Origin of the sequence: Clostridium sp. OM05-5BH, from assembly GCF_003481505.1 — a bacterium.
Lineage (GTDB): Bacteria > Bacillota > Clostridia > Lachnospirales > Lachnospiraceae > Otoolea > Otoolea fessa.
In genome coordinates, this window is the sequence record NZ_QULJ01000002.1 from 122,410 (window position 1) to 180,080 (window position 57,671).

52 protein-coding genes (2 of these 52 only partly in view) are annotated in these 57,671 nt (G+C 50.1%); 46 read left to right on the forward strand and 6 right to left on the reverse strand.

Annotation, left to right across the window (positions count from 1 at the left end; genetic code table 11):
* From DXB70_RS03060 to hgdB, 4 genes are all read left to right on the forward strand, one after another.
* On the forward strand, nucleotides 1-1,766 hold the 3' portion of the coding sequence (locus tag DXB70_RS03060; protein WP_107000304.1) for a carboxyl transferase domain-containing protein. It extends 1 nt beyond the left edge of the window; only the last 1,766 of its 1,767 coding nucleotides appear in the window; only part of the start codon is in view: it crosses the left edge, with 2 bases visible at nucleotides 1-2; its stop codon occupies nucleotides 1,764-1,766.
* Nucleotides 1,767-2,202: 436 nt separating this feature from the next.
* The gene (gene hgdC, locus DXB70_RS03065) at nucleotides 2,203-2,997 is read left to right on the forward strand and encodes a (R)-2-hydroxyglutaryl-CoA dehydratase activase HgdC (RefSeq protein WP_107000303.1); all 795 of its coding nucleotides are present in this window, start codon (nucleotides 2,203-2,205) and stop codon (nucleotides 2,995-2,997) included.
* Between the two features lie 34 nt (nucleotides 2,998-3,031).
* Entirely contained in the window at nucleotides 3,032-4,471 is a 1,440-nt protein-coding gene (hgdA, locus tag DXB70_RS03070) for a (R)-2-hydroxyglutaryl-CoA dehydratase subunit alpha (RefSeq protein WP_107000302.1), read from the forward strand.
* Nucleotides 4,472-4,473: 2 nt separating this feature from the next.
* Nucleotides 4,474-5,625 carry a (R)-2-hydroxyglutaryl-CoA dehydratase subunit beta gene (gene hgdB / locus DXB70_RS03075; protein ID WP_107000301.1) on the forward strand — a complete coding sequence of 384 codons (1,152 nt, stop codon included), beginning with the start codon at nucleotides 4,474-4,476 and terminating at the stop codon, nucleotides 5,623-5,625.
* 102 nt (nucleotides 5,626-5,727) lie between these two features.
* Here the strand turns inward: hgdB and DXB70_RS03080 are convergent, their stop codons facing one another.
* Genes DXB70_RS03080 through DXB70_RS03090 form a run of 3 tightly spaced genes read right to left on the reverse strand, consistent with a single transcriptional unit; the run spans nucleotide 5,728 to nucleotide 7,662 of the window.
* Entirely contained in the window at nucleotides 5,728-6,405 is a 678-nt protein-coding gene (locus DXB70_RS03080; protein ID WP_107000300.1) for a choline-binding protein, read from the reverse strand.
* A gap of 15 nt (nucleotides 6,406-6,420) precedes the next feature.
* On the reverse strand, nucleotides 6,421-7,185 hold the full coding sequence (locus DXB70_RS03085; RefSeq protein ID WP_107000299.1) for an IclR family transcriptional regulator: 765 nt from the start codon (nucleotides 7,183-7,185) through the stop codon (nucleotides 6,421-6,423).
* An 18-nt stretch (nucleotides 7,186-7,203) separates the two neighbouring features.
* Nucleotides 7,204-7,662, reverse strand: a complete 459-nt coding sequence (locus DXB70_RS03090; protein WP_107000298.1) for a hypothetical protein — start codon at nucleotides 7,660-7,662, stop codon at nucleotides 7,204-7,206.
* A gap of 240 nt (nucleotides 7,663-7,902) precedes the next feature.
* Between DXB70_RS03090 and DXB70_RS03095 the strand changes: the two genes are divergently transcribed.
* The 32 genes from DXB70_RS03095 to DXB70_RS03255 all read left to right on the forward strand — a co-directional run bounded on the left by DXB70_RS03095 (nucleotide 7,903) and on the right by DXB70_RS03255 (nucleotide 44,923).
* Nucleotides 7,903-10,017 carry a diguanylate cyclase gene (locus DXB70_RS03095; protein ID WP_347559581.1) on the forward strand — a complete coding sequence of 705 codons (2,115 nt, stop codon included), beginning with the start codon at nucleotides 7,903-7,905 and terminating at the stop codon, nucleotides 10,015-10,017.
* 12 nt (nucleotides 10,018-10,029) lie between these two features.
* On the forward strand, nucleotides 10,030-10,386 hold the full coding sequence (locus tag DXB70_RS03100) for an Hpt domain-containing protein (RefSeq protein ID WP_107000297.1): 357 nt from the start codon (nucleotides 10,030-10,032) through the stop codon (nucleotides 10,384-10,386).
* 184 nt (nucleotides 10,387-10,570) lie between these two features.
* The gene (locus tag DXB70_RS03105; protein ID WP_022359940.1) at nucleotides 10,571-10,855 is read left to right on the forward strand and encodes a co-chaperone GroES; all 285 of its coding nucleotides are present in this window, start codon (nucleotides 10,571-10,573) and stop codon (nucleotides 10,853-10,855) included.
* 74 nt (nucleotides 10,856-10,929) lie between these two features.
* The gene (gene groL / locus DXB70_RS03110; protein ID WP_022359939.1) at nucleotides 10,930-12,555 is read left to right on the forward strand and encodes a chaperonin GroEL; all 1,626 of its coding nucleotides are present in this window, start codon (nucleotides 10,930-10,932) and stop codon (nucleotides 12,553-12,555) included.
* 381 nt (nucleotides 12,556-12,936) lie between these two features.
* Nucleotides 12,937-14,391, forward strand: a complete 1,455-nt coding sequence (gene guaB, locus DXB70_RS03115) for an IMP dehydrogenase (protein ID WP_022359938.1) — start codon at nucleotides 12,937-12,939, stop codon at nucleotides 14,389-14,391.
* A gap of 429 nt (nucleotides 14,392-14,820) precedes the next feature.
* The gene (gene nusB / locus DXB70_RS03120; protein ID WP_107000295.1) at nucleotides 14,821-15,264 is read left to right on the forward strand and encodes a transcription antitermination factor NusB; all 444 of its coding nucleotides are present in this window, start codon (nucleotides 14,821-14,823) and stop codon (nucleotides 15,262-15,264) included.
* 3 nt (nucleotides 15,265-15,267) lie between these two features.
* On the forward strand, nucleotides 15,268-16,479 hold the full coding sequence (xseA, locus tag DXB70_RS03125) for an exodeoxyribonuclease VII large subunit (protein ID WP_022359936.1): 1,212 nt from the start codon (nucleotides 15,268-15,270) through the stop codon (nucleotides 16,477-16,479).
* Nucleotides 16,480-16,588: 109 nt separating this feature from the next.
* Complete coding sequence (xseB, locus tag DXB70_RS03130) at nucleotides 16,589-16,798, forward strand: exodeoxyribonuclease VII small subunit (protein ID WP_118672635.1); 210 nt, start codon at nucleotides 16,589-16,591, stop codon at nucleotides 16,796-16,798.
* 5 nt (nucleotides 16,799-16,803) lie between these two features.
* Nucleotides 16,804-17,694: a polyprenyl synthetase family protein gene (locus tag DXB70_RS03135; protein WP_117796477.1), complete on the forward strand. Its 891-nt coding sequence runs from the start codon at nucleotides 16,804-16,806 to the stop codon at nucleotides 17,692-17,694.
* 61 nt (nucleotides 17,695-17,755) lie between these two features.
* Nucleotides 17,756-19,636: a 1-deoxy-D-xylulose-5-phosphate synthase gene (gene dxs, locus DXB70_RS03140; RefSeq protein WP_118293819.1), complete on the forward strand. Its 1,881-nt coding sequence runs from the start codon at nucleotides 17,756-17,758 to the stop codon at nucleotides 19,634-19,636.
* Nucleotides 19,637-19,678: 42 nt separating this feature from the next.
* The gene (locus DXB70_RS03145; protein ID WP_118672636.1) at nucleotides 19,679-20,527 is read left to right on the forward strand and encodes a TlyA family RNA methyltransferase; all 849 of its coding nucleotides are present in this window, start codon (nucleotides 19,679-19,681) and stop codon (nucleotides 20,525-20,527) included.
* On the forward strand, nucleotides 20,524-21,393 hold the full coding sequence (locus tag DXB70_RS03150) for an NAD(+)/NADH kinase (protein ID WP_118628648.1): 870 nt from the start codon (nucleotides 20,524-20,526) through the stop codon (nucleotides 21,391-21,393). The genes DXB70_RS03145 and DXB70_RS03150 overlap by 4 nt, the downstream gene beginning before the upstream one ends.
* A 14-nt stretch (nucleotides 21,394-21,407) precedes the next feature.
* Nucleotides 21,408-21,857, forward strand: coding sequence for an arginine repressor (gene argR / locus DXB70_RS03155; protein ID WP_022359930.1), 450 nt, complete (start codon nucleotides 21,408-21,410; stop codon nucleotides 21,855-21,857).
* 59 nt (nucleotides 21,858-21,916) lie between these two features.
* Complete coding sequence (recN, locus tag DXB70_RS03160; protein ID WP_118672637.1) at nucleotides 21,917-23,584, forward strand: DNA repair protein RecN; 1,668 nt, start codon at nucleotides 21,917-21,919, stop codon at nucleotides 23,582-23,584.
* Between the two features lie 175 nt (nucleotides 23,585-23,759).
* A complete protein-coding gene (locus DXB70_RS03165; protein WP_118672638.1) occupies nucleotides 23,760-24,512 on the forward strand; it encodes a phosphatidylglycerol lysyltransferase domain-containing protein in 753 nt (250 codons plus the stop codon).
* Complete coding sequence (locus tag DXB70_RS14520; RefSeq protein ID WP_347559582.1) at nucleotides 24,433-24,663, forward strand: phosphatidylglycerol lysyltransferase domain-containing protein; 231 nt, start codon at nucleotides 24,433-24,435, stop codon at nucleotides 24,661-24,663. The genes DXB70_RS03165 and DXB70_RS14520 overlap by 80 nt, the downstream gene beginning before the upstream one ends.
* Nucleotides 24,664-25,006: 343 nt before the next feature.
* Nucleotides 25,007-26,143 (forward strand): Fic family protein, encoded by a 1,137-nt coding sequence (locus DXB70_RS03180; protein WP_118672640.1) that lies wholly within the window; start codon nucleotides 25,007-25,009, stop codon nucleotides 26,141-26,143.
* A 48-nt stretch (nucleotides 26,144-26,191) separates the two neighbouring features.
* Nucleotides 26,192-26,539 carry a hypothetical protein gene (locus DXB70_RS03185; RefSeq protein ID WP_118672641.1) on the forward strand — a complete coding sequence of 116 codons (348 nt, stop codon included), beginning with the start codon at nucleotides 26,192-26,194 and terminating at the stop codon, nucleotides 26,537-26,539.
* Between the two features lie 107 nt (nucleotides 26,540-26,646).
* The gene (locus DXB70_RS03190) at nucleotides 26,647-28,008 is read left to right on the forward strand and encodes an MATE family efflux transporter (protein ID WP_118570408.1); all 1,362 of its coding nucleotides are present in this window, start codon (nucleotides 26,647-26,649) and stop codon (nucleotides 28,006-28,008) included.
* 148 nt (nucleotides 28,009-28,156) lie between these two features.
* Nucleotides 28,157-29,173, forward strand: a complete 1,017-nt coding sequence (locus DXB70_RS03195) for an alpha-hydroxy-acid oxidizing protein (protein ID WP_118293290.1) — start codon at nucleotides 28,157-28,159, stop codon at nucleotides 29,171-29,173.
* Nucleotides 29,174-29,222: 49 nt separating this feature from the next.
* Nucleotides 29,223-30,410, forward strand: a complete 1,188-nt coding sequence (locus DXB70_RS03200) for a phosphopentomutase (RefSeq protein WP_118626927.1) — start codon at nucleotides 29,223-29,225, stop codon at nucleotides 30,408-30,410.
* Nucleotides 30,411-30,453: 43 nt separating this feature from the next.
* On the forward strand, nucleotides 30,454-31,236 hold the full coding sequence (gene udp, locus DXB70_RS03205) for a uridine phosphorylase (RefSeq protein ID WP_118293288.1): 783 nt from the start codon (nucleotides 30,454-30,456) through the stop codon (nucleotides 31,234-31,236).
* Nucleotides 31,229-31,651, forward strand: a complete 423-nt coding sequence (gene cdd / locus DXB70_RS03210; protein ID WP_118293287.1) for a cytidine deaminase — start codon at nucleotides 31,229-31,231, stop codon at nucleotides 31,649-31,651. The genes udp and cdd overlap by 8 nt, the downstream gene beginning before the upstream one ends.
* A 231-nt stretch (nucleotides 31,652-31,882) precedes the next feature.
* Nucleotides 31,883-33,859, forward strand: a complete 1,977-nt coding sequence (locus DXB70_RS03215; protein ID WP_118672642.1) for an RsiV family protein — start codon at nucleotides 31,883-31,885, stop codon at nucleotides 33,857-33,859.
* A gap of 236 nt (nucleotides 33,860-34,095) precedes the next feature.
* On the forward strand, nucleotides 34,096-34,422 hold the full coding sequence (locus DXB70_RS03220; protein WP_107000176.1) for a cupin domain-containing protein: 327 nt from the start codon (nucleotides 34,096-34,098) through the stop codon (nucleotides 34,420-34,422).
* A 186-nt stretch (nucleotides 34,423-34,608) separates the two neighbouring features.
* Nucleotides 34,609-35,793: an exonuclease SbcCD subunit D gene (locus tag DXB70_RS03225; RefSeq protein WP_118672643.1), complete on the forward strand. Its 1,185-nt coding sequence runs from the start codon at nucleotides 34,609-34,611 to the stop codon at nucleotides 35,791-35,793.
* On the forward strand, nucleotides 35,790-38,591 hold the full coding sequence (locus tag DXB70_RS03230) for an SMC family ATPase (RefSeq protein WP_118672644.1): 2,802 nt from the start codon (nucleotides 35,790-35,792) through the stop codon (nucleotides 38,589-38,591). Before DXB70_RS03225 ends, DXB70_RS03230 begins: the two co-directional genes overlap by 4 nt.
* Before the next feature lie 50 nt (nucleotides 38,592-38,641).
* Nucleotides 38,642-39,499: a glycerophosphodiester phosphodiesterase family protein gene (locus DXB70_RS03235; protein WP_118672645.1), complete on the forward strand. Its 858-nt coding sequence runs from the start codon at nucleotides 38,642-38,644 to the stop codon at nucleotides 39,497-39,499.
* Between the two features lie 110 nt (nucleotides 39,500-39,609).
* Nucleotides 39,610-41,184: an ABC transporter substrate-binding protein gene (locus tag DXB70_RS03240; RefSeq protein ID WP_117796409.1), complete on the forward strand. Its 1,575-nt coding sequence runs from the start codon at nucleotides 39,610-39,612 to the stop codon at nucleotides 41,182-41,184.
* 137 nt (nucleotides 41,185-41,321) lie between these two features.
* Nucleotides 41,322-42,272 carry an ABC transporter permease gene (locus DXB70_RS03245; RefSeq protein ID WP_022359791.1) on the forward strand — a complete coding sequence of 317 codons (951 nt, stop codon included), beginning with the start codon at nucleotides 41,322-41,324 and terminating at the stop codon, nucleotides 42,270-42,272.
* 11 nt (nucleotides 42,273-42,283) lie between these two features.
* Entirely contained in the window at nucleotides 42,284-43,081 is a 798-nt protein-coding gene (locus DXB70_RS03250) for an ABC transporter permease (protein ID WP_107000170.1), read from the forward strand.
* Between the two features lie 12 nt (nucleotides 43,082-43,093).
* The gene (locus DXB70_RS03255) at nucleotides 43,094-44,923 is read left to right on the forward strand and encodes an ABC transporter ATP-binding protein (protein ID WP_118523530.1); all 1,830 of its coding nucleotides are present in this window, start codon (nucleotides 43,094-43,096) and stop codon (nucleotides 44,921-44,923) included.
* Between the two features lie 96 nt (nucleotides 44,924-45,019).
* Here DXB70_RS03255 and DXB70_RS03260 read toward each other — a convergent pair whose 3' ends face one another.
* On the reverse strand, nucleotides 45,020-45,715 hold the full coding sequence (locus tag DXB70_RS03260; protein WP_147354035.1) for a hypothetical protein: 696 nt from the start codon (nucleotides 45,713-45,715) through the stop codon (nucleotides 45,020-45,022).
* 295 nt (nucleotides 45,716-46,010) lie between these two features.
* Between DXB70_RS03260 and DXB70_RS03265 the strand changes: the two genes are divergently transcribed.
* Nucleotides 46,011-46,766 carry a class I SAM-dependent methyltransferase gene (locus DXB70_RS03265; RefSeq protein ID WP_118672647.1) on the forward strand — a complete coding sequence of 252 codons (756 nt, stop codon included), beginning with the start codon at nucleotides 46,011-46,013 and terminating at the stop codon, nucleotides 46,764-46,766.
* On the forward strand, nucleotides 46,767-47,687 hold the full coding sequence (hslO, locus tag DXB70_RS03270) for an Hsp33 family molecular chaperone HslO (protein WP_347559583.1): 921 nt from the start codon (nucleotides 46,767-46,769) through the stop codon (nucleotides 47,685-47,687).
* A gap of 233 nt (nucleotides 47,688-47,920) precedes the next feature.
* On the opposite strand, the gene DXB70_RS03275 is transcribed toward hslO, so the two are convergent.
* Nucleotides 47,921-48,121, reverse strand: a complete 201-nt coding sequence (locus DXB70_RS03275; RefSeq protein ID WP_022359797.1) for a cold shock domain-containing protein — start codon at nucleotides 48,119-48,121, stop codon at nucleotides 47,921-47,923.
* 290 nt (nucleotides 48,122-48,411) lie between these two features.
* Here DXB70_RS03275 and DXB70_RS03280 point away from each other — a divergent pair, with 290 nt between their 5' ends.
* Nucleotides 48,412-49,032 (forward strand): DUF5662 family protein, encoded by a 621-nt coding sequence (locus DXB70_RS03280; protein ID WP_022359798.1) that lies wholly within the window; start codon nucleotides 48,412-48,414, stop codon nucleotides 49,030-49,032.
* A 1-nt stretch (nucleotide 49,033) separates the two neighbouring features.
* Here the strand turns inward: DXB70_RS03280 and DXB70_RS03285 are convergent, their stop codons facing one another.
* A complete protein-coding gene (locus DXB70_RS03285) occupies nucleotides 49,034-50,143 on the reverse strand; it encodes a ribonuclease H-like domain-containing protein (protein ID WP_118523527.1) in 1,110 nt (369 codons plus the stop codon).
* 806 nt (nucleotides 50,144-50,949) lie between these two features.
* Here DXB70_RS03285 and DXB70_RS03295 point away from each other — a divergent pair.
* The 7 genes from DXB70_RS03295 to DXB70_RS03325 form a co-directional block, all read left to right on the forward strand.
* On the forward strand, nucleotides 50,950-52,917 hold the full coding sequence (locus tag DXB70_RS03295) for an NAD(+) synthase (RefSeq protein ID WP_182448413.1): 1,968 nt from the start codon (nucleotides 50,950-50,952) through the stop codon (nucleotides 52,915-52,917).
* Nucleotides 52,914-53,708, forward strand: a complete 795-nt coding sequence (locus tag DXB70_RS03300; RefSeq protein WP_118672649.1) for an RNA methyltransferase — start codon at nucleotides 52,914-52,916, stop codon at nucleotides 53,706-53,708. Before DXB70_RS03295 ends, DXB70_RS03300 begins: the two co-directional genes overlap by 4 nt.
* A gap of 219 nt (nucleotides 53,709-53,927) precedes the next feature.
* Nucleotides 53,928-54,365, forward strand: coding sequence for an NfeD family protein (locus DXB70_RS03305; RefSeq protein WP_022359802.1), 438 nt, complete (start codon nucleotides 53,928-53,930; stop codon nucleotides 54,363-54,365).
* Nucleotides 54,366-54,370: 5 nt separating this feature from the next.
* Nucleotides 54,371-55,309, forward strand: a complete 939-nt coding sequence (locus DXB70_RS03310; RefSeq protein ID WP_118293275.1) for an SPFH domain-containing protein — start codon at nucleotides 54,371-54,373, stop codon at nucleotides 55,307-55,309.
* Nucleotides 55,310-55,545: 236 nt separating this feature from the next.
* Nucleotides 55,546-55,854 carry a DUF6637 family protein gene (locus tag DXB70_RS03315; RefSeq protein ID WP_118293274.1) on the forward strand — a complete coding sequence of 103 codons (309 nt, stop codon included), beginning with the start codon at nucleotides 55,546-55,548 and terminating at the stop codon, nucleotides 55,852-55,854.
* Nucleotides 55,855-55,859: 5 nt separating this feature from the next.
* A complete protein-coding gene (locus tag DXB70_RS03320) occupies nucleotides 55,860-56,840 on the forward strand; it encodes a biotin--[acetyl-CoA-carboxylase] ligase (protein ID WP_118293273.1) in 981 nt (326 codons plus the stop codon).
* Nucleotides 56,833-57,671 carry the 5' portion of an A/G-specific adenine glycosylase gene (locus tag DXB70_RS03325; RefSeq protein WP_118672650.1) on the forward strand. 352 nt of this gene lie beyond the right edge of the window, so 839 of the gene's 1,191 nt are visible here — the first part of the coding sequence; the start codon lies at nucleotides 56,833-56,835; its stop codon lies beyond the right edge, outside the window. Before DXB70_RS03320 ends, DXB70_RS03325 begins: the two co-directional genes overlap by 8 nt.

Here is a 57,671-nt window from a genome sequence, read left to right on the forward strand (position 1 = left end):
TGAATATGTATTCAATGCCAGGATATTTCCAGAATATGCCTACCGTTGGTAAAGCTCTGGTTAATCCGAATCCGGAAAACGAGCAGGAACTGAAGGCTGTTGAGAACGACATCCATGAGTCCATTAAGCAGGCTCTTGATGCTGGTATCACAACCGAAGAGAAGTTAAACGCACGTGGACAGCTTTCTGCTACACAGCGTATCAACGCCCTGATCGATCCAGGTACATGGTGCCCGTTAAACAGCCTTTACAATCCGGAAGACAACCGTTTCCAGACAACTAACGTTCTGAATGGTCTTGGCCGTGTAAATGGCAAATGGGTTTACATCATCGCTTCTGATAACAAGAAGATGGCTGGTGCTTGGGTTCCGGGACAGGCAGATAACCTGCTCCGTGCTGCAGATACCGCTAAGATGCTGCATCTGCCGTTAGTATACCTGTTAAACTGCTCAGGCGTTGAGTTCCCGAATCAGGACAAAGTATACCCGAACCGTCGTGGTGGTGGTACACCGTTCTTCCGCAACGCTGAGTTAAACCAGCTTGGTGTTCCGGTTATCGTAGGTATCTACGGAACCAACCCGGCAGGTGGTGGTTACCACAGCATTTCCCCGACTATCCTGATCGCTCATAAAGATGCGAACATGGCAGTTGGTGGCGCTGGTATCCTTTCCGGTATGAACCCGAAGGGTTACATCGATGAGGAAGCAGCAGAGCAGATCGTTAACGCTCAGATCGAGAACAGCAAACATCACGTTCCGGCTCCGGGTTCCGTGCCGATCCACTATGATGAGACAGGATTCTTCCGTGAAGTTTACGAGGATGATTTAGGCGTTATCGAGGGAATCAAGAAGTACATCAACTACCTTCCGTGCTTCAACCTGGAGTTCTTCCGTGTTGACAGCCCGAAGGCTCCACAGCTTCCGGCTGAGGATCTGTACAGCATCATCCCGATGAACCAGAAACGTCCGTACGACATCTACGATGTAATCGGCCGTCTGTTCGATAACAGTGAGTTCTTCGAGTACAAGAAAGGCTACGGTCCGGAGATCGTTGCTGGTCTTGCAAAAGTTAACGGTCTTCTGGTTGGTGTTATCGCTAACGTACAGGGCTTACTCATGAACTATCCGGAGTACAAACAGGGTTCTGTAGGTATCGGTGGTAAGCTGTACCGTCAGGGTCTGATTAAGATGAACGAGTTCGTTACTCTGTGTGCTCGTGATAAGACACCGGTTATCTGGCTGCAGGATACCACAGGTATCGATGTAGGCGATGACGCTGAGAAGGCAGAGCTGCTTGGTTTAGGTCAGTCCCTGATCTACTCTATCGAGAATGCTAAGCTTCCGTCTCTGGAGGTTACTCTTCGTAAGGCAAGTGCTGCTGCTCACTACGTTCTGGGTGGTCCGCAGGGCAACAACACCAACGTATTCTCTATCGGTACAGGTGCTTGCGAGTACTACGTAATGCCGGGTGAGACCGCTGCAAACGCTATGTACTCCAGAAAGCTTGTTAAAGCTAAAAAAGCTGGCGAGCCGCTTCAGCCGATCATCGACAAGATGAACGCTATGATCCAGATGTACACAGACAAATCTCGTCCGAAATACTGTACAAAACAGGGTATGGTTGATGAGATCGTAGATCTGACCGATCTTCGTCCGTACATCCAGGCATTTACCGAGGCTTATTATCAGAATGCTCAGGCTATCTGCCCGATGCATCAGATGCTGGCTCCGAGATCTACTCGTGAGTTCATCAACTACGGTAAATAATTATCAAATTAAAACGGCATTGTGATAGGTGCCGCTAAGATAACATTTTAAAAAGAGAAGGCGCGTAAGTACGCGGCTGACAGTGATAGTGTAAATAGTGATAAGTAACAAATTGATAGTGTGAATAGTGTGAGGCTCTGGCGAAGCGGCTTGTCTGTATGACTGTAAATGAACCGTTTTGCCGGATGCTTGCAGATAAATCGGGCAAAGGAACTGGAACCTTTGCTCGATTTATTGGTATACTCAGGCAGATAAGTAATAAGTAATAGTTTTGTTAAGAATTATTTTATAACATTTTCAAGATTTTACAGCGACTTTTAGTTGATTTTGTGGTATTATGATGGGTGGAGACGATGTGATAGCACGGATCTGCCAAAACATCGTTGAAACAAAAATCAGGCATAGAAAGTCAGTATTGAAAGGAAAAAGATACATCATGAGCGAAATTTTCACTTTAGGTATCGACGTAGGCTCTACAGCTTCCAAATGTATCATCCTGAAGGATGGCAAGGAGATCGTAGGTAAGTCTCTGATTGACGTTGGAGCAGGTACCAGCGGTCCAAGCCGTGCCATCGAGGCAGTTCTGGAAGATGCAGGCCTCAAGAAAGAAGATATGGCATTCACACTGGCTACCGGTTATGGACGTACATCTCTGATGGACGGAATTGCCGATAAGCAGATGAGTGAGCTGTCATGTCATGCAAAGGGCGCTTATTTCCTTTTCCCGAAGGTTCATACCGTAATTGACATCGGCGGTCAGGACGTGAAGGTTCTTCGCGTTGAGGACGGTGTCATGACAAACTTCCAGATGAACGATAAGTGTGCAGCCGGAACCGGAAGATTTCTGGATGTTATGGCTCGCGTTCTCGAAGTTGAGGTAAGTGATCTAGGCCGTCTTGGCGCTATGTCCAAGAAGCAGGTAGGAATCAGTTCCACCTGTACGGTTTTTGCAGAGAGTGAGGTTATAAGCCAGTTGTCGATGGGAACGGATAAATGTGATATCATTGCCGGTATTCATCGTTCAGTGGCTCATCGTGTCACGGGTCTTGCCCACCGAATCGGTGTAGTGCCGGATGTCGTTATGACAGGCGGTGTGGCTCAGAACCAGGGCGTAGTAGATGCGCTTGAGGCTGAGCTTGGCGTAAAGATTTGTACATCCCCGCTGACACAGTATAACGGCGCGCTTGGCGCAGCCCTGATGGCATATCAGGTAGCCAGCCGTCAGAAGTAACTAAGTTAATTTTTAAGAATGGAGGATAATTATTATGGCAAAACAAGTTAGTCCTGGTGTTCTTGCGCTTCGTAAAGTCGTAGATGACGTACACAAAGAGGCGCGTGAGGCCAAAGCAAGAGGCGAGTTAGTTGGATGGTCTTCTTCCAAATTCCCGTGTGAGCTTGCAGCAGCATTTGATTTACACGTTATGTATCCGGAGAATCAGGCAGCTGGTATCGCAGCTAACCGTTACGGTGAGCTGATGTGCCAGGCAGCTGAGGATCTTGGATATGACAACGATATCTGCGGTTACGCTCGTATCAGCCTTGCATATGCAGCTGGTGTACGTGTATCCCGTAAGTATGATCCGGAGACTGGTGAATACATCATCGATCCGAGCACAGGTAAACCATTAAAAGATGCTGACGGCAACGTAGTGATGGGTGAAGACGGAAAACCGAAGAAGGATCCGAAGACTCAGACTCCGTATCTGCAGCTGGACAACCTGCTTGAGATTGAAAAACTCCCGGATGGTCCGGAAAAAGAGAAACGTCTTGAGGCTATTTCTCCGATTCGTCAGATGCGTATTCCGCAGCCGGATTTCGTTCTTTGCTGCAACAACATCTGTAACTGTATGACAAAATGGTATGAGAACATCGCTCGTATGTGTAACATTCCGCTGATCATGATCGATATCCCGTACAACAATACAGTAGAAGTTCATGATGAGAATGTTAAATACGTTCGCGCTCAGTTCGACAAAGCGATCAAACAGCTGGAAGAGCTGACAGGCAAGAAGTTCGACGAGAAGAAGTTCGAGCAGGCTTGTGCAAACGCTAACCGTACCGCTAAGGCTTGGCTGAAAGTCTGTGATTTCCTGCAGTACAAACCGGCTCCATACAGTGGATTTGACCTGTTCAACCACATGGCAGACGTTGTAACTGCACGTGCTACTGTAGCTGCTGGTGATGCTTTTGAATTACTTGCAAAAGACCTGGAAGAGACAGTTAAGAAGGGTGAGACCACAACTCCGTTCCCGGAGAAATACCGTGTTATGTTCGAGGGTATTCCGTGCTGGCCGAAACTGCCGGCTCTGTTCAAACCGCTGAAGACCCACGGTGTAAACGTTACTGCCGTTGTATATGCTCCGGCATTTGGTTTCGTTTACAACAACATCGATGAGATGGCTCGTGCTTACTACAAAGCTCCGAACTCTGTCTGCATCGAGCAGGGTGTTGACTGGCGTGAAGGCATCTGCCGTGATAACAAGGTAGATGGCGTTCTGGTTCACTACAACAGAAGCTGTAAACCGTGGAGTGGTTACATGGCTGAGATGCAGCGTCGCTTTACTGCTGACCTGGGTATCCCGTGTGCTGGTTTCGACGGCGATCAGGCTGACCCGCGTAACTTCAATGCTGCTCAGTACGAGACTCGTGTAGAGGGTCTGGTTGAGGCAATGGAAGCAAATAAGCAGGCAAAGGAGGCTAAATAACCATGAGTGTTAACGCATTATTAGAAGAATTTAAGGTAAAAGCTGCAACTCCGAAGCAGCAGCTTGCTGAATATAAAGCTCAGGGCAAAAAAGTAGTTGGTGTTCTTCCTTACTACGCTCCGGAAGAGCTTGTATATGCCGCTGGTATCGTTCCGATGGGTATGTGGGGTTCCAACACTAAGACCATCAGCCGTGCAAAAGAGTACTGCGCTACTTTCTACTGCACCATCGCTCAGTTAGCTCTGGAGATGCTGCTGGATGGAACTATGGATCAGTTAGACGGTATTATCACACCTACTATCTGTGATACTCTTCGTCCGATGAGCCAGAACTTCCGTGTAGCTATGGGCGACAAGATGAAAGTTATCTTCTTAGCTCATCCGCAGAACCGTTTCGAAGAGTTTGGTCTTCAGTTCTGTATCGATCAGTACAACCATGTAAAAGCTGATCTGGAAGAGATCGCTGGAAGAAAGATTACTGATTCTGACATCCAGGATGCTATCGTTGTATACAACAAGAGCCGTGCAGCTCGCCGTGAGTTCGTAAAACTGGCTAACGAGCACTGTGATGTTATCACACCAACCAAACGTTCCGCAGTTCTGAAGGCATTCTACTTCATGGAGAAGCCGGAATACACTGCAAAGCTGAACGAGCTGAACGCAGAGCTGGCTAAACTTCCTGTCTGTGACTGGAAGGGAACCAAGGTTGTTACCTCCGGTATTATCTGTGATAATCCGAAGCTGCTTTCTATCTTCGAAGAGAACAACATCGCTATCGCTGCAGATGATGTAGCACATGAGACACGTTCCTTCCGTGTAGACGCTCCGGAAGACGAGCTGGATCCGGTTAGAGCACTGGCTAAACAGTTCGCTAACATCGATTACGAAGTACTTCTGTACGATCCGGAATCTGACAAGAACCGTCGTGGTGAGTTCGTAGCTAACATGGTTAAAGAGAGCGGCGCTCAGGGTCTGGTACTGTTTATGCAGCAGTTCTGTGATCCGGAGGAGATGGAGTATCCATACCTGAAGAAAGCTCTGAACGATGCAGGCGTTCCGCACATCAAACTGGGTATCGACCAGCAGATGAGAGACTTCGGTCAGGCAAGCACTGCTATTCAGGCATTCGCTGACGTTCTTGCACTTCAGAAATAATAGAAGATTCGTTTGGGAAACTGAATGATGAGATAGAAACGCCCCCGCAGGAGATTTTCTTGCGGGGGCGTTTGTTTGGTGCGCCTTGCGGCATACATTTATTTATTCCTTAGTGGAGTCAGAAGAACTATTATTTGCAATTTGCTCATCCGTCACAGACCCCTGGCGGTAGCCGCTGCCTGGTTCCTGTTTGGAGTTCTTCTTTGGAGCATCCGGCTTTTTGTCTCCGGAAGTAGAAGAGGTTTCTTTGGACGGACCGGAGCTTCCGGAATTGCTGTGGCTGCCGGAGCTTCCGTTGGAATTGCTGCTATCATCGCTGGAAGAATCTTCGGATGAGCCGGTGCTGGAGTCAGAGCTTCCGGAATCTGGCGTCCTGCTGGAGCTGGTGGCTGTTTTTTTCGTCTTTTTGGAGGAGCTGTTCTGGAAATCGTCCCAGCTTTCGTTATCGAATTCATTGGAAGCCGCGGTCTGGCGGCTCTGAGCGATGCCGTTTACCGTCCAGGCGCCGTCTGCGTTTACAGTGTAGCCGTCCGGTGTCGTGGTGGAGGTTAGAAGCCAGCCTTCGGCGTCGAAATAGTAGCATTCGCTGACGCCGTCCTGGTTGCCGTCGATCCAGCGCCAGCCATTTGCCGCCCAGGTGTTGTCACCGTTGTCGTACCACCAGCGGGCAGCATTGTCACCAGCTCCATTTTTCCAGCTTCCTGCCATCGCCGGGAAAGCGGCGGAGAGGGAGAGAAGACCGGTTGTTAAGCCTGCTAAAAATAAGCGTTTATTAATCATAAAGTGAAATCTCCTTTATTTCTCCTGCTTAAATGTATGTCCCATATAATAGGATAATTCTGCCGCACTGTGGCGGACCTGATCCTGCAGGTGCAGAAGATGTGTGTCATCTTCAATACGGGAATACGGTGCGATGATTCCGACCGAAGCGGAAATGCGTCCGTCAATACCGTAAATGGGAGCACCGATCCCGACTGCATCCGGGACGTATTCGCCGTGGGAAACGGCAATGCCCTTCTCACGGATGGTGCGGAGTTCTTCTGCCAATTCTGCGGGATCCGCCTTTGGAAATGCCTCAGGACGGGTTAAGCGTGTGTCCAGATAGCGGCGGATGTATTCGTCGCTCTGGAAAGCCAGAAGCGCTTTGCGGATCGCACCGCAGTGCAGATCCATCTCATAGCCAAATTCTTCGACGACCTTGAGGTGGTTCGGACCGTCCGTTTTGTCAAGTACCAGTCCCTTGTCGCCAACCTGGATGATCAGATAGGAATCCTCACGGGTACAGTAGGAGAGGTTCTTGAGAATCGGAAGCGCCGCATCCTGAATCCGCACATTGTCAGCCGCCGCCCGACCGAGAGAGATGAGGGCGGGACCAAGCTGGTAGGTGTGCGCGTGTTCATCGCGGATCACGTATTTTTTTTCACAAAATGTCTGCAAAATCCGGTGGATTGTGCTGGGCGGAAGCCCGGTTGATTCGGAAAGTTCTGCGATGGAATATTTGTGGTTGGCTTCTTTTAAAAGTTCCAGAAGTTCCATCGCGCGGAGAAGACTTTGTATCATGCAAAGAATCCTCCTGTGTTATTCTGTGATTTCCTCAACCGTCACGGTTGTGCTGTCATCCGGGGCTGCGTCGGAATCTTCTTTCTCGGAAGAAGATTCGCCGTCCTCGGAAACCGGAGCATCTGCGCGGACGGTTTCTGTTTTGACTGGTTCTTCGGAAGAGACATCTGCATCAGCCGGAGCTTTTTCGCTTTCCTCAGAATGTTCAGAAGTTTCCTCTGGAGTCTCAGCCGGAGCTTCCTTTTTCTCCGGATTTAAGGAAACATAGCTGCGTTCGGAGGCAGCTGTATCAGAAGCCTTGGAAGCTTCTTTATCGCCGGCATCGTCAAAATCATCGAAATCATCTTCAAAGTCGTGGAAATCCTCATCCAGTTCCTTGTGGAATGATTTATACTGTAAGACGTAAGAAACACCAGCTGCTGCAGCGCCGACGATAGCTGCCAGTGTCAGTAATTTACCAAAATGTTTTTTTGCCATGGTTGATACTCCTCTCTATACGATTCGATATCCTTATTGTAATACGAAACGCCTAAAAAATAAAGGGAATCTTTTGTGAACAACGGGAAGTGTGTGAATCACGTGTTACGGGGTACGTATGCGTGAACAGTAACACAGGGGCGGTAATTATGTACAGGAAGCATGAGAAAAATGCTTGTTGTCATACCGGAAATCATGTAGAATAAAATTATATATTTGCTAGGTGGTGATAAAAATAAAATGATGAATTTGAATACAAAGATGACGGCGCAGGAATTGGAACAAATGATTGCACAGATGGAAAGGATATTTACGGTTGTACGTATTTTAGATAAAGATCTACTCCATAAGATGGACGTGAGGAACGGGGAACTCCGATCCGAGGACTGCAAATGCTATTCGTTCTGGGAAAAAGGAAAGAATTGTGAGAATTGTGCGGCACAGCGCGCGCTTGCGATGAAGGGACAGTGCATGAAGCTTGAATTTATCGGTCTGAAGATGTATCAGGTCATCGCGAAGTATCTGGAGGTGGATGGAGTTCCCTGTGTGGTGGAGATGATTTCCTGTCTGGATGATGAGACACTTCTTGACGCAGAGGGAAGAGAAGCACTCGTTAAGAAATTTGCACACTACAGGCGCGAGCTGTATGCGGATGCACTGACGAGGAGCTACAGCCGGAGATATTTTGAAGATCAGTTAAAAGAGCAGCGGATGGATGCCGGTATCGCGATGCTCGATCTGGATGATTTTAAGACCTACAATGATATATATGGGCATGTGGCGGGCGATAAAGTGCTGGTGACGGTGTCGACGGCGATTATAAGCTGTATCCGTAAGACGGACCGCTTGGTGCGTTATGGCGGGGATGAATTCCTGCTTGTGATGCCGGGCATCAGTCTGGAGGCATTTGTTGAGAAGCTGCATCGGATACAGGATCTGATCTGCAACATGAGTGTTGAAGGATATCCGCAACTGAAATTGTCAGTCAGCATCGGCGGTACGCTGACGAACGGGGAGACAGTCGGGAAGGCGATGTGCCGGGCGGACGAATTTATGTATCAGGCGAAGACCTCCAAGAACATGATTGTGACTGAGAAAGATGGACAGTGGACACCGGAGGAGATCGTGGTAGCCGGGCGGCGCAATGCGAGTCGTTACCGCATTTTGATCGTGGACGATTCGGAGATGAACCGTATGATTCTCTCAGAAATGCTGAAAGGCGAATTCGAGATTCTGGAGGCAGAAAATGGTTCAGCATGTCTCGACATGCTGAACCGTTATGAGACGAAGATTTCCCTGATTCTTCTCGATATCGTCATGCCGGGGATGAACGGCTTCGGGGTTCTGGAATACATGAACCGCAACAACCTGATCGGGGATATCCCGGTTATCATGATTTCGGGCGAAGATTCGGGCGAGGTCATCAAGCAGGCGTATGAGTGGGGAGTTTCTGATTATATCAAGCGCCCGTTCGATATGGAGGTTGTACACCGGCGTGTCTTAAATACGATCAAATTGTATGCGAAACAGCGCCGCCTGGTGGCAATGGTGACGAACCAGGTTTTTGAGAAAGAGAAGAATAGCCGGATGCTGATCAGTGTTCTGAGCGAGATCGTGGAATTTCGAAATGGCGAGAGCGGTATGCACGTACTCAATATTAATATATTGACGACGATGATTCTGGAACAGCTCGTCAAGAAGACGGACAAATATCCCTTGTCCTGGTCGAACCGGATGCTGATCAGCACGGCATCATCCCTGCATGACATCGGAAAGATCGGAATTGACGAGAAGATTTTGAATAAACCGGGTCGTCTGACGCCGGAGGAGCGTAAGATCATGGAAAAACATACAGTGATCGGTGCGGACATGCTTGCGAATCTTCAGATGTATGAGGATGAGCCGCTGATGAAAGTGGCGTACCAGATCTGCCGTTGGCACCATGAGCGCTATGATGGAAAAGGATATCCAGATGGTCTAAAAGGGGAGGAGATCCCGATCTCAGCGCAGGTGGTGGCGCTGGCGGATGTGTATGATGCGCTGACAAGTGAGCGCGTCTATAAAAAGGCTTATTCTCATGAGGAGGCGGTGCAGATGATCTGCAACGGAGAGTGTGGTACATTTAACCCGCTCCTGCTTGAGTGCCTGTGTGAGATTCAGGATCCTATTAAAAAGGAGCTGCAGGAGGCAGCATACCGGAGTGAGATGAGTGATCCGGAGCGAAAAAATAAGAAATTTGAACATTATGACAATTCACAGAAGAAGTTTTTCGGCGCGGTGACGCAGGCGATTGAAAAAGAGTATGGAACTGCGGGCGAGGAGCTGAGCCGTATGAAAACTGAGGAAGAGAAATAACAGGAGGCTGTCATGACAATTCAGGAATGCTACAAAGAAATGGGCGGGGATTTTGAAGGAGTTCAGAAACGCTTTGGAGGTGTGGCGCTGGTGGAAAAATTTGCCATCAAGTTTCTGAGCGATTCCAGCTTTCAGGATCTGGAGGATGGATTAAAAGAAAAGGATGCGGAGAAAGCATTCCGCGCGGCACATACCCTGAAAGGAATCTGTCTGAACCTGGGCTTTGATGCCTTCTATGAGGTAAGCGCAGCGCTGACCGAAAAACTGAGAGGCAGAGAACTGACCGGATACGAGGCAGATTTTGCATCGGTAAAAGAGTGTTATGAGAAAACGGTTGCGGCGATTAAGGCATTTGAGGAGAGCAATTAATAGAACGGGGAGAAATGGAATATTTCAGTTCTCCCCGTAAAATTTACTAAAATTTTAGCACTCAACACTTGACGGTGCTAACAGAACGTGTTATAACATACTTCGTAAGAAGAAGATACATATCTGATTACGAAAGAAAAGCAATCAGATGGAATAAATTTGGATGGATAAGGAGGAGCCAATAATGAAGTTAACACCATTATTTGACAGAGTTGTATTAAAGCAGTTAGTTGCAGAGGAGACGACCAAATCAGGTATCGTTCTTCCGGGTCAGGCAAAAGAGAAACCGCAGCAGGCAGAGGTAATCGCGGTTGGTCCTGGCGGAGTGGTAGATGGAAAAGAAATCACGATGCAGGTAAAGGTTGGCGATAAAGTTATCTATTCGAAATACTCAGGCACAGAAGTTGAGCTGGACAATGAGAAATATGTCATTGTAAAACAGAATGATATTCTGGCTGTTATCGGTTAATCGATGGGCAGGATGTCTGGAAGACAGATGCTGATCGGAACGTTTATTCAAGAAAATTATGGAGGTTGATAACCATGGCAAAGGAAATTAAATATGGCGTAGAAGCCAGAAAAGCCCTGGAAGCGGGCGTAAATCAGTTAGCAGATACCGTAAGAGTTACATTAGGACCGAAAGGCAGAAACGTAGTTCTGGATAAATCCTTCGGCGCTCCGCTCATTACCAACGATGGTGTGACCATTGCGAAGGAGATCGAGCTGGCAGACCCGTTTGAGAACATGGGCGCACAGCTGGTGAAGGAAGTAGCAACCAAGACCAACGATGCAGCTGGTGATGGTACTACAACCGCAACCGTTCTGGCCCAGGCGATGATCAACGAAGGTATGAAGAACCTGGCAGCAGGTGCTAACCCGATCATCATGAGAAAGGGTATGAAGAAGGCCACAGATGCAGCCGTAGAGGCAATCAAAGGCATGAAGAAGGACGTTAAGAGCCAGGCAGATATCGCAAGAGTCGCTGCTATCTCTTCCGCTGATGAGGAAGTAGGCCAGATGGTAGCAGACGCGATGGAGAAGGTTTCCAAAGACGGTGTTATTACCATTGAAGAGTCCAAGACTATGAAGACCGAGCTTGATCTGGTAGAAGGCATGCAGTTTGACCGTGGCTATGTATCTGCATACATGGCAACTGATATGGAGAAGATGGAAGCCGTTCTGGACGATCCGTACATCTTAATTACCGATAAGAAGATCTCCAACATTCAGGAGATTCTGCCGCTGCTGGAACAGCTGGTACAGTCTGGTTCCAAGCTGCTCATCATCGCTGAGGACATTGAGGGCGAGGCGCTGACCACCCTGATTGTCAATAAGCTGAGAGGTACTTTCACCGTTGTTGGTGTGAAGGCTCCGGGTTACGGCGATAGAAGAAAAGAAATGTTAAAGGATATCGCAATCCTGACCGGCGGTACTGTTATTTCCGAGGAACTGGGACTTGAATTAAAGGATACCACCATGGATCAGCTTGGTCGTGCGAAATCCGTTAAGGTTCAGAAAGAGAACACCATCATCGTAGATGGCTGCGGCGATAAGAAAGCCATCGCAGACCGTGTGGCTCAGATTAAGGCTCAGATTGAGGAAACCACTTCTGATTTTGACCGTGAGAAACTGCAGGAGAGACTGGCTAAGATGGCTGGCGGCGTAGCTGTTATCCGTGTTGGTGCAGCGACCGAGGCTGAGATGAAGGAAGCTAAGATGCGTATGGAAGATGCCCTGTCCGCAGCAAAGGCAGCTGTTGAGGAAGGCATCATCGCAGGCGGCGGATCTGCATATGTTCACGCAGCAGCAGAAGTTCAGAAGGTAGTAGATGGACTGGAAGGCGACGAGAAGACCGGCGGTCGTATCGTCCTGAAAGCTCTGGAAGCTCCGCTGTTCCACATCGCAGCAAACGCAGGTCTGGAAGGCTCTGTTATCATCAACAAGGTAAAAGAGTCCCCGGTAGGCGTAGGTTACGATGCTTACAATGAGGAATACGTAGATATGGTAGAAGCAGGCATCCTGGATCCGGCAAAGGTAACCAGAAGTGCCCTGCAGAACGCAACCAGCGTTGCATCTACCCTGCTTACAACCGAGTCCGCAGTTGCCAACATCAAAGAAGATGCACCGGCAGGTCCGGCAGCAGGCGCTGGCATGGGCGGCATGATGTAAGTAAGAGAGCCGGAAAATGGCGGAAGATGTTACATCAGAGATGCAGTATCGAATGTAGAAAATAAAAATGGTAATTTATAGAAAGAATCTCTGACAGGCAGCTGCCAGGGGAGAGAAGGACTGCTATGCGAAGGTGTGGCAGTCCTTCTTTTTTGGGTAAAAAATTGGCAGGGAAATGAGGCTAAGGATGACTGCATTATTAATACTTATCTGATTGGTATTATTTATAAGATACGCTAATTAAATGGCGTAAGTAAATTCTATCGTCAACCCCTTTATTCTCCGGTTGACATATTTCAAAAAACTTGCTAAAATCAATTATTAACATCAGACAGTTTTCAATGTCCAGTGTTTAAAATTTACGAAAGTGAGGGTAATATAATGGGTAAGATTATTGGCGATGGCATTACATTTGATGATGTCCTGCTTGTGCCGTCCTATTCTGAGGTTATTCCGAATCAGGTAAACCTGACGACACATCTGACCAAGAAGATTCAGCTGAACATCCCCCTGATGAGTGCCGGCATGGATACGGTTACAGAGCACCGCATGGCGATTGCAATGGCAAGACAGGGTGGAATTGGTATTATTCACAAGAACATGTCGATCGAGGCGCAGGCTGAGGAGGTCGATAAAGTAAAACGTTCTGAGAATGGTGTAATCACTGACCCGTTTTATTTATCCCCAGAGCATACATTAAAGGATGCGGATGAGCTGATGGGCAAGTTTAGGATTTCCGGTGTTCCGATCACAGAGGGAAGAAAACTGGTTGGTATTATCACAAACCGTGACCTCAAGTTCGAGGAAGATTTCTCCAAGAAGATTAAAGAGTGCATGACTTCTGAGCATCTGGTTACCGCTCCGGAGGGCATCACCCTGACGGAGGCAAAGAAGATTCTTGCCAAGGCACGTGTCGAGAAGCTTCCGATCGTGGACAAAGATTTTAACCTCAAGGGTCTTATTACTATCAAGGATATTGAGAAACAGATCAAGTATCCGTTCTCTGCAAAGGATGCACAGGGACGTCTGCTCTGCGGCGCGGCAGTAGGTATCACTGCAAACGTGCTGGATCGTGTGGAAGCCCTGGTGAAAGCAAAAGTAGACGTAGTTGTTCTCGACTCTGCACATGGACATTCTGAGAATGTTCTTCACTGTGTCAGAATGATCAAGGAAGCATATCCGGATCTGCAGGTAATCGCAGGTAACGTAGCGACCGGAGAGGCAACGAAAGCTCTCATCGAGGCAGGCGTTGACGCGGTCAAGGTTGGTATCGGACCGGGTTCCATCTGTACGACCCGTGTCGTAGCAGGTATCGGTGTTCCGCAGATCACCGCTGTTATGGACTGCTATGCAGTTGCCAAAGAGTACGGCATTCCGATCATCGCAGACGGTGGTATCAAGTATTCTGGCGATCTGACGAAGGCGATCGCAGCAGGCGGCAGCGTCTGCATGATGGGTTCCATGTTTGCAGGATGCGATGAGAGCCCGGGAACTTTTGAGCTGTACCAGGGAAGAAAATACAAAGTATACCGCGGCATGGGTTCCATCGCAGCGATGGAGAACGGCAGCAAGGATCGTTACTTCCAGAGCGATGCGAAGAAACTCGTTCCGGAGGGTGTAGAAGGACGTGTTGCATACAAGGGAATGGTAGAAGATACCGTATTCCAGATGCTCGGCGGTCTGCGTGCTGGTATGGGTTACTGCGGCGCATCGGATATCCCGACTCTTCAGGAGACCGGACGTTTCATCAAGATTTCCGCAGCATCCTTAAAAGAGAGCCATCCGCATGATATCCACATCACAAAAGAGGCTCCGAACTACAGCGTGGATGAATAAAAATTGGATAGCATAAGCAATCGATAAGATTGTAAACGATATAAAAGCGGCGTTTCTGCTTCAGCAGGGATGCCGCTTTTTTGGCGGGTTACTGTTCACGCATACGTGCCCAGTAACGGAATTTGCCGTGGCTTCGCATTTAAATACGGCAAATTCCTGCTGCCACCACGTTTTCTTACGGCACTTTCGGTTCCAAAAGTGCCTACCCGTGAACAGTAACTTTGGCGGATTCTTTTTCTCAAACTCTTGTGAAAAAACCGGGGATACGGTATAATGATACATTAGAATAGTAGAAATATAACAATTATGCAGGAAAGACTGTGGATATTCAGAAAACGATTGCAGCGGATTACGAAAGGGATATTTGCGATACCGAGGCAGCAAATCGGGCGTATCAGACGGATAGAAACAGGTAACAGGAGGATTAGTATGACCAGAAGAGAACTGAGAGAACATTGCTTTAAGCTGCTTTTCTGTGCGGATTTTTACCCGACGGATGAGATGCAGGAGCAGGTGGATGTATATTTTACAGAGCCGAAAGAGGAGGACGATGTTCCGAGCGGAATCGGCGATATCATCCATAATCCGATGTTAGACACCTTTGACGGTGGATACGTAAAGAGCAAGGTTGAGAAGATTCTGGATGTGCTTCCGGAGCTTGACAAGGCAATCGATGGGGTTGCACAGGGATGGACTACCCGCCGTATGGGCAAGGTGGAACTGACGATCCTGCGCCTGGCATTATACGAGATCAAGCACGATGACGATGTACCGGAGAAGGTAGCGATCAATGAGGCGGTCGAGCTGGCGAAGAAGTTCGGCGGCGATGATTCACCGGCATTTATCAACGGCATTTTAGCGAAGCTGGTATAAGCGATGGCTGGCGTATATTCGGTTTCGCAGGTTAATGCATACATTAAAAATATGTTCGCACAGGACTTTGCCCTGAACCGGATTTCGGTCAAGGGCGAGGTTTCTAACTGCAAATATCATACGTCCGGTCATATTTATTTTACCTTGAAAGACGGTCTGGGAGCGATGCAGGCAGTTATGTTTGCCAGTAGGCGGAAGGGACTTACGTTCCGTCTGGAAGAAGGACAGCAGGTTGTCGTGAAGGGCAGTATCGAAGTGTATGAGCGGGATGGAAGATACCAGCTCTATGCCAGCGAGATCACGCTGGACGGCACGGGCGATTTATTCCGGCGCTTTGAAAAACTGAGAAATGAATTAGAAGAAATGGGGATGTTTTCCCCGGAATATAAAACGCCGATCCCAAAGTATGCAAAAACGGTCGGTATCGTGACGGCGAGCACCGGCGCAGCAATCCGGGATATTATCAATATCTCGGGACGGCGGAACCCTTACGTGCAGCTTGTCCTCTGCCCGGCACTGGTGCAGGGAGCAGGGGCAGCGCCGAGTATCGTGCGGGCGATCCAGACCCTGGATGCGCTGCATCTGGATGTGCTGATCGTCGGGCGCGGAGGCGGTTCGATTGAGGATCTGTGGGCGTTCAATGAGGAGAGTGTGGCGCGGGCGATTTTTGCGTGCCGGACGCCGGTAATCTCGGCGGTCGGGCATGAGACAGACGTTACGATCGCGGACTATGTGGCGGATCTGCGTGCCCCGACTCCTTCGGCGGCGGCAGAACTGGCGGTTTTTGATTACCACCTGTTTGAGCAGCAGTGCATTGCGGCGGCACAGCAGATGACGAAGCGGATGGAGCAGAAGGCGGAGCAGTATGCCTATCGCCTGGAGCAGTTTCGTCTGCGCCTGCAGCTTCACAGTCCGCAGAGTCAGTTAAATGAGAGACGGCAGTATCTGGAAGATGCGAGAGTTAAGATGGCGCGCCAGATGGAGAAAAAGGTGTCCGATCTGCGCCATCGTCTGGAACTGGTGTGCAGCCGGATGGATGGTCTCTCCCCGTTAAAAAAGATAAGCGGCGGATATGGGTTCGTGACGGATGCAGATGGAAAACGTGTGGAGACAGTGACAGGATTGCAAGCTGGGGATACGCTGACCGTCCGTCTGCCAGATGGACGCGTGGAGGCAGAGATCCGGGAGGTTTATCAGGAAAACCTGCCTGGGTAAAAAAGTGGTTCATTGTGTTGCGTGTGAATCATAACAGAGAGATTTGAGAACACGTTTTCTTTCAGGAAAGATTCCGAGAGTATATTAGATAAAACAGGAGGCAGGATCGATGGAAGAGAATAAGGAAGAACTTTCGATTGAGGAAATGTTTGACCGTCTGGATGGCATTATGCGGACGCTGGAGGACAGCCACAGCACGCTGGAAGAATCGTTTGCGTCGTATGAGGCGGGAATGCGTCTGGTCCGCGCCTGCAGTGAAAAGATAGATAAGGTTGAAAAACAGATTATGGTCGTAAACGGCGAGGAGACGGAGGCGTGACAGAGATGGAAAATGCAAAGGAACGGCTGGCACAGGCAGTCAAAGAAGCGGAAGAGATTGTATATTCTTATCTTCCGGCAGAGGAAGGGCATCAGAAAACGATCTTTGAAGCGATGAATTACAGCGTGAAGGCAGGCGGCAAACGCCTTCGTCCGATTCTGATGCGTGAGGTATACCGTCTGTTTGGCGGTCAGGGAAAAGAGATTGAGCCGCTGATGGCGGCGATCGAGATGATTCATACATCTTCCCTGATTCATGACGATCTTCCATGTATGGACAATGACGAGTACCGCCGTGGAAAAAAGACGACCTGGGTTGCATATGGGTATGATATGGCAGTTCTGGCGGGAGATGCCCTTCTGATCTACGCGATCGAGACGGCGGCAAAGGCATTTGCGATGACGCCGGATGCGGCAAAGGTGGGACGCTGTATCCAGATTTTATCCGAAAAAACGGGTATTTACGGCATGATCGGCGGTCAGACGGTGGATGTGGAACTGACGAATCAGCCGATTCCGAAGGATAAGCTGGATTTTATCTACCGTTTAAAGACGGGAGCACTTTTGGAGGCTTCGATGGTGATCGGAGCCGTGATGGCGGGCGCGAGCGAAGCTGAGTGCGGGACAGTAGAGCGTATGGCGGCGGCGATCGGTCTGGCGTTCCAGATCCAGGATGATATTCTCGACGTTACCAGCAGCCAGGAGGTGCTTGGAAAACCGGTTCTGAGCGATGAGAAAAACAATAAAACCACTTATGTGACATTGGAGGGAATCGAGAAATCGAAGCATGATGTCAAACAGCTTTCGGAGACGGCGGTTGATATCCTCTATTCCCTGCCTGGAAAGAATGAATTCCTCGAAGAGCTGATCGAGATGCTGGTCAGCCGTGAAAAATAAAAAATCCAATCGAAGACCGGGGACGACAGCGGATGTGGAAAACGGTTTGGGGGATGAAAGAATGGTATTAGATACGATAAAAGGACCGGAGGATGTAAAACGGTTGAGCGAGGAAGAACGCAAGGAACTGGCGGCGGAAATCCGCGAGTTTCTGATCGAGACGACAAGCCGGACAGGCGGTCATTTGGCGTCCAATTTAGGCGTGGTGGAACTGACGATTGCAATGTTCTGCGCGCTGAATCTTCCGAAGGATAAGATTATCTGGGATGTAGGGCACCAGTCCTATACGCACAAGATTTTAAGCGGGCGGAAGGATAATTTTGATGGACTGCGCCAGTATGGGGGCTTGAGCGGTTTCCCGAAGCGGAAGGAAAGCCCGTTTGATGCGTTCGACACGGGACACAGCTCGACTTCGATTTCGGCGGGGCTTGGTATGGCACAGGGGCGAGATCTGCTGGGCGAGGATTATTCGATCGTTTCCGTCATCGGGGACGGCGCGCTGACCGGCGGCATGGCATATGAGGCGCTCAACAATGCGGGACGGCTCAAGACGAATTTTATTATTGTTTTAAATGATAATAATATGTCCATTTCGGAAAATGTCGGCGGTATGTCGCGGTATCTGAATAATCTTCGTGCAGATGAGGGCTACAATCTGTTGAAGAAGAATGTGGCGGGCACGTTATCGCGGATCCCGATGATCGGTTCGGATCTGGTCGGCACGCTGCTCCGGACAAAGAACAGCATCAAGCAGCTTCTGATTCCGGGCATGTGGTTTGAAAATATGGGAATCACGTATCTGGGACCGGTGGATGGACATGATATTAAGGGGTTGATCCGTATTTTCAGCGAGGCGAAAAAGATCAACCGCGCGGTGCTGATCCATGTGATTACGAAAAAGGGCAAGGGATACCGTCCGGCGGAGAAGAATCCGTCGGCATTTCACGGAGTTGAACCATTTGATATTGAAACGGGAAAACCGCTCCGGAAAAAGGAACATCCGGGCTATACAGATGTATTTTCCAGAGAAATCTGCCGTCTGGCAGCGGAAAATCCGAAGATCGTGGCGGTGACAGCGGCGATGCCGGATGGAACGGGGCTCAAACGGTTCTCGAAAGAATATCCGGACCGCTTTTTCGATGTGGGAATCGCGGAGGAACACGCGGTTACCTCGGCGGCGGGTATGGCGGCAGCCGGTCTGAAACCGGTGGTGGCGGTGTATTCGTCCTTTTTACAGAGGGCATATGATCAGGTCATTCACGATGTCTGTATCCAGAATCTTCCGGTTGTGTTCTGCGTGGATCGCGCGGGACTGGTCGGAAGCGATGGGGAGACACATCAGGGTATTTTTGATCTGACATTCCTCTCCTCTGTGCCGAATATGAGCGTGATGGCGCCGAAGAACCGCTGGGAACTGGAAAAGATGCTGCAGTTTGCTATCTCCTACGATGGACCGATTGCGATCCGTTATCCGAGGGGCGAGGCGTACCGGGGCTTGAAAGAATTTCTGGCACCGGTCGAGTATGGCGTCAGCGAGATGTTGTATGAGGAGAGAGGGACGGCGCTTCTGGCAGTCGGAAGCATGGTCAGCACGGCAGAGCATATCCGGGAGAAATTAAAGAGTGCCGGGCAGCCGTGTACGCTGGTCAACGGGCGGTTTGTGAAACCGATGGATACCGACGTGATCGACCATCTGGCTGGAACGCATCATACGATCGTGACACTGGAGGAAAATGTCCTGCGCGGCGGTTACGGCGAGCGGGTGACGGATTATGTACAGAAGCATTATCCGCAGATCAAGGTAGTTAATATAGCGCTGCCGGATGCCTACGTCGAACACGGAAATGTGTCGGTGCTCCGGAATGAGCTGGGAATTGACAGTGATTCGATTCTGGCGCAGCTGAAACGTGAAGGTGTGCTGCAGACTGACGCGGAAGCATGATGGGAAACAAAAGAGTGGTAGCAGCGGAAGGAAGAACATAGAATGAAAGAACGGTTAGATGTACTTCTCGTCAAGAGAGGTCTGGCAGAATCCCGTGAGAAGGCGAAAGCGATCATCATGTCCGGGATTGTATATGTAGAAGATCAGAAAGAAGACAAGGCGGGTACGACCTTCGATGAAAATGCGAAGATCGAGGTACGTGGATCTACCTTAAAATATGTGAGCCGCGGAGGTCTGAAACTGGAGAAGGCGATGACGCATTTCGGAGTGACGCTGGCTCAAAAGGTCTGTATGGATGTCGGCGCGTCCACAGGCGGATTTACCGACTGTATGCTGCAGAATGGCGCGGTCAAGGTGTTTTCGGTCGATGTAGGACATGGACAGCTGGCGTGGAAACTTCGCAATGATCCGCGTGTGGTCTGCATGGAGAAGACAAACATCCGTTATGTGACACCGGAGGATATCGGCGAGCCGGTAGATTTCTCTTCGATCGACGTTTCCTTTATTTCCCTGACGAAGGTTTTAGGTCCGGTCAAGGAGATTTTAAGCCCGGGCGGCGAGGTGGTTGCACTGATCAAGCCGCAGTTCGAGGCGGGACGTGAGAAAGTCGGAAAGAAGGGCGTTGTCCGCGAGAAGAGCACGCATCTGGAGGTCATTCAGATGGTGATGGCATATGCGGCAGAGATCGGTTTTGAGATCCGGAATCTGGAATTTTCCCCGATCAAGGGACCGGAGGGAAATATCGAGTACCTCCTGTACCTGCATAAACCGGAGCAGGCATCGGAGGAAACTGTGACGGGTGAGGAAGCACTTGCAAAAGCGGAAAAAGAGTGTCCGGTTTCACCGGAACAGGTTGTTGAGGAAGCTCACAGGGAGTTAGACAAAACATGAGAAATTTCTATCTGATTGTAAACCGCGAAAAGCCGCGTGTAGAGGAGGCAGCCGATCTGATTTGCAGTTTTTTTGCAGAACAGGGCTGCCGCTGCATCCGTCTGGATCGCCATGATGGACTTCGCAGGGACGCAGAAGTGGCTGCGGCATACCGCTATACCGATCGTCGGACCGTGCCGGAGGACACAGACTGTGTGATCTGTCTGGGCGGTGATGGAACGTTGATTCAGGCGGCGCGTGATCTGGCGGGACGGAAGATTCCACTGTTTGGCATCAATATGGGGCATCTGGGGTATCTGACGCAGATTGGGCATGAGGAGGACATTCTGCCTGCCATGCGGGATCTGATGGAAGATCACTACCGTCTGGAAAGTCGGATGATGATCAAGGGGTGCGTGATTTCTGGCGGGAAGGTTGTTATGGAGGATATCGCCCTGAATGATATTGTCCTGAACCGTATGGGAATTGATGCGTTCCGGTTTGAGCTGGCTGTCAATGGACAGCTGTTTAACGAATATTCGGCGGACGGCATGGTGGTTGCGACCCCGACCGGTTCGACGGCATACAACCTGTCAGCGGGCGGTCCGATCGTGGCGCCGGAGGCGGAACTGCTGGTATTGACGCCTCTCTGCCCGCATTCACTCAATTCGCGCAGCATCGTTCTGCCGCCGGATAGCCATTTGAGTCTGCGGATTCAGACGACCGGGCGGACGAAGGTTTCGCTGAGCTTTGACGGCGATACGGTGGTTGATATTGAGCCGGGTGATACAATCGAGATAGCAAAATCAGAGATCGAGACGACATTGATACAGCTCAAACAGGTGCCATTTTTGGAAAATATACGGAACAAAATGAAACAGATATAAAAGGAGTCAGAGCCATGAAAATGGAACGTCACAGCAAGATTGTGGAATTGATTGGAAAATATGAGATTGAAACGCAGGAAGAGCTGGCGGAATATCTGAATAAAGAGGGATACAATGTCACGCAGGCAACGGTTTCCAGGGATATCCGGGAGTTAAAGCTGTCTAAGATCCAGACAGAAAACGGCGGACAGAAATATGCGGTTTTCCATCCTCAGACGGCGTTCAATGATAAATATACCCGTATTCTGCACGATAGCTTCGTTTCCATGGATATGGCGCAGAATATCCTTGTCATCAAGACGGTGTCAGGCATGGCGATGGCAGTCGCGGCAGCGCTCGACGCCATCCATTTTTCAGAGATTGTCGGCTGCATCGCCGGGGACGATACGGTCATGTGTGCAGTCCGTACGGTGGACGATACGATCGTGCTGATGGACAAGATCCGCAAGCTGATTGCGGGATGAGGGAAGGTGGGTTCACGCATTTTTTGCGGGAACCGCTGATAAGGAGGAACGGAAAGCGGATGCTTTATCATTTACGAGTGAAAAATCTGGCTCTGATCGATTCGGCGGAGGTGGAGTTCGGGGACGGACTCAACATTCTGACCGGTGAGACGGGAGCCGGAAAATCGATCATCATCGGTTCGGTCCAGATTGCGCTGGGCGGAAAAGCACCGAAAGAGATGATCCGCCGGGGCTGCGACAGCGCCTACATTGAACTGGTTTTTTCCATCGATGATGAGAGAAAGCGCGAGCAGCTGAAGGAACATGATGTTTACCCTGATGAAGAGGGAATTTTAATCATTTCTAAGAAAATCACACCGACCCGGAGCATCAGCCGCATCAACGACGAGACGGTAACGGCTGCAAGGCTGCGGGAGATCACGGGTCTTCTGATCGATCTGCACGGACAGCATGAACACCAGTCGCTGGTGAATGCGTCAAAACATCTGGAAATCCTCGATGCGTATGGCGGGGAGAAACTTCTCCCATTCAAACAGAATACGGAAGCTGCCTATCGCTTGTATATGCAGTTAAAACAGAAATGTGCCGCATTTGCATCCGATCAGGAGACGAGACTGCGGGAGATGGATTTCTGTCGGTTTGAGATCGAGGAGATTGAAAATGCCGCGTTAAAGGATGGAGAAGAGGAAAAGGTGGCAGCCGATTTTAAGCGGTTTTCCAATGCCAGACGGATCACTGAGAGTCTTTCACAGGCATATGACGCGGTGTCCGGCGATGCGGTGTCGCGGGCGTTCCGTGAGATCGATGGTGCGATGGCATTTGACGAGGGATTGAAGGGGATCCGTGACGAGCTGTGCGATGTAGATTCCCTTCTTTCGGATCTTTCCAGGGAGATCGCCGGATATATGGACGATATGACCTTTGACGAAGCGGCATTTCAGGAGACACAGGAGCGGCTTGACCTGATCCGGAGCCTGGAAACCAAGTATGGGAAGACGATCCCGGAGGTACTTCAGGCGTTGGAAGAAAAGAAAGCGCGACTGCAGGAACTGGAGAATTACGATGAACTTCGGGAACAGGCGGAAAAAGAACTGGAACAGGCGGAAGCAGTACTGAAAGAACATTCCGAGGCATTGTCAGCAGCGCGTAAGCAGTTTGCCGGGGAGCTGGTGGAGAAGATCGCAGACGGGCTTCGGGAACTGAATTTCCTTGATGTGCAGTTTGAGATGGAGTTTAGGCGGCTGGATCATTTCACGGCGGGCGGTATCGACGAGCCGGAATTCCTGATTTCCACGAATCCGGGCGAACCGGTTCGGCCGCTCGGTATGGTGGCGTCCGGCGGTGAGCTGTCGCGTATCATGCTGGCAATCAAGACGGTGCTGGCGGAGACCGATCAGGTTCCAACATTGATTTTTGATGAGATTGACACCGGTATCAGCGGGCGGACTGCACAGATGGTATCGGAGAAGCTGCGGATCCTCTCCAAATGCCGTCAGGTCATCTGCATCACGCACCTGCCGCAGATCGCGGCGATGGCGGACCAGCACTTCGAGATCCGCAAATCCGCGTCCGATGGACGGACGGCAACCTCCATCCGCGCCTTAGACCGCGAGGCGATGGTGGACGAGCTTGCGAGACTGCTGGGCGGCGCGGAGATCACCGAGACCGTGCGGCAGAATGCGGAGGAGATGAAGAAGCTGGCAAAGAAGCGGAAGCTGGAGGTGTGATTATAAATTAAATATAAGATTCGGATTCAGAAAAATGTCGCGTAAGGCGGCATTTTTTTGATCCCCAGATACCAATTAGGTCGAAGTTTGACCGTTTGCGTCGAAGTGGTTTTGCCGCAGCTGTACTTTTCTTCTTCTTTGGTGAGAAAGTAGATGCAGGGGAGGAGAGCAACGCATGATAAAATTTGAACCATTGACACCGGAGAAGTTGATTGGTCTGCAGCCGTATTTTTCGCTGCACCCGACGGACTGTGCAGAATCCCGTTTTGCCTATCATCTGCTCTGGAGACCTTATTATGAGACAAAATACTATGCGGACGAAAAGGGGCTTGTGTGGCTTCAGAAGATCGATTATGATGAGCAGGCGACGATGGTCCCGGTCTGCGCCCTGGGGCATATGCGGGAAAACTTTGACCGTCTGCAGGAATATTTCACAGCAATCGGTGTGAAAATGCATATGTATCTGGTGGATGAGGCGGCGCTTGGAGCGATTCGCCCGGATCCGGAGCGCTATGAGGTGCTGGAGGATCGGGACAGCTTTGACTATATTTATTCTGGGGAAGAAATGCGTGTCCTTCCCGGAAGAAAATATTCAAAAATGAAAAACCGGATTTCGCGATTCCATCGGGATTACGGGGAAACGGCAGAGTTTGTGATCCTGAATCCGGAGGATGAGGGCGGGATACGGACGTTTCTGGAACGCTGGTCTAAGAATAAGGAGAGCGACGATGATCTGAACCGGCTGGACAGCGAAGAGCAGGGGAGCTTTGAGACAATCCGTTTTGGACGCGAGGGCGGGGATCACGATGGCGGGAGTCCGGATAGGAGGAACTCTGGAAGCATTTTCGATGGGAACGATGAATCAGGAGAGAAATATGACTGTTACCCATGTGGAAAAGGCGAATCTGGAGTTACGCGGGCTTTATAATTACCTGGAAAAAGAATTTTTAACGCACGTTTATCCGGAGACGGAATTTGTAAACCGGGAAGACGATATGGGACTTGAAAATCTCAGGCGGACGAAAGAGAGTATGCATCCGGTTCGCCTGGAGAAGAAGTATACGATTTTAGAGCGATAATCATAAAGATTAGAGAATCAGGTAATTCAGTGCGGCAAATGTCAAAAAATTCGGTTCGGGTATTATTTTGATATATCATATAAGAAATTTGAATTAGAAGAAATTAGGGGATGTGAAAAAACTCGATTGAGTTTTTTCGCATCCCCTTTGATATAAATTTGTACCTTGAAAGTTTAACACGATATATAAAAACATTGGATTTTCTGGTAAAATATAGGTAAGATTCTGTGAGGTGATGCATATGTCTTTTGTTAAAAATGATAATCAACAACTTACTCTTTTAGATAGCACTTTCAATCTTACAGAAGATAGAATTATAAGACTATGAAGCGAGGTAGTGGATATGGAGAAAGATCCGTTTAAGGAATATTTGAGGGAGTCTGAACCGAATAAAGCTTATAAAAGTTATGCTTGGAGTACGGCAATTGGACTTCAGGCGGTGGACGGACTCAAACCATCTAAATATTTGATTGATACTGCCATTCAGAATATTGAAGGAAAAATCACGATGAAGGAAGCACAGAGTCTCATCGACAGTTACTATGAAGAAAGACCAGTGCATTTGTCCGATGACGAGCGTACCGAAGAAGCAGATAAGGTTTCGTCCCGTATCGCAGAAATTCTTTCTGAAACAGCGTTTTCATTTTCGCCAAACGAGTATATCTCTATCCACCGTAAACTCTTTCAGGGTATTTATAAACACGCCGGAAAGATTAGAGATTACAACATTACAAAGAAAGAATGGGTGCTTGATGGGGCAACTGTTATGTATGGCAGTGCTTCAGAACTGAGAGCCACACTTGAATATGATTTTTCGCAGGAGAAGGATTTTAGCTATAAAGGGCTTTCAATGGACGAGATTATCCATCATCTTGCGGTATTTGTTTCAAGCTTATGGCAAATCCATATCTTCGGGGAAGGCAATACGAGAACAACAGCAGTGTTCTTCATCAAATATTTAAGGACGCTTGGGTTCTCTGCAACCAATGATATTTTTGCAGAAAATGCCTGGTATTTCAGAAATGCACTTGTGCGTGCAAACTATACGAACCTGCAAAAAGGCATTCACGAAACAACAGAGTATTTGGAAGCGTTTCTCAGAAATCTGCTTTTGAACGAGAAAAATGAGCTTCATAATCGAAATCTTCATATAAGTGGACTTTTGAACGAAGAAAAAGTGGACATTGGGGACACAAAAGTGGATGTTGAGAGTGAAAAAGTGGACATTCGAGACAAAAAAGTGGATATTGAAAGTTTACTTTTCGAAAAAAGTAGTGATTTCTCGGCAAAAACGACGGTTCATATCCATAGACTTTTTGAGAAGTTTGGCTTTGATGAGGTGTTTGGAAGAAGTGCAGTTATGGAGCTTCTTGAGCTGAAAGGTTCAGGTGCTTCAAAACTTCTTTCCAATTTGGTAAAGGCAGACATTATTGAACCAGTATCCGGTCATGGAAAAGGAAAATATAAATTCAAGAAGTAGTTCACGTATTGTAGAATTTCCACTCATCGAGTGGAAATTTTGCTTAATATGATAGAAATATTTTCCAAAAATCCGGATTTCATTATATTGGAAGATGATGCAGTTCTCACCCCGCTTCTGATAGATGATGAAATATCTAGTTTGTCGGCAATCCTTTTAAATGAAGCGTATTATGAATTGCTAAAAACCGGACAAAAGAGGGTTGATGGCATTCCAGTATTAAGTCCGACTTGCCTGATACCATTTAAGGCGAAAGCGTGGCTGGGTTTAAAAGAACGCAAGTTGAATGGAGATCAGGTTGACAGCAAAAATATAAAGAAACATAAAAACGATGTGTGCCGATTAGCACAGTTAATCACAGCAAATGGGCTACACCCTCAGCGCAAGAAGTATTGAGAATTTGCTGGCAGTCGGCTATAATGAGATCGAGAACATATGCGTGCAGAGGGGGTGATGAATAGTCATCGACTGTGTGCATAAATATGATTAATTTTGGGGGTTTTATGGGGGCTGAAAGCAAAACGAGGATGACAGAGGGAAGTATCTCTAAGAAGATTATTTTATTTGCCATACCATTGTTTCTGGGGAATCTGTTTCAGCAGCTGTATAATACAGCGGATTCCCTGATTGTAGGTAATTATCTTGGCAGCAATGCGCTGGCAGCAGTCAGTTCGTCAGGAAACCTGATTTTCCTGATGGTAGGTTTTATTAACGGTATTGCCATGGGAGCCGGTGTAGTAATTGCCAGGTATTATGGGGCGAAAAACAAGGATTATCTCCAGCGGGCGATTCATACAACCACAGCCTTCGGTCTGGTGGCCGGAATCACACTGACGGCTGCGGGAATGTATCTGGCACCGAAGATTCTGGTACTGATGGGAACACCGGCAGATGTACTTCCGGAATCGATAGTATATTTTCAAACCTATTTTGCAGGTTCTCTGGGTGTAGTCATGTACAATATTTTCGTTGGAATCCTGCAGTCGGTGGGGGACGGCCGCCATCCGCTGATCTATCTGATTATTTCCTCCTGTGTGAATGTGGTGCTGGATATCTTCTTTATCGCAGGACTTGGCATGGGAGTGGGATCGGCAGCCCTGGCAACGGCTATATCCCAGTTTGTCAGTGCGATTCTCTGTATGGTGCATCTGATGCGGGTGAAGGAAGATTACCGGCTGGAGCTTAGGAAGATTCGTTTTGACAGACATATGCTGAGGCAGATTATTCAGAATGGTGTACCTTCCGGTTTCCAGAACTCAGTCATTGCCATAGCCAACGTGTTTGTACAGTCCAACATCAATGCATTCGGTAAAATGGCCATGGCAGGCTGCGGAGCTTATTCTAAGGTAGAAGGTTTTGCCTTCCTGCCGGTGACCTGCTTTACTATGGCGATAACTACCTTTGTGGGACAGAATCTTGGGGCAAAGCAGTATGATAGAGCAAAGAAAGGTGCGAAGTTCGGTATCCTCTGCTCCATCTCCATTGCAGAACTGATTGGTATCACCATATATACGGCGGCACCGGTGCTGATTGCAGCATTCAACCGTGATCCGGATGTAATACATTATGGGGTGATGCAGGCCAGAACCATTGCGTTGTTTTATTGTTTATTGGCATTTACTCACTGTATCGCGGCTGTACTCCGGGGTTCCGGCAATGCTGCCGTGCCCATGATTGTTCTGCTCTGTGTATGGTGTCTGTTCCGGGTCAGCTACATCACACTGGCAGTGCGTCTGATTCCGGATATCCGTGTCATATTCTGGGCATACCCACTGACCTGGAGCATCAGCTCCGTGATTTTCCTGTTTTTGTTTTTAAGGGGAAATTGGGTGCATGGATTTGAGAAGAGACCGAAGAAGGGATAGGTTTTTATTATATCATATGTGAAATGGCTGTTTTGAGTGGTGGACAGCTACTTACCGGAAATGATGCAGCTGTCAAAAAATTTCTCGCAGAATCAAGTACAAAAGGATTTCGAGACCACATGAAAGTGACAGGGAGGTAACCAGATTAATGAATTATGCAGAATGTTTAGAACTGGCAAGAGGAAAAATGGGCAATTACTGCAAGGCCTGTCCGGAATGCAACGGAAGAGCCTGCAAGAATCAGATGCCGGGTCCGGGAGCCAAAGGAATCGGAGATACGGCGATTCGGAATTATGACAAATGGAAGGACATCCGTGTCCAGATGGATACACTGGTGGAGAAACGTCCCATCGATACCTCTCTTTCGTTGTTTGGAAAGAATTTTCAGTATCCTTTTTTTGCAGGTCCGGTGGGAGCCGTGAATATGCATTACGGCGATTCACTGAATGATGTTTCTTACAATGATATATTAGTTTCTTCCTGTGCAGAGTTTGGAATTGCTGCTTTTACAGGAGACGGAATGGACAGCAATGTGATGGTGGCTGCCACGGAAGCCATCAAAAAGGCAGGGGGACTGGGAATTCCTACAGTGAAGCCATGGAATGTGGAGATGGTTCGTGAAAAGATGGCGCTTGTCAAGGATGCAGGTGCTTTCGCGGCTGCCATGGATATCGATGCGGCAGGTCTTCCATTTTTGAAAAATTTCAATCCGCCGGCCGGAAGTAAATCAGTGGAGGAACTTCGTGAGATCGTGAAGGCAGCAGGAGTCCCTTTTATTGTAAAAGGAATTATGACGGTAAAAGGTGCTTTGAAGGCTAAAGAGGCCGGTGCAGCAGCTATCGTGGTATCTAACCATGGAGGAAGAGTCCTGGACCAGTGTCCGGCAACGGCAGAGGTTCTGGAAGAAATAGCAAAGGCAGTGGACGGTTCCATGAAAATCTTCGTAGATGGCGGAATCCGTTCCGGCACCGATGTATTTAAAGCATTGGCACTGGGGGCAGATGCGGTTATCATAGCCAGACCTTTCGTCACAGCTGTATATGGCGGAGGCCGAGAAGGAGTTGAAGCGTATATCCAGAAGATCGGAAGTGAGCTTGCAGATACCATGGCTATGTGCGGCGTATCTTCCCTTGCTGAAATTACCCGTGACTGTGTGAGAGTGTAAAAAAGTAAACTATCAAATATAGCAAAAATTAGTAGAAAGGGTGAGTGGTATGCGTTTTAAGCGAGTGTTTGTAATTGTACTTGATTCCCTTGGAATCGGGCCCATGGCGGATTCAGCCAGATTTGACGATGCCGGTGCGGATACGCTGGGGCACATCTCAGAAACAGTGGAACATCTGGATATTCCGAATCTGCAGAGATTGGGACTTGCCAATCTCAAGGCCCTTAAGCAGGTAAAGCCGGCAGAACATCCGGAAGGATATTTTATGGCGATGAATGAGGCAAGCAATGGTAAGGATACCATGACCGGTCATTGGGAGATGATGGGCATCCGGACGGATAAGCCATTTATCACATTTACAGAGCATGGATTTCCCAAGGAACTGATTGACGAACTGGAAAAGCGCTGCGGCAGAAAGATAATCGGCAATAAGGCAGCCAGCGGAACGGAGATTCTGGAGGAGCTGGGTGAACAGGAAGTGAATGAAGGAAAGCTGATTGTCTATACATCAGCGGATTCTGTGCTTCAGATCTGTGGCAATGAGGAAACCATGGGGCTTGAGACCTTGTATCATTACTGCGAGATTGCCAGAGAACTGACTATGCGGGATGAGTGGAGAGTTGGCCGTGTTATCGCAAGACCCTATGTGGGTAAAAAACGCGGCGAATTCAAACGGACAAGTAACCGCCATGATTATGCTTTGAAACCCACAGGACCGACGGCGCTGAATGCCCTGAAGGATGCCGGATATGATGTGATTTCCGTTGGAAAGATTAACGATATCTTTGTGGGAGAAGGGATAACAGAAAGCAATCATTCCGACAGCAGTGTACATGGCATGCAGCAGACCATCGATATCGCAAAGCGGGATTTCAAGGGACTTTGCTTTACCAATCTGGTAGATTTTGATGCGTTATGGGGACATCGCAGAAATCCAGTGGGATACGGGGAAGAGATCGAAAAATTTGATAAAAAGCTGGGAGAGCTTCTGCCGCTGCTCCGTGAGGACGATCTGCTGATTCTGACGGCGGATCATGGAAATGATCCAACCTACAAGGGAACGGATCATACGAGAGAGCAGGTCCCGTTTATTGCGTATTCACCATCGGATACGGAAAGTGGGAAGCTTGATACCAGTGACACCTTTGCTGTCATCGGTGCGACTATTGCGGACAATTTCGGTGTCAAGATGCCGGAGGGAACCATCGGAACTTCTATTCTGGATCAGATAAAATAAATGACATTGGACTTGAAGTTAAAAACAGAAAGGCGGCGATTATATGGTTGATTATACAGAAGGAACGGGAAAACAGTACCACACAGGAATCGGTCCGGAGGATATCGGCGGATATGTCATCATGCCGGGGGACCCCAAGCGATGCAAGAAGATAGCAGAACATTTTGAAAATCCGGTGTTAGTTGCGGATAATCGTGAATATACCACATATACGGGAACCATCGATGGGGTAAAAGTCAGTGTGACGTCAACCGGCATCGGTGGTCCGTCAGCGGCTATCGCTATCGAGGAGTTATCCAAGTGCGGAGCCCATACTTTTCTGCGTGTGGGCACCTGTGGCGGTATGCAGGAGGATGTACTGGGCGGAGATATCGTAGTTGCAAGCGGAGCTATCCGCATGGAAGGAACCAGCAGAGAGTACGCTCCCATTGAGTACCCGGCTGTTCCCCATGTGGATGTTATGAATGCCATGATCCGTGCAGCGAAGAATCTGAAGTTCCGCTGTCATGCGGGCGTTGTACAGTCGAAGGATTCCTTCTTTGGACAGCATGAGCCGGAGGTGATGCCGGTCAGCTACGAGCTTGAAAATAAGTGGCAGGCGTGGCTTCGGATGGGATGCCTGGCATCGGAGATGGAGTCAGCAGCATTGTTTATCGCAGGCAGCTTCCTTCGGGTGCGTGTAGGTGCCTGCTTCCTGGTTCTGGCTAATCAGGAGCGGGCGAAAAAAGGCCTGTCCAATGAACAGGCCCATGATACAGAGGCAGCGATCCGGACAGCGGTGGAAGCCATCCGTATCTTGATTCGGGAGGATGCGAAGAATGAATAATGAGAGGATAGAAACACTCATCGAGGAGGCATTCGCTGCACGGAAGATGGCTTATACACCTTATTCTCATTTTCAGGTGGGGGCGGCTCTGCTGACTGAAAAAGGCGGGATTTACCGTGGCTGCAATATTGAAAATGCGGCCTATACACCGACAAACTGCGCGGAACGCACTGCCTTTTTTAAGGCAGTCAGTGAGGGTGAACGCAGCTTCACAGCGATTGCAGTTGTGGGAGGCCCGGAAGGAGCTTCGGAATTTGACTGGTGTGCGCCCTGTGGCGTGTGTCGTCAGGTGATGAAGGAATTCTGCCATGAGGATGCGTTTCAGATCATTCTGGCACGTTCGGTGAAGGAATATAAGGTCTATACACTGGCGGAGCTTCTGCCGATGGGATTCGGACCGGATAATTTGCAGTAGGAATGCCGATTGCCTCATAAAGCTGGTATGCAGGTGTCAAAGACCCGCGCACTGTAATCTTACAGTTTCATTAATATAACTTAATATATTGGAACACCTTTTGACATTGCAAAAAAAACAGGGTACACTGTATGACAGGCGGGGATGGATTCACCATTTCCGCCTGTATTCAGAAGAAAAAGCGGACGCAGGTCCGATGAAAAATAGAAAAAGTGTGGGGAGTTTGGACGGATGGCTCAGAAAGAGTGGAAACGGGAAGAAATGAAACAGAATCAGGGAAGAACAGAGCAGAACCAGAGAAAAAAGGTTCAGAAAAAGACAGGGTATAGGGCAGTGCTGGCGGCTTCGATGTTTTTGATTGCTGCTTCGGCAGCCCTGTCAGCGTGCAAAAAATCACCGGCGGCTGAGACAACAGCGCAGACACAGGCGGCAGAGGAAACGGAGGGCGCGGTCAGCACGGCGCTCGGAGCGGCGGATCGGGTGCTGGAGGAGAATGGCATGCTGTACCTCAAATACCGCACGGAGATCCGTTCCCTTTCGAAGGAGACAGGCGAGATGAAGACGCTCTGCCAGTTTGACACAGGAGATGAAAACAGCACCTTCTGGGTCTACGGAGGCGGGCTGTATTTTGATCGGATACAGGCGGAGAGTGGCAGCACACAGGGCACGGAGCTTTATGGGCTGTACCGGCTGGATTTGGAGAGCGGTGTGGAAGAGCATTTAGCGGATCTGACGGATCAGCCGTCGGTGCTCTATGCGTCAAAGAACCGCCTGTATGTCAAGGGTTACAACATGAATGTCATTTATATGCTCGATGAGAATGGCAAAACAGCGGGAGAGTTGTCACCGTCAGACACGATCTACGGGGAGATTCCGGCAGGCTGCAGCGAGCTGTTTAATGGGATTCTTCCATATTATACGGAACAGTTTGGGTATATGCCGGTGCAGAATGAAACCTGCCTGGTGATTGCGGATGTGGACGGCAGCCATCCGAGGGAGATTTCGGATATTACGAATACATCGTCGGTGCTGTTTGCGAAGGACGCATTCTTTGCCCTGCTTCGGGATGGCAATGGAAATACGCAGTGTTACCGCTATGAGGTCTCTGACCCGGAAAAACGGACGCTTTTATATGAGACGGCGGAAAATATCAGCCTGGTGCAGTATCAGGACGGATATTTGTACCTGATGGAAAATCAGGCGTCCCAGATCAGCACGGGAAAATTTTCGTTTAAGCGGATTGCGGCGGATGCTAAGGCAGATGCAGCGGCAAATGCCGCCGAGGCGCAGAATGCGCTTTTTACGGTCGAGGAAGAGCCGGGCATGACGAATGATTTTTATATGTATGGTAATTTTTATGTGACGGGAAATCAGGCATACTGCCAGCAGTTTAAGGATTACGGCGTTTATCTGGGAGAAAAAACGCTGGATGATGCGGCAGGCGGGGAAGTGACATTGTTAGAGCCGGTTCTGTTCCAGTCTCCGATCCGGGAGCTGGGGCATGTCGAGGCGCAGTCGGAGACGTTAAAGAGTGCGGATGGAAGCCGGGAGCTGGGAAGTGTGTACGCAGAACGGCTGGTATTTGACGGAGAGGGCGATGCGGTCGAGGCGATGAACCAGACGATGCAGGAGCTGCAGGCGTCGGTTCTGTCGGCGGCGCGGACGGATTCCATGAATCTTGATACGGAGATGAGCATCGATACAGCGGAAACGGACGGATTGGAGGAAGAGGTACTTCCGCAGGAGGCGGATGCAGCGCAGCCGATCTATTCGATGGCTCTTACGATCGACGGAGATGACGCGATTACGTATCTGGATGATCATTATGTCTGCGTCCGTGCGGATGGATACGAATATACGGGCGGCGCACACGGAACGCCGTTCCGCCAGTATTTTGTCTTTGACCGGGAAACGGGGGCACGCCTGTCTTTGAGCGATGTGGTTGAGAATCCGGTGGAGGAGCTGCAGGCGAAGGTTGGTGCGGCATTCAGGGAGCTGGCGGAAAAGACAAATTTTGCCTTTGAATCACCGGAGGATCTGGAACATACGGTGGCAGACGGCATCAGCTACGAATCGCCGTTTTATCTGAGCGAGACGGGCGTGGTTTTCTATTATGCGCCGTATGAGATTGCATCGTATGCGGAAGGATTCCCGGAGGTAACAATTCCGTACAGCGAGTTGGAAATGCGGATTGAACTTAGCAAGTAGGAATTTTCTGAACTGAAAATTCCGTACGAAGTATTGAAGGCAACAGATTTTGCCGATTTGGAATGCGAAGCATCGGCAAAATCCAGTTGCAGTTTGCACAAAGTGTGAACTGCAACAAATGCGGATTGCCCTTAAGTAGAGAGCTTGAAGTTGAGGAAAAAATCGCTTATAATACACCATAGAAAAATAGTGTCGAACGAATCTGAAAGAATGGCACAGGATGAGGAGGAAGCAGCATGAAGACAGTTGTTAAGGAAAATGCGAACGGCGGCAAAGGACAGGTAGTTGTAAAATACATTCTGGATGACAATGAGTTAAATGCAAAATGTAAGATGTTTGCCGAGGTAACGATCGCACCGGGATGTTCCCTGGGCTATCATGAGCACCACGGCGAGAGCGAGACGTATTATATCATCAAGGGACAGGGCGAGTACGATGATAATGGAACGAAACGTCCGGTTACCGTCGGCGATAAGACCTTCACGCCGGATGGCTGTGGTCATGGCATTGCCAATACCGGAGATGAAGATCTGGTCTTTATGGCATTGATCCAGCTGGATTAAGAGTGAAGAACAAAACAGAAAAAGGTAACGGTTCACAGTAACCAAAAAAGGCGCTGGCACGGGAAGTGGTTCGATGTGTCGGCGCTTTTTGCCATATATGTCCGGAAAATGCCTATATGTTTAAGCGGAAAAAATTGGAAATCAAAAAAATAGTGGATCAAAGAAAGAAAAAGGAGGTGTGCCTGCGTGAAACTATTTCATCTTTCTGATCTGCATATCGGGAAAATGTTAAATGGCTATAGCCTGCGCGAGAGCCAGAAGAATGCTTTTTTGCAGATACTTAAATATGCGGAGGAAGAGAAGCCGGATGCGATTCTGATATGCGGGGATATTTATGATAAATCGGTCCCGGCGGGGGAAGCGTATACGCTTTTTGACTGGTTTCTGACCGAGCTATCCGGGCGCTGTCCGGGAACGGAGATCCTGATCATTGCGGGAAATCACGATTCACCGGAGCGGCTGGCGTATGGCGCATCGTTTCTGGCACGCCACCGGATCCATATCGCGGCGCTGCCGCCGGCAGATCGGACGGAGTATTTAAAGCAGGTCACACTTACAGATGAGTGGGGACCGGTTCATTTTTATCTGGTACCGTTTATCCGTCCGGGTCATGTGCGCCATTTGTTTGACACCAATGGTTATACCGATGCATTCCAGAAACTCCTGGCGCGGGAGACGATCCGGAAGCAGGAGCGCAATGTGGTTCTGGCGCACCAGTTTTTTGTCTGGAACGGTCAGAATCCGGAAACCTGCGATTCGGAGACGGCGGTGCTGACCTCCGGAGGATTGGATGCGATCGATGCGTCGGTGCTGGAACCGTTTGAATATGCGGCGTTAGGGCATATCCATGGGGCACAGAAGGTAGGGCAGGAGCGGTTTTGCTATTGTGGGACGCCGTACAAATATTCGATCAGTGAAGAACACCATCAGAAGGGGATCACGGTGGTGAAACTGGGAGAAAAAGGAAGTGAGCCTCAGATCTGCCGTCTGCCGATTCTCTGCCATCCCGATGTAAAGCGCGTGCGGGGGACACTGGAAGAACTCAAGCTGCTTTCAGATACGATGGAAAAGATGCCGGATGGAAGCGGACGCGCGGACGCGTATGTGAGCGTGGTCCTGACGGACGAAAAAGAAATGTACGATTTCCGGGAACGCCTGGAGGAGTTATTTGCGCATATTTTGGAGATCCGAGTGGACAATGAGAGGACGCGGAAACGACTGGAGGAAGAACCGGAGGAAAAAGGGGCGGTAACGCCGTTTCAGGCATTTGCCTCTTTTTATGAGGCGGTGCTCCACTGCCCGATGACAGAGGAACAGGAGACGATTCTGGCGCGCATGGTGGAAGAGGCAGAGGAGGAGGAACGCGTATGAAACCGAAGCTGCTTACAATGTCGGCGTTTGGCTCTTATGGGGGCGTGACGCAGATTGATTTCGAACGGGCGGGGACGGGATTGTTCCTGATCACGGGCGATACGGGGGCAGGCAAAACGACGATCTTTGACGCGATCTCGTTTGCGCTCTACGGGGCGGCGAGCGGCGCCGGGAGAGAGGGCGCGATGCTTCGCAGCCAGTATGCACCGGAGGACGCGGAGACCTGGGTGGAACTGACGTTTGAGGATAAGGGGCAGGATTATACGATCCGCCGCAGTCCGGCATACACGCGCCTCAGCAAGCGGAAAAATAAGGACGGCGCATATACGGCGACGAGTGTGGCGCCGAAAGCGTCTCTGCTTTTGCCGGATGGAAGTGAGATGTCCGGCCGGATCCGTGAGATCGATGAGAAGATCCGGGCGATCGTGGGCGTGGACCGCGATCAGTTTTCGCAGATCACGATGATCGCGCAGGGCGAATACATCCGTCTGCTCCATGCATCCTCCAAAGAAAGAAAAGAGATATTTTCGCGCATTTTCCATACCGGGATCTACGGTAGAATCCAGCAGAAGCTGCGGGAGGCAGATCGGACGCTGTATGGAAGGCTGGAGGATAACAAGACCCGGTGCGAGGAAGTCATCCGGCAGGTGACGGTTCCCAGGACGGAGGAGGCGGTAGCTTCGGAGTGGGAAGAAAGATGGCAGTCTTTGAAAGAGCGGTACCGGACAAATGGAGCGGAACTGCTTGCATTTCTGCATCATTTGTCGGAGGAAAGCCGGAGGCTCGAGGAAGAGACGGGGAGACTGGAAGAGAATGCAATCCAGAAGCTTGCTGCCGGACAGAACCATCTGGAGCTTGTGAAAAAGGAAAAACGGGTACTGGAAGAAAAGAGCCGTTTGGAAGCATTTGGACGGGAGATGGAGGCTAGGCGCCGGGAAGCTGCCGCAGCCTATGAGAGCCGGAAACCGGAGCTGGAGGATCAGATCCGGCGGATGCAGGATGCGCTTCCGCTCTATGCGGAGCAGGAGAAAAAACGGCAGGCATATGAAACTTTGGAACATCAGCGGACGGCTCTGACCCAAAACCTGAAAAAAATGCAGAATCAGCTGGAAACGTGCCGTACACAGGAAGAAATACTTCGAAACCAGGAGCGGGAGGCGGTAGAGGCGCGCGCTGCCCTGGCAGAATGCCGGGGACGGCGGGAGCAGATGGAACGGCGCCAGGCGGTTTTGCAGGAGTTAGGGAAATGCTGTGAAGCGGAGCGGACATGGAGAAAGTCACTAGAAAAACGCCAGGAAAAATTTCAGGCAGCCGCGCGGGCGTACCAGCAGTCAGATCAGTTGTATCAGGACGCGTCCTGCCGCTTTCTGGCGATGCAGGCGGGACTTCTGGCGGCAGAGCTGCAGGAAGGAAAACCGTGCCCGGTCTGTGGCTCGCTGGAACACCCGGCTCCCTGCCGTCTGGAGACAGAGCCGATCCGGGAGGAACAGGTGGAAGCGCTGCGTGCCGGGCGGGATGATGCCGATCAGAAGCAGAGGACAGCCGCTGAGGCGTGTCAGGAGGCGCAGATCTCGCTGGAACATGAGAGCAGACGGCGGATAGAGATCCAGGGAAAACTGTACGGCCAAAATCAGGACAGCCCGGCAGCCCAGTCGGATGTGGATGCTCTGGAGAAGGAGCTACGGCAGATGGCACAGGAAATCCGGCGATGCAGGCAGGCGGAAACCACTTATACAGACCGGATTGCCATGGAAGAAACGATCCGGCAGAAACGGGAGGCGAACGGAGCCGGACAGAAGAAGCTGGAAGCTGCGCTGGAGCTTAAAAGAAGTGAGGTGCAGCAGGTGGCGATCGAGAGCCAGACGAGACGTAATGAGCTGGAGGAACTCTCGAAGCGGCTGGAGTGGAAAGACAGCCGGACACTCCGGGTGGAGCTTGAGAAGCGCAGCCGGGAGCTGGAAACACTTGCAGAGGCGGTGACAGCGGCTGATAAGAAAGCACAGGAGTGCCGGGAAAAATGCCGGGAGCTGGAGGGAAGCTTATCTTCGCTCCGGGAACATATGGAAGCAGATTCGGAAACAGATCCGGAAGAAAAAATCCAGCAGGCGATCCGGCATTGGGAAGAGGAAAAAACGCGCTGGTCGCGGCTTCACCGGGAACATATGTCGGTGCGGACGCGCAACGAGGATGCATATGCGGCACTTCGGGGGTATCTGCAGGAACGGGAGCAGCTTGACCGGGAAAAACAGCAGATCAGCGAGCTTTACCAGACGGCGGACGGAAAACTGAGCGGCGCGGCGCGGATCGATTTTCAGACGTATGTACAGCGCCAGTATTTCCGCCAGATGATACAGGCAGCTAACCGCCGCCTGCGCCGGATGACGAAAGGAACCTTTGAACTTCAATGCCGCGGTCTGGCTGATCTGGGAAAACAGGGAGAAGTGGGACTTGACCTGGATGTCTACAGCTTTGTGACTGACCGGGTCCGGGACGTCAAAACGCTGTCCGGTGGAGAATCCTTTCTGGCGGCGCTTGCGATGGCGCTCGGCATGGCGGATGTCATCCAGAATGCGGCAGGCAGCGTGAAGGTGGATGCGATGTTCATTGATGAGGGATTTGGTTCCCTGGATGAGGAATCACGAACGCGGGCGGTTCAGGTGCTGCAGGAGCTGTCCGGAGGAAGACGCCTGATCGGCATCATTTCCCACGTGACGGAGCTGAAAGAGGAGATGGGACACAAGCTGGTGGTAAAAAAAGGAAATGGTGGAAGCCAGGTGCATTGGGAGATAGAAGATTAGTAGGACGGCGCAGAGCCGTTGTGTGACGAAAGAAAAGAGGCTATTTACATATGACAATCGTAATTCCAGGAATGGTGACGATATCGCTCTTATCTCTGTTTTACTGCAGTATGCTGCCGGAGACGGGGCGGAAGGCGAGAATGCAGGCATTTGAGCGGCAATACATCGCCCACCGGGGATTTCATGACAACCGGGGTGAATGTCCGGAAAATTCGCTCCCGGCGTTTGAACGCGCGATCCAGATGGGATATGGGATCGAGCTGGATGTACAGCTGACAAAAGACGGGGTTCCGGTCGTATTTCACGACTGGGATCTGAAGCGGGCGGCGGGCGTTGACCGGAAGATACGCGACTGTACCTTTGAAGAGCTGCAAAGCTATCGTTTGTTTGGTTCATCCCAGACGATACCGACCTTTGAGGCAGTGCTTGAGCTGGCGGATGGGCGCACGCCGCTTATCATCGAGCTGAAAACGGAGATTGTCCACCGGGATCTGTGCGAGAAATGTGCGGCGCTTTTAGACCGTTATCCGGGTGAGTACTGCATCGAATCGTTCAGTCCGCTGGCACTCGGCTGGTTTAAGCGCCATCGTCCGAATGTTTTGCGCGGACAGCTTGCGACCAATCACCGCGGCGAGGGCTTGAAAACACCGGTCATTGTGCGGGAGATGCTTACATACTGTATGCTGAACGGATTTTGCAGACCGGATTTCATTGCGTACAACTGCCAGTTCAGCAACACGCTTCCGGTGGAAATGCTGCGTTATTTCTACAAATGTAAGATGGCGGCGTGGACGATTAAAAACCAGGGCGAATTAAACAGGCACCGGAAACAGTTTGATGTTTTTATTTTTGACAGTTTCGAGCCGGATCAATTCGTAAATTTCAACAAAAAACATCCTAAAAGATAGTGAGAAAGTCCTAAATTATGCTGGAAAAGTTGATTTTCTATGAAAATCTGCTATAATGGCTAAGACAATTTAATAATGAGAGATTATTACGAATTCGAGAGGACAAAGATATGAAAAAGAAACAGCTTCTTTCAGGCGTAATGGCACTTTTGTTATCTGCTTCACTCTGTGCATGCGGAGGCAGCAAGACAGCAGAAGGCACCTCAGAAGCAGCTGGCGAGTCCAGCGAAGCAGAGACCAGTAATACTCTTTCAGAAGGAACACCAGTACCAGGCGGCAGCGTTGTGTATGGCATGACGCAGGACCTGGCTAGTCTTGACCCCCATGTAGATACGGACGCAGGAACTAGAGACGTGGTTTTCAATTTGTACGAAGGGCTTGTAAAGCCTACTTCCGATGGCGGATTTATTCCGGCTGTTGCCAGCGATTACACCATTTCCGATGATGCAAAGACTTATACTTTCACATTGAGAGATGGCATCACATTCCATGACGGCACACCGGTTACCATCGAAGATGTCAAATATTCCATCGATCGTTATGCGGAGATTCAGGGCGAATCCTCCGCTTTTTCTTCGCTTGTAGATAGTGTAGAGGTGCAGGATGATAAGACACTGGTTGTAAACCTGAAAGAAAGTTATTCAGAGTTTCTTCCGATGATGACGATTGCCATCATTCCGCAGTCCAACGAGGACCCGGCAGGCAATCCGATCGGTACCGGTCCATTCAAATATGTTTCCTACACACCGGGACAGAACCTGGAGCTGGAAAAATATGACGGCTACTGGCAGGAGGGCGTTCCGAGCCTGGACAGCGTGGAATTTAAATTTATTGCCGATGTGGACACCGCATTTGTAGAGCTGCAGGCAGGCACCATCGACATTCTGAAATATTTAACCGCCGCACAGGCGGAGACACTGGGCGATGAAGATTACAACATCGTACAGGGAAGCATGAACCTCGTCCATGCGATGTACTTAAACAGCGCTTACGAGCCGCTTTCCAAGACAGAGGTGCGTCAGGCACTCTGCTATGCGGTAGACCGCGATGCGATCAACAACTTTATTTTCGGCGGAAAGAGCCACATCATCGGCTCCCATATGATCCCGGCAATGTCGAAATACTATGAGCCGGAAGCAGAGACCGTATACAGCTACGATCCGGAGAAGGCAAAAGAGCTTCTGGCAGATGCCGGATACGCAGATGGCTTTGATCTGGAAATCACCGTTCCGAGCTCATACAGCCAGCACGTAGACAGCGCGCAGATCATCGCGGATGAGCTGTCTCAGGTCGGCATCAACGTGACCTTAAATCAGGTTGAGTGGAGCACCTGGCTGCAGGATGTATACAAGGGAGGCAACTTCCAGGCGACCGTCATCGGTTTTGACGGAACGCTGGCACCGAGCGACTGGCTCAAGAAATATGTGACAGACGATGCGAAGAACTTCATGCATTACTCCAACACTGAGTACGACGATGTATTTAATACAGCATACACAACCGTTGATGACGATGTAAAAGTAGAAAACTACAAGAAGGCGCAGATGATCCTGGCAGAGGATGCGGCAGCCGTTTACATCGAAGATCCGGCGAACCTCGTAGCAGTCAGCAAGAAGTTTGGCGGCTACACCTTCTACCCGACGGCAGCAGAGGATATGTCCCTGTTATATCAGGTAGAGCAGTAAAATATACAGTTACAATCCAGCAAATTCCTGTTGCTACCACGTTTTCTTACGGCACTTTCGGTTCCAAAAGTGCCTGCCCGTGAACAGTAACCAGGAAATAACAACAGAATAAGAAGCGGTAAACGCAGGAGGGAATTATGAAATTCTTTATAAAAAAACTGATAACTCTCATTATCACATTGTTGGTCATATCCTTCCTGACGTTTACCGCTTTTTCTGTGATTCCGGGCGATGCGGCACTTTCCAGGCTGGGAAAGGACGCGACGGAAGAGCAGTTAGAGCGGGCGCGGGATGAGATGGGATTAAACGATCCACTTCTGGAGCGGTATGGAAGATGGGTGACCGATGCGATGCAGGGGGATTTCGGGGAGTCCTACCGGTATGAGGGAACCTCAGTCCGCTCCCTTCTGGCACAGCGGCTTCCGGTCACGGTGCTTCTGGCAGTCATTTCCCTGCTTATCATCACGGTGATTTCAGTTCCACTCGGAATCCTGAGTGCCCGGTTTGCCGGAAAATGGGTCGATACGCTGACGAACTGCCTGACGCAGATTCTGATGGCGGTGCCGTCATTCTTTCTCGGCATGATCCTGACCTACGTGTTTGGACTGATTCTTCATATGTTCCAGCCGGGTAAATTTATCGAACCGTCGGAAAATTTTGGAAAGTCTGCACAGTACCTTTTATTTCCGGCGCTCGCGGTGGCGCTGCCGAAGATTGCGATGGTGGTGAAATTCCTGCGAAGCTCGATTCTGACCGAGATGAACCGGGAATACGTGCGGACTGCCTACAGCCGCGGCAATACGGAAACGGCGGTATTGTACGGGCATGTGCTGAAAAATGCGATGATTCCGGTTGTGACGTTCTTTGCGATGGTAATCGCGGAGATCCTTGCCGGCAGCATCGTGGCGGAGCAGGTGTTCAGCGTGCCGGGAATCGGAAGACTTCTGATCAGCTCGATCTCCAACCGCGATTATCCGGTTGTGCAGGCGATCGTGCTGTATATCACATCGGTGGTCGTACTTATCAATTTTGCGGTTGATATGATTTATCAGGTTTTGGATCCGAGAGTCCGGACGGCGGAAGAATAGAGGGAAGACGAATGAAACGAAAGAATTATAATCTGATGATAGGGGGCGCGATCACGCTGTTCTTTCTGGCAGTTGCCCTGATCGGACAGTTCTGGACGCCGTATGGGACGACGACGATGGACTCCATGGCAGTCAATCTGGCGCCGTGTGCAGCACACCCGCTGGGAACGGATAACTTCGGGCGCGATATTTTGAGTCGTGTGATGGCGGGAAGCGGCAGCACCTTTTTTGTGGCAGTCTGCACGGTTCTGATCGGGTGTGTGTTTGGCACGATCGTCGGTGCGCTGACCGGCTATTTCGGCGGCTTTTTCGATAACCTGATCATGCGTTTCAATGATATCCTTTTATCGTTTCCGAGCATTCTTCTGGCGCTTATCTTCATCAGCCTGACGAAGCCGGGAAGCTACAACATCATTCTGGCGCTGGGAATCCTTTTTATCCCGAGTTTTGCCCGGATCGTCCGCAGTGAGGTGATCCGGTGCCGGGAACTGGATTTTGTCAAGAGTGCGCGGATCCTTGGCGCAGGGCATATCCGGATTATTTTCGCCCATATTCTGCCGAATGCGGCGGTCAGCCTTTTGACGGCGGCAGCGATCGGATTTAACAATGCGGTGCTGGCGGAGGCGAGTATGAGTTATCTGGGACTGGGAATCCAGCCGCCGGAGCCGAGTCTCGGGAGAATGCTTTACGAAGCGCAGTCGTACCTGTTCAATGCGCCGTGGTACGCGATCGGACCGGGCGTGACGATCATCCTGATTATTCTGGGATTCAGCATGGTGAGCGAGGGGCTGCGCTCGATGCAGCAGTAAGGAGGCGAAAAGATGGAACCATTGGTTGAAATAAAAAATCTGTCGATCCGTTTTCCAGAAGGAAATTCGACCTTTGAGGCAGTCAAGGGTATCAGCTTTTCGATCGGAAAAGGCGAGATCGTCGGAGTAGTCGGCGAGTCAGGGTCAGGAAAATCCATGAGTGCGCTTGCGCTGATGGGGCTGCTTCCGAAGGACGCCGAGATTGCCTCCGGATCGCTCTGTTTTCAGGGAGAAGATCTGGTGACCATGAAACCGGAAAAGCGGAGACAGCTATGCGGCAGCAAAATGGCGATGGTCTTTCAGGAGCCGATGACCTCCTTAAATCCGGTATTGAAAATCGAACGGCAGGTCGGGGAAAGCCTGCGGATCCATACGAAACTCGGAAATGCTGAGATCCATGAACGGGTGGTGCAGGCACTCTCAGAAGTCGGTCTGCCGGACCCGGAGGGGCTGTGCGGTAAATACCCGCATGAACTTTCCGGCGGCATGCGCCAGCGTGTGATGATCGCGCAGGCGATGATCAATTCTCCGAGTCTTCTGATTGCGGATGAGCCGACGACAGCGTTAGACTGTGTCGTTCAGGCACAGATCCTGGAGCTTCTGCGGAATATCCACCGGACCAAGGGAACGTCGATTCTCTTTATTTCCCATGATCTGAATGTTGTGCGTGCGCTCTGCAGCCGTGTGATCGTGGTTTATAAGGGCGAGATCGTGGAAGAAGGGCAGACGGAAGACGTCCTTCTGCATCCGAAGCATGAATATACGCGCCATCTGGTGGCGTCGATTCCGGAGGGAGAAAAAGGGGAAAGCTCCGGCGGGGAGATCCTGCGCCTGACGGATTTGAACGTATTTTACGATGTGCGTGGCGGTCTGTTCCGCAAAAAAGGAAAAAAACACGTAATTCACGATCTGAACCTGTCGGCAAGAGAGGGAGAGATTGTGGGGATCGTGGGCGAGAGCGGCTGCGGCAAATCGACGCTCAGCAAGACGATCCTGGGACTTCATGACAATTATACGGGTGAGGTGAAAGTGCGTGACGGCGTCCGTCCGCAGATGGTATTTCAGGATCCGGCGGGATCGCTCAACCCGGCGCGGACAATCGGATGGATTCTGGAAGAACCGCTGCGCCTGCGCGGCATCAGGGACCGCGCAGAGCGCAGGCAGCTAGTGAAGGAAATGCTTGAAAATGTCGGACTGGACGAGTCCTTTGCGGCGCGCCATCCGAGAGAGCTTTCTGGCGGTCAGAAACAGCGCATCAGCATCGGCGTGGCCCTTCTCATGGATCCGCGCCTGGTGATCGCGGATGAGCCTGTTTCGGCGCTTGATGTGACGGTCCAGTCCCAGATTTTGAACCTGCTTTTGAAGCTGCATGCCGAAAAGCAGATGACCATCCTCTTTATTTCCCACGATCTGAACGTCGTGCGCGGGCTCTGCAGCCGTGTCATGGTCATTTACAAGGGTGTGATTGTGGAAGAGGGTCTGGCAGAAGAGATCTATGAGCATCCGGCGCACCCGTACACGAAACTTCTGCTGGAAGCGGCGATCGGCGGGGATACAATGGAACTGGATGCGGAGGCAGGAAAGCAGAGTGCGGAGCCGGAGAGAGACAGCCGGATGGAAAAACCTGAGCGGGGACAGACGAAAGAGAACCTTTTGGAAAATCAGGAAAAAGAGCGGTCCGTCCAGAATGCACCAAAGAAGATAGCGGGCAGTGGGGAGAAGTGTATCTTTTATGAGCGCTGTCCGAAGAGAAGAGAGGCGTGTGCCCATGTGCCGCTGTCACCGGAGGCAGTACAACTTTCAAGGACACACTGGGCGCGGTGTATTCAGATAGAAGCATAATCTGATAAGCTGAAATAGAGAAAAACGAAATAGCAGCCGAAAAAAGACAGACGGTTCAGCCTATGCCAGGGAAAGCGGCATGGCTCGAATCGTCTGTCAATGTTTTTTCCTGCGGTGGGAAATCAAAGTGCGCGGCTGCTCACTGGAAGAATCCTGCTGCCCCTGCTGTGCCTCACCGGAAAGCTGCAGCGGCTCCCGGCGGTGTCGGAGTGAATGGTAAAAAAGCCAGATCAGATCCACCAGGGCGATCAGAAACGCACATCCGGCCGATAGATGAAATACCTCATGCGTCAGGGCGGGATACGGCAGAGCGGATATGATATAAGGAGAAGTCATGTTCCGCAGGGAGCTCACCGTCCAGGAGAGACTGTCCGCCATCGTCTGGAGAAGTGATTCATAGGTATCCTCGTTCAGGCGGATCAAACGCCCGTTTAATGAAAGTGCTTTGCGTTCGGGCGGCTCTGGATAGCCGGAAGACGGATCGAGCAGATAGAAATGGCAGGTTCCATTTTCCAGAGAGTAATAATAATATCCGGTCTCTTTCTTTCCATCGTAGGCAGCGCACCCTGTATAATATAAGGAAGGAGCGTTCACCGAGACATAGGGCTGAGCCGGGTTATAAAAATCTTCAAACTTGCACTGGCTGTTTATCGGCCGCGGGGAGTGTGAATTTTCCCCGGCATTCTGCCACAGAAGCAGGATGGACGCGATCAGCACCAGCGCCGGAAGCCACATCTGCCGGCGGTAAAAACGGCGGCTTTTGATGGGGGAATGTTTTTGTTTTTCAGTCAAATTTTTCATACGCTCTAGTATAGTCAGTTCTGCGTGGAACGTCAAGAGTTAGTGTATACGACAAAATCCTGCTGCCACCACGTTTTCTTACGGCACGTTCGGTTCCAGAAGTGCCTACCTGTGAACAATTACTCCATTCCTGGTCATCTGCGCGTGCTTTTTCAATTATTCTTGCAAACAGGGCGAAAAATTGCTATGATGGGAGTGCTGGCATCGGAAGGAGATTGTGCAGTAGGGGAAAGCTTTCGGTGCATGGCAGTCATTTTTGCATCGGCAATATAGAAGGAGAGGCTAAATGGACGCTTACACGAGTTTTGCGGAAGTATATGATATGTTTATGGATAATATTCCCTATGAGGACTGGTGCGGGTACCTGACTTCTCTTTTAAAGGAATATGGGATCAACGATGGTCTGGTGCTGGATCTGGGATGCGGAACCGGCACGCTGACGGAGCTTCTGGCAAAGGAAGGCTATGATATGATCGGCGTGGATGTCTCGGAGGATATGCTGCAGGAAGCAATCGAAAAACGGGCAGAATCCGGGCTGCCGATTTTATATTTATTGCAGGATATGCGTGAATTTGAATTGTACGGGACGGTCCGGGCGGTCGTGAGTATCTGCGATTCGCTGAATTATATTCTGGATTATGACGATCTGGCGCACGTATTTTTGCTGGTCAACAATTATCTGGATCCGAAGGGAATGTTCATTTTCGACCTGAACACGGAGGCAAAGTTTCAGGCAATGGGAAGTGAGACGATCGCGGAGGTGCGCGACGAGGGGAGCTTCATCTGGGAAAATGAGTATGATGAAGAGGAGAAAATTAACTCCTACGATCTGACGCTCTTTATCCGCGAGGAGGATGACTTATACCGCCGCTATCAGGAGACGCATTTTGAGCGCGCGTGGTCGTTGGACGAGATAAAAAAGGCGCTCACAGAGGCGGGCATGGAATTTGTGGCGGCGTATGACGCATTTACGAAGAACGCGCCGCGAAAAGAGAGCGACCGAATCTATGTGGTTGCGAGAGAACATGGAAAAGAGGTATAAATGATGGAAAAGATAAAAGCAGGTGAAATAACGGGACAGACCGGAGATTATATGCTCCGTGCGACGGCGGCGAATGGTCAGATCCGCGCATTTGCGGCGACTTCCCGCGATCTGGTGGAGAAAGCCAGACAGGCGCACAATACCAGCCCGGTGGCGACCGCAGCGCTGGGACGCCTGATGACGGCAGGGGTTATGATGGGGTCGATGATGAAAGCGGACAGTGATCTTTTAACCATCCGGGTCGAGGGCGATGGTCCGATCGGCGGTCTGACGGTGACAGCTGATAAGAACGGCAATGTCAAGGGCTACGCGTTCCACCCGGAGGTAATGCTGCCGCCGAATGCGAAGGGCAAGCTGGATGTGGGCGGTGCGCTGGGAGTCGGCGTCTTAAGCGTAATCCAGGATATCGGTTTGAAAGAGCCGTATGTGGGACAGACGATCCTGGTAACGGGTGAGATTGCGGAAGATCTGACTTATTACTATGCGACCTCCGAGCAGACTCCGTCCTCCGTGGCACTGGGCGTTCTGATGAATAAAGAAAATACGGTGCGCCAGGCAGGCGGATTTATCATCCAGCTGCTTCCGGGAGCAGAGGAAGCGACGATCGCGGCACTTGAAAAGACGATCGGTGAGCTGGAGCCGGTGACGACGATGTTAAATAAGGGAGTGACCCCGGAGGACATTCTGGAGCTGATTTTAGGACAATTTGGTCTGGAGATTCTGGATAAGATGCCGATTCAGTTTACCTGCAACTGCACCAAGAGCCGTGTAGAAAAGGCGCTGATCAGCATCGGCGGCAAGGAGCTGCAGGAGATGATCGACGAGGGCAAGAGCATCGAAGTCAACTGCCAGTTCTGCAACAAGCACTATGAATTTAGTGTGGATGAGCTGAAAAAACTGTACGAGAAAGCTAAGAAGTAAAAAGAAATGAGATAATAGATATGGCTGCTGTGCGGAAAAAGGATATTTGGATATGTTCCGCATGGCAGGACAGAAAAAAGGTCACTGTTCACACATGTGTGAGCAGTGACGAAAAAAGGGATACTGCCGAAGCGGTATCCCTTTTTATAATCACTTTACTTAGATCAATATAACGTATTCGCAAAATATATATCAAACATATTTGGAAAACAGGTACACTGGAAAGTTGATGATTAAAGCTTGGTTACGTTAGTAGCCTGCGGTCCCTTAGCACCGTTAACAACTTCGAACTCTACCTGAGCGCCTTCCTCAAGAGACTTGAAGCCTTCCATGTTCAGTCCGGAGTAGTGAACGAATACATCGTTGCCCTGCTCGTCGCAGATAAATCCGTAACCTTTCTGGTTGTTGAACCACTTTACAGTACCTCTGTTCATATGATACCTCCAAAAAAATATAAAAAATAGTGATGGCCGCATGGATTTACGACCTGTTCCAAGAATAGCATAGTTTCATATTGATGTCAAACGTTTTCGCATAAAATTTCTGGAAATTCAGACATTTAAAAATAGTTAAATTTTTGTGGAAAATAAGGGCATTTGTTACTGTACACACATGTGTGCCCAGTAACGGGTATTTTCCAGAAAGCCGCGAAAGAAAGTGGGGTTGTCAAACCAGAATACGGGGGGTAAAATAGGAGGAAAGGAAAGGGGAAAGAGGTAGGAAAATGAATTATATTTACAATGCGTATCATCATTTTTTGACGATCACGAAACATAAATGCGAGGTCATGAAAAACTGCTTTGCGGTAGGGCTGTACCGCCAGGGACTTCTGCACGACCTGTCCAAGTATTCCTGGGAGGAATTTGCGACCGGCGTTAAATATTATCAGGGAAACCGCAGCCCAAATGCGGCGGAAAAAGAAGAAAAGGGCTATTCGGCGGCATGGCTGCACCACAAGGGACGCAACAAACATCATTTCGAATACTGGATCGATTTTGCACCGGACAAGTCCTGGGGGCTTGTCGGCAATAAAATGCCCCTTCGCTATCTGATCGAGATGGTAATGGACCGGATTGCCGCGTCGAAGGTTTATAAGGGAAAAGATTACACGGATGCGTGTGCGTGGGAATACTTTGAAAGAGGCAGAGATTTTGTCGTGATGCACCCGAGGACGAAGTACCAGCTGGAATATCTCCTCACGATGCTGAAAGAGCAGGGCGAGGAGAGAACCTTTGCGTTCATCCGGGCGCTGCTTGCACGGGAGAGGGCGAAAGAACAGGCAGTCCGGAGAAAACGGATGGGACACGTGATCCGGGAGATAAGAGAGCGTGGACGGGTGCTGTAATTTATAAGGACAATTCTCTCAGATAATTATGTAAGTACAGCACTGCCGTCTCTGGATCTGTGAAAAGCTGTTCTGAATACGGCACAAACAGCTGCTTACTCTTATAGTCTGCTTTCAGGCATTCATGCCACATCGGAGTGCCATCTGCAAGAAGCGGCTGCGGCACAAACAGCCCGGCTGCGCGGGTGTAGCACGTTTTGGCGGTTGCCTTCTTGCGGGCGGAGCGATCCACATACTGACCGACACTTTTGTGGATGGCGCAGTCCTCGTAGATCATATAGTAATAATTCTCATAATCGCTGTAAAATCGTTTCAGTTCCCCGGAATATAATGGAAGGTCGAGCGTCAGGCGGTTTCCTTCCGCCGACAGCTCCAGCTCACCGATGGAAAACTGGAATCCGCTTGTCAGAGAGACGGGACTTTCATAGTGAAGCAGCAGGTGCTTTTCTGAGTTTCCGTCCGCATATGGGATATCACGGCTTTCTGAACCTTTGAAAGAAAAATCGCCGGTCAGAAAGTCCGGGTAGGCGAGAATCGGCAGAATCTGCGGCATTCCCTTTAAGTCATCCTCGTTATGGAGAATCAGAAGGTGTTTCAGCAGCTCAGAGTGCGTCTGTAAATATTCACCGTAAACCTCGATGAGCTGACCGCCGTTGTACTTATCTTCGCGGGCAATGCCGAGGAACCGCTCGATGCTTTTCTGTTTCAGATTTTCAAGTCCCAGCAATTTTTTTAATGGGCGTATTTTCTTATAAATATCAAAACTTTCAACCGCTTCAAAATTCCAGTCCTTTTTATAAAAAACACAGCGTTTCGTCAGAAATGGAATGTCAAACCCGTCGCCGTTGAAATGGACGAGGATGCGCTTTGTCCGGAGAAGTGCAAAAAAAGCGTCGAGAACCTCTTCTTCCGCATCCCTCGTCTCGGCAAAATACTGGGTCAGAATCCAGGTGTTTCCGTCGTGCCAGACGCAGCCGATCAGATAGACTGAGGCGTAGTCGCCGGAAAAGCCGGTCGTCTCGATATCGAAAAAGAGCAGATCGGAGATAGCTCCTAACCGTTTGGGCGGATAAGAGGAAGTAAAGGTCAGCGGATTTTGAATGGTGATCATTTGGCAGTATCCTCCTGTGTCGGTTCATAATGTCCGCCCCAGATCCGCATTGCGTCGGGGATTGGTTTCAGACTGTAACCTATGGCGTTATTATAAATTCATCGGAAGTGAAAAGCAACCGTTTAAAATGATAAAACAATAACACACCCGGTATCGTGAAATATCCGTTCTGGCAGTTGAGTAAAAAGAAAAACAATTTGTAAACCCTCAGTGGTACAAGTTTGGCAATCTTTTGAAATTCCGATATACTAGAAAATGTCGGAAGTGACAGCAGGAAATGTGGTTGTACCAATATGGCAATTCGGGAATTTTTGGCGGAAAGACTGGCAGATTATGAGATCCCGCGCGAATTTGCCTTGCTAAAGGAGTTTCCAAAGACTGAAAGCGGAAAGATTCGTAAAAAAGAACTGTGAAAATTGCTTTTTCTTGTCGAAAAAAGAAAAAGATTTATTGTGCAAAATGACAAAGGTGACGTTGACAAAATTGGAAAAGAGTGGTATATTTACATACAGCAATCAAACTATTTAATGTAACGGTTGTGAACGTGACCGGAGAGCTGCTTTCTGTGGGGGAAAAGCGGCTCTCTTTTTATATATGTTTGACTTTTTGTATAGTGACAGCTACAATAAATTTGTAACTGTTCAGTACCTTCACAGTCACGCGCAAAATCCATTTAAAATTGCCTACGGCAATGGGATTTTTGCCTGCTGGTCCATGTTTTCGTACGGTCAGCGCAGTAAATGCGCAGACCTATTGAACAGTTGCAATGTTTTTAAAAATCATTTATAAGGGAGACAAACCATATGATAAGAGATGGCTTTATCCGGGTTGCCGCGTCAACGCCGGAAGTGAAGGTGGCAGATGTAGAGTACAACCGGGAACAGGTTTGTGAACAGATAGAGGAGGGGCGCAAAAAGGGCGCTTCGATGATGGTATTTCCAGAGCTGGTGCTGACGGGATATACGTGCGGTGAGCTGTTTATCCAGAAATCGCTGCTGGCGAAGGCAAAGGAAGAGCTTAGGAAGCTGATCGCCTTTACAGCTGGCGATTCAATGCTTGTATTTGTAGGACTTCCGTGGGAATACAACAATAAATTGTACAATGTGGCAGCGGCGATCCAGGATGGAAAGCTGCTCGGTCTGGTTCCGAAGAGATGGATTCCAAACTATTCTGAATTTTATGAGGGACGTTATTTCAACCCGGGCTGGGAAAAGACAATCGACGTTTCCTGGGACGGTTATCAGGTGCCAATGGGAATGAAGCTTTTATTTTCCTGTGACAATGTGGAAAATCTCGTCGTGGGGGCGGAGATCTGCGAGGACGTCTGGGTTTTAAATCCACCGAGTATTGCACACGCGTCGGCGGGGGCAACGGTGATCGTCAACTGTTCTGCCAGCGATGAGGTGACAGGCAAGAGCGAGTACCGCAGAAGTCTGATCAGCGGTCAGTCGGCGCGGCTTCTCTGTGCGTATATTTACGTCAATGCGGGCGAGGGAGAGTCTTCCCAGGATCTCGTTTTTGGCGGCCAGAATATTATCGCTGAGAATGGCAATATCCTGTCGGAGTCAGCGCGATTTGAGAATCAGACGATCTACGCAGATATCGATTTGGAACGTCTGGAATGTGAGCGCCGCCGGATGACGACCTATCAGACAGAAGGCCGTGAGGATTACCGATTTGTAAGCTTTACGCTGGATCGGAAACCGCTTGCGCTGGAGCGCGCGATCGATCCGACCCCGTTTGTCCCACACGATGCGGGCAGCCGGAACCGTCGCTGCGAGGAGATCCTTTCGATCCAGGCGATGGGATTGAAAAAACGTCTCAAACATACCGGATGTCGCCATGCTGTCGTTGGTATTTCAGGCGGCCTGGATTCAACGCTGGCACTTTTAGTAACCGTGCGCGCCTTTGATCTGCTGGGGATTCCGCGTGAAAATATCCTGTCTGTGACGATGCCGTGCTTTGGTACGACTGACCGGACGTACCAGAATGCCTGCCAGCTCACGAAAAAGCTGGGTGCAACCTTGAAAGAAGTCGATATCCGGGAGGCAGTTACTATCCATTTCCGTGACATTGAGCAGGATCCGTCGGTTCATGATGTAACGTATGAAAATTCACAGGCACGCCAGAGAACGCTGGTTCTGATGAACCTTGCCAATAAGATCGGCGGTCTTGTCATCGGTACCGGCGATATGTCGGAGCTGGCGCTTGGCTGGGCGACCTACAACGGCGATCATATGTCGATGTACGGTGTCAACTGCTCGGTTCCGAAGATGCTGGTGCGCCATCTGGTGCGCTATTATGCAGATACCTGTGGCGAGAAAGAGCTTTCTGATATTCTGCTGGATGTACTGGATACGCCGGTCAGCCCGGAGCTTCTGCCGCCGGAGGAGGATGGAAAGATCGCACAGAAAACGGAGGATTTGGTTGGTCCTTATGAGCTGCATGATTTTTATCTCTACTATATATTAAGATTCGGCTACCGTCCGGGCAAGATTTACCGCCTGGCGCGTCAGGCATTTGACGGTGCTTATGATAAGGAAACGATCCTTAAATGGCTGAAGGTGTTCTACCGCCGTTTCTTCAACCAGCAGTTTAAGCGTTCCTGCCTGCCGGATGGTCCGAAGGTAGGTTCTGCTGCAGTATCGCCGCGCGGCGACCTGCGTATGCCGAGCGATGCGTGCAGCCGCCTGTGGCTGGAGGAGCTGGAAACACTGGATGAGGATTGCGTTTACGGAGTGCCGGAGACGAAAGCGGCAGGAGGCAGCCTGTGATCGCGAGCACGGGCAACGCCCGTGTCAGAGCGGTGACGGCGCTTGCAAAGAAAGCAAAAGCAAGACGGGAACAGGGCGTCTTTTTGGTGGAAGGTCCGAAGATGTTCGGGGAACTGCCGGTGGAGAGACGCCGCGAAGTCTATGTGTCGGAAAATTTTCTGCGCCAGCAGGGGGAAAAAGCAGAAAAACTGCTGGCTGGCTGCCGGTATGAGACGGTGACGGATGAGGTCATGCGCCATATGTCGGACACCCAGACACCGCAGGGGATCCTGGCGGTAGTGGAACAGTTTTCCTATCAGCTCTCAGATGTGCTGAAAAATAGCCCGGACGGAAAGGCACCGGAGCTTGTGATTCTGGAGACGCTGCAGGATCCGGGTAATCTGGGAACAATCCTGCGTGCCGGAGAGGGGGCGGGTGTGACAGGCATCATTCTTGACCGTGGTTCAGCTGATATTTACAGCCCGAAGGTCATCCGTTCCACGATGGGCTCGATCTACCGGGTGCCGTTTATTTACACGGACGACCTGCATCAGACGATCGGGGAAGTAAAAAAGCAGGGAATCCGCCTCTATGCGGCGCATTTAAAGGGAGAACATAACTACGAAGAAGAAAATTATACAGGTCCGTCCGGCTTTCTGATCGGAAACGAGGCGAATGGTCTGACCGAGGAGACGGCGGCGCTTGCTGACGCGTGGGTGAAGATTCCGATGGCTGGAAAGGTCGAATCTCTCAATGCAGCGGTGGCAGCTTCGGTGCTGCTGTTTGAGACGGCACGGCAGAGGCGGCAGTAAAATGCATTTTTTGAGACAATCTTTTAAGCCGGATAGTGTGTGCAAATAGAGAGCTGTGAAGAAATAAATTGAACTGCAGATCGATATATTCCATTAAGAAGTTTGTAATAAAACCGTAAGTTCAAAAACAGAGCTGATTGGTTGATAAATGTCAGAAAATATCGTATACTAGTTTTAAGATATCAGGGTCAAAAGACCTATATGGAAGGAGGAGATGACATGGCAGTATGGTGTGTCTGGCTGGCGGTGTTTGTAGTGTGTATCGGGCTGGAAGCAGCGTCGATGGCGCTGACTTCGATCTGGTTTGCTGGAGGCGCTCTGATTGCGTGTGTCCTGTCGATCGCGGGAGTGAATCTTTACATCCAGATGGCAGTGTTTGTCGTTGTTTCATTCCTTCTTTTGTATTCAACAAGACCATTGGCACTCCGGTATATCAATCAGAAGACGGTGCGGACCAATGTGGACGCGCTGGTGGGTAAAAAAGCGCGGGTAACCGCAGAGATTGATAACGACGAGGCGAGAGGGACGGCGATGGTGTCCGGCCAGGAATGGACGGCACGCTCGGCGGATGGAAGCCGGATTCCGAGGGATACGATGGTACAGATTCAGGCGGTCAGCGGCGTCAAGCTGATTGTCAGCAAATGTAAGGAGGAGTAGGAAATATGGGAGCAGTTATCAGTTTTCTTGTCATTGCGATTGTGGTACTTCTGATTTTGTCATCCTGTATCCGGATCGTGCCGCAGGCACAGGCATTAGTTGTAGAGCGTCTGGGTGCTTATCTGGAGACATGGTCGGTTGGCGTGCATTTCAAGGTGCCGTTCATTGACCGCGTGGCAAAAAGAGTCATTTTAAAAGAGCAGGTTGTAGATTTTGCACCGCAGCCGGTTATCACGAAAGATAACGTTACGATGAAGATTGATACGGTTGTATTTTTCCAGATCACGGATCCGAAGCTGTTTGCTTATGGTGTTGAGAACCCGATCATGGCGATCGAGAACCTGACGGCGACCACCCTTCGAAATATCATCGGTGATCTCGAACTTGACCAGACCTTAACCTCCCGTGAGACGATCAACACGAAGATGCGCGCTGCACTCGATGTGGCGACAGACCCGTGGGGAATCAAGGTAAACCGTGTTGAGTTGAAAAATATCATTCCTCCGGCAGCTATTCAGGATGCGATGGAGAAACAGATGAAGGCAGAGCGTGAGCGCCGTGAGTCCATTCTCCGTGCCGAAGGCGAGAAGAAATCGACGATCCTGGTAGCCGAAGGTAAGAAAGAGTCCGCGATTCTGGAAGCAGAAGCAGAGAAGGAAGCGGCGATCCTGCGTGCAGAGGCACAGAAGGAAAAGATGATCCGCGAGGCAGAAGGTGAGGCGGAAGCGATCCTCAAAGTCCAGAAAGCGGAAGCAGACGGACTTCGTTTCATCAAGGAAGCAGGCGCGGACAATGCAGTGCTGCAGCTCAAGAGCCTGGAGGCATTTGCCAAAGCAGCGGACGGCAAGGCAACAAAGATCATCATCCCGTCCGAGATCCAGGGCATTGCCGGTCTGGTAAAGGGTCTGACAGAAGTTGGCGCGGATGGTCAAAAGGCAGAGTAGCCGGGAGTGAGCGGCTCTAAGTTATAAAAAAAGGTATAAGAAGAGGCTGATGGTTATGTAAAGCAGGAACCGCAGCCTTTTTCGATTTCTTTTTTGACAAGCCTGCGGACATTCGGTATAATATCCCATAGTGATATGTATACCCATATATGTTGATGAAAGGGTATATGCAAGAAGCTATGTGCTATATGAAGAATGAGGCTGTTGTTTGCGAATATAAGTAAGGAGTGGATGCGTTGAACCTGCAGGAAAAAAGAAAGAAAAGCGCGAATATCGCGTTTGCCCTGGATATGCTTCATATCGTAGTGGGTATATTGATCGTGATATTTGCGGTTCTTGCGTTTCTGAACCCGGATGAAAACCGGATTTTGTTTCCGGTAATCTTTCTTCTGGCGGCGGTACTGAATCTTGCCAATGGCTATGACCGCTATCGCCGGGGAAGGGGAAGAAAGCATCTGCGAACCGGCGGAATGGTCCTGATGGCAGTGGGAGCAGGATTGTTCCTTTTATGTATTGTCAGTACACTTACAATATGGTGGGGGTAATAAAAGTGAAAACAGAAGTTTTGCGAATGTTAAAAGAAACGGATGATTACCTGTCCGGACAGGAGATCTGTGAGCGTTTAAATGTATCACGGACGGCAGTCTGGAAAGTTATCAAACAGTTGGAGGCAGAAGGATATGAGATAGAGGCGGTCCGGAACCGCGGTTACCGGCTGCGTTTCCTGGGCGATGTTCTCAGCCAGGCAGAGCTGGAGAGCAGCATCGACAGCGAGTGGGCTGGAAAAAATATTTTATATTTTGACGAGACGGATTCTACCAATACCGAGATCAAGAAAGCGGCGGAGAAAGATGCCCCGCACGGTACGCTGGCAGTCGCGGATTATCAGTCGATGGGAAAGGGACGCCGCGGAAGAAGCTGGGCGGCGCCGCATGGCGTCGGCATCTGGATGAGCCTGCTTCTGCGCCCGGAGCTTCCTCCGACCTGCGCGTCGATGCTGACGCTGGTGGCGGCTCTGGCAGTTGCCGACGGGATTCGGGAGGTTTGTGATCTGGAGGCAAAGATCAAGTGGCCGAACGATATCGTCGTCAATGGAAAGAAGGTCTGCGGTATCCTGACCGAGATGAGCACGGAATTAGAGTGTATTAATTATATCGTGACTGGTATTGGTATCAACGTGGCAAATCACGAGTTCCCGGAGGAGATTCGGGATGTGGCAACGTCTCTGTATCTGGAGACAGGAAAAGAAGTGCGCCGCAGCCAGCTTATCGCTGCGATCATGCGTGCGTATGAGGGATATTATGATAAATTCATGGAAAACCAGAACATGAAATCCCTAATGGACGTTTATAACAGCCGTCTGGCAAACTGCGGTACACAGGTGCGCGTCCTGTCTCCGGGCAATGAGTATACGGGCATGGCGCTTGGAATTGACGAGATGGGCGAACTGCTGGTCCGCACAGAAGACGGAAAGGTGTGCAAGGTGATCTCAGGAGAGGTATCTGTCCGGGGCATTTACGGATATGTATAAAGATTTTTATGCGTCGTTGAAGCCTTTAGAGGGGGAAATACCTTATGCGGAAGAAGAGAGGCTGGCGGCATCCGGCGCTCCATTGCTCTCCTGGTACCGGAAAAACCGGCGGCTCCTTCCGTGGCGGGAGAATCCGGAACCGTATTCGGTCTGGATTTCGGAGATCATGCTGCAGCAGACGCGGGTAGAGGCGGTCAAACCGTACTTTGCCCGTTTTATGGAAGCACTCCCGGACATCACCTCGCTCGCGCAGGTGGACGAAGAGCGGCTTTTGAAGCTGTGGGAGGGACTTGGGTATTATTCCAGAGCCCGGAATCTAAAAAAGGCAGCGGTCTGCCTGATGGAAGACTACGGCGGTCAGATGCCGGCGTCGCGGGATGAGATATTGAAACTTCCGGGCATCGGAAGTTATACAGCCGGGGCAGTTGCGTCGATCGCGTATGATCTGCCGGCTCCGGCGCTGGATGGAAATGTGGTGCGTGTTCTGACACGCCTGTTTGCTGACCCACAGGACAGCACGAAGCCGGCGCTTCGAAAGAAATATGAGCGGCTCCTGGAGGCGGAACTTGTGCGCCGGACGGAGGAAAGAGAGTCCTATTTGTCAGCCGGTGATGATGCCGGTGAGGTTTCCACGGCATTACGGTCAGAAGAGCTATTTCATCCAGGTGAATATAATCAGGCATGGATTGAGCTGGGCGCGCTTGTCTGCATCCCGGGCGGACGTCCGCTCTGTGAGAAGTGCCCGCTGGAATCCCTTTGTCTGGCGCACCGGCGGGGAGAGGAGGAGCAATATCCGGTCAAGCCGCCGAAAAAGCCGCGCCGGATCGAGGA

Coding starts and splice junctions, on each gene's coding strand:
- hgdA (WP_107000302.1), top strand. CDS start 3,032: ATGGCAAAACAAGTTAGTCCTGGTGTTCTTGCGCTTCGTAAAGTCGTA.
- DXB70_RS03145 (WP_118672636.1), top strand. CDS start 19,679: ATGAAAGAACGGTTAGATGTACTTCTCGTCAAGAGAGGTCTGGCAGAA.
- guaB (WP_022359938.1), top strand. CDS start 12,937: ATGGGTAAGATTATTGGCGATGGCATTACATTTGATGATGTCCTGCTT.
- DXB70_RS03250 (WP_107000170.1), top strand. CDS start 42,284: ATGAAACGAAAGAATTATAATCTGATGATAGGGGGCGCGATCACGCTG.
- DXB70_RS03280 (WP_022359798.1), top strand. CDS start 48,412: ATGAATTATATTTACAATGCGTATCATCATTTTTTGACGATCACGAAA.
- nusB (WP_107000295.1), top strand. CDS start 14,821: ATGACCAGAAGAGAACTGAGAGAACATTGCTTTAAGCTGCTTTTCTGT.
- DXB70_RS03310 (WP_118293275.1), top strand. CDS start 54,371: ATGGGAGCAGTTATCAGTTTTCTTGTCATTGCGATTGTGGTACTTCTG.
- DXB70_RS03095 (WP_347559581.1), top strand. CDS start 7,903: ATGATGAATTTGAATACAAAGATGACGGCGCAGGAATTGGAACAAATG.
- DXB70_RS03195 (WP_118293290.1), top strand. CDS start 28,157: ATGAATTATGCAGAATGTTTAGAACTGGCAAGAGGAAAAATGGGCAAT.
- hgdC (WP_107000303.1), top strand. CDS start 2,203: ATGAGCGAAATTTTCACTTTAGGTATCGACGTAGGCTCTACAGCTTCC.
- DXB70_RS03180 (WP_118672640.1), top strand. CDS start 25,007: ATGGAGAAAGATCCGTTTAAGGAATATTTGAGGGAGTCTGAACCGAAT.
- DXB70_RS03200 (WP_118626927.1), top strand. CDS start 29,223: ATGCGTTTTAAGCGAGTGTTTGTAATTGTACTTGATTCCCTTGGAATC.
- DXB70_RS03275 (WP_022359797.1), bottom strand. CDS start 48,121: ATGAACAGAGGTACTGTAAAGTGGTTCAACAACCAGAAAGGTTACGGA.
- DXB70_RS03085 (WP_107000299.1), bottom strand. CDS start 7,185: ATGATACAAAGTCTTCTCCGCGCGATGGAACTTCTGGAACTTTTAAAA.
- DXB70_RS03230 (WP_118672644.1), top strand. CDS start 35,790: ATGAAACCGAAGCTGCTTACAATGTCGGCGTTTGGCTCTTATGGGGGC.
- DXB70_RS03245 (WP_022359791.1), top strand. CDS start 41,322: ATGAAATTCTTTATAAAAAAACTGATAACTCTCATTATCACATTGTTG.
- DXB70_RS03105 (WP_022359940.1), top strand. CDS start 10,571: ATGAAGTTAACACCATTATTTGACAGAGTTGTATTAAAGCAGTTAGTT.
- DXB70_RS03285 (WP_118523527.1), bottom strand. CDS start 50,143: ATGATCACCATTCAAAATCCGCTGACCTTTACTTCCTCTTATCCGCCC.
- xseA (WP_022359936.1), top strand. CDS start 15,268: ATGGCTGGCGTATATTCGGTTTCGCAGGTTAATGCATACATTAAAAAT.
- DXB70_RS03090 (WP_107000298.1), bottom strand. CDS start 7,662: ATGGCAAAAAAACATTTTGGTAAATTACTGACACTGGCAGCTATCGTC.
- DXB70_RS03215 (WP_118672642.1), top strand. CDS start 31,883: ATGGCTCAGAAAGAGTGGAAACGGGAAGAAATGAAACAGAATCAGGGA.
- DXB70_RS03220 (WP_107000176.1), top strand. CDS start 34,096: ATGAAGACAGTTGTTAAGGAAAATGCGAACGGCGGCAAAGGACAGGTA.
- DXB70_RS03185 (WP_118672641.1), top strand. CDS start 26,192: ATGATAGAAATATTTTCCAAAAATCCGGATTTCATTATATTGGAAGAT.
- cdd (WP_118293287.1), top strand. CDS start 31,229: ATGAATAATGAGAGGATAGAAACACTCATCGAGGAGGCATTCGCTGCA.
- DXB70_RS03305 (WP_022359802.1), top strand. CDS start 53,928: ATGGCAGTATGGTGTGTCTGGCTGGCGGTGTTTGTAGTGTGTATCGGG.
- DXB70_RS03135 (WP_117796477.1), top strand. CDS start 16,804: ATGGAAAATGCAAAGGAACGGCTGGCACAGGCAGTCAAAGAAGCGGAA.
- hgdB (WP_107000301.1), top strand. CDS start 4,474: ATGAGTGTTAACGCATTATTAGAAGAATTTAAGGTAAAAGCTGCAACT.
- argR (WP_022359930.1), top strand. CDS start 21,408: ATGAAAATGGAACGTCACAGCAAGATTGTGGAATTGATTGGAAAATAT.
- DXB70_RS03235 (WP_118672645.1), top strand. CDS start 38,642: ATGACAATCGTAATTCCAGGAATGGTGACGATATCGCTCTTATCTCTG.
- DXB70_RS03165 (WP_118672638.1), top strand. CDS start 23,760: ATGATAAAATTTGAACCATTGACACCGGAGAAGTTGATTGGTCTGCAG.
- xseB (WP_118672635.1), top strand. CDS start 16,589: ATGGAAGAGAATAAGGAAGAACTTTCGATTGAGGAAATGTTTGACCGT.
- groL (WP_022359939.1), top strand. CDS start 10,930: ATGGCAAAGGAAATTAAATATGGCGTAGAAGCCAGAAAAGCCCTGGAA.
- DXB70_RS03265 (WP_118672647.1), top strand. CDS start 46,011: ATGGACGCTTACACGAGTTTTGCGGAAGTATATGATATGTTTATGGAT.
- udp (WP_118293288.1), top strand. CDS start 30,454: ATGGTTGATTATACAGAAGGAACGGGAAAACAGTACCACACAGGAATC.
- DXB70_RS03255 (WP_118523530.1), top strand. CDS start 43,094: ATGGAACCATTGGTTGAAATAAAAAATCTGTCGATCCGTTTTCCAGAA.
- DXB70_RS03240 (WP_117796409.1), top strand. CDS start 39,610: ATGAAAAAGAAACAGCTTCTTTCAGGCGTAATGGCACTTTTGTTATCT.
- recN (WP_118672637.1), top strand. CDS start 21,917: ATGCTTTATCATTTACGAGTGAAAAATCTGGCTCTGATCGATTCGGCG.
- DXB70_RS03190 (WP_118570408.1), top strand. CDS start 26,647: ATGGGGGCTGAAAGCAAAACGAGGATGACAGAGGGAAGTATCTCTAAG.
- DXB70_RS03080 (WP_107000300.1), bottom strand. CDS start 6,405: ATGATTAATAAACGCTTATTTTTAGCAGGCTTAACAACCGGTCTTCTC.
- dxs (WP_118293819.1), top strand. CDS start 17,756: ATGGTATTAGATACGATAAAAGGACCGGAGGATGTAAAACGGTTGAGC.
- DXB70_RS03150 (WP_118628648.1), top strand. CDS start 20,524: ATGAGAAATTTCTATCTGATTGTAAACCGCGAAAAGCCGCGTGTAGAG.
- DXB70_RS14520 (WP_347559582.1), top strand. CDS start 24,433: ATGGGAACGATGAATCAGGAGAGAAATATGACTGTTACCCATGTGGAA.
- DXB70_RS03100 (WP_107000297.1), top strand. CDS start 10,030: ATGACAATTCAGGAATGCTACAAAGAAATGGGCGGGGATTTTGAAGGA.
- hslO (WP_347559583.1), top strand. CDS start 46,767: ATGATGGAAAAGATAAAAGCAGGTGAAATAACGGGACAGACCGGAGAT.